This is a genomic window from Mesorhizobium sp. M0514 (assembly GCF_040321145.1).
In the GTDB taxonomy this organism is placed as follows: domain Bacteria; phylum Pseudomonadota; class Alphaproteobacteria; order Rhizobiales; family Rhizobiaceae; genus Mesorhizobium.
Genome location: NZ_JAMYQZ010000051.1, coordinates 1 through 45,983, shown reverse-complemented (window position 1 = coordinate 45,983; position 45,983 = coordinate 1). Strand labels below are relative to the sequence as shown.

32 protein-coding genes and 1 pseudogene are annotated in these 45,983 nt (G+C 60.8%); 28 read left to right on the top strand and 5 right to left on the bottom strand.

The features are described from left to right. Positions 1-287: 287 nt before the first annotated feature. Genes NKI61_RS20610 through NKI61_RS20590 form a run of 5 tightly spaced genes read left to right on the top strand, consistent with a single transcriptional unit; the run spans position 288 to position 6,096 of the window. Positions 288-1,721: a hypothetical protein gene (locus tag NKI61_RS20610; protein WP_352840566.1), complete on the top strand. Its 1,434-nt coding sequence runs from the start codon at positions 288-290 to the stop codon at positions 1,719-1,721. Beyond that, entirely contained in the window at positions 1,714-2,532 is an 819-nt protein-coding gene (locus NKI61_RS20605) for a hypothetical protein (RefSeq protein WP_023687338.1), read from the top strand. Before NKI61_RS20610 ends, NKI61_RS20605 begins: the two co-directional genes overlap by 8 nt. Continuing rightward, complete coding sequence (locus NKI61_RS20600) at positions 2,532-3,845, top strand: hypothetical protein (RefSeq protein ID WP_352840563.1); 1,314 nt, start codon at positions 2,532-2,534, stop codon at positions 3,843-3,845. Before NKI61_RS20605 ends, NKI61_RS20600 begins: the two co-directional genes overlap by 1 nt. After that, positions 3,842-4,882 (top strand): OmpA family protein, encoded by a 1,041-nt coding sequence (locus NKI61_RS20595; RefSeq protein ID WP_031198374.1) that lies wholly within the window; start codon positions 3,842-3,844, stop codon positions 4,880-4,882. The genes NKI61_RS20600 and NKI61_RS20595 overlap by 4 nt, the downstream gene beginning before the upstream one ends. Before the next feature lie 59 nt (positions 4,883-4,941). Further along, positions 4,942-6,096 carry a DUF4236 domain-containing protein gene (locus NKI61_RS20590; protein ID WP_352543326.1) on the top strand — a complete coding sequence of 385 codons (1,155 nt, stop codon included), beginning with the start codon at positions 4,942-4,944 and terminating at the stop codon, positions 6,094-6,096. Positions 6,097-6,129: 33 nt separating this feature from the next. Here the strand turns inward: NKI61_RS20590 and NKI61_RS20585 are convergent, their stop codons facing one another. After that, positions 6,130-7,017 carry a thermonuclease family protein gene (locus NKI61_RS20585; protein WP_352840562.1) on the bottom strand — a complete coding sequence of 296 codons (888 nt, stop codon included), beginning with the start codon at positions 7,015-7,017 and terminating at the stop codon, positions 6,130-6,132. Between the two features lie 476 nt (positions 7,018-7,493). Here NKI61_RS20585 and NKI61_RS20580 point away from each other — a divergent pair, with 476 nt between their 5' ends. From NKI61_RS20580 to NKI61_RS20565, 4 genes are all read left to right on the top strand, one after another. Next, entirely contained in the window at positions 7,494-13,082 is a 5,589-nt protein-coding gene (locus NKI61_RS20580; protein WP_352840561.1) for a DUF3320 domain-containing protein, read from the top strand. A gap of 71 nt (positions 13,083-13,153) precedes the next feature. Then, positions 13,154-14,413, top strand: coding sequence for a metallophosphoesterase family protein (locus NKI61_RS20575; protein WP_352840560.1), 1,260 nt, complete (start codon positions 13,154-13,156; stop codon positions 14,411-14,413). Next, entirely contained in the window at positions 14,410-17,880 is a 3,471-nt protein-coding gene (locus NKI61_RS20570; protein ID WP_352840559.1) for an ATP-binding protein, read from the top strand. Before NKI61_RS20575 ends, NKI61_RS20570 begins: the two co-directional genes overlap by 4 nt. A 704-nt stretch (positions 17,881-18,584) precedes the next feature. After that, the gene (locus tag NKI61_RS20565) at positions 18,585-19,013 is read left to right on the top strand and encodes a hypothetical protein (RefSeq protein WP_352840557.1); all 429 of its coding nucleotides are present in this window, start codon (positions 18,585-18,587) and stop codon (positions 19,011-19,013) included. Positions 19,014-19,220: 207 nt separating this feature from the next. Here NKI61_RS20565 and NKI61_RS20560 read toward each other — a convergent pair whose 3' ends face one another. The 4 genes from NKI61_RS20560 to NKI61_RS20545 form a co-directional block, all read right to left on the bottom strand. Beyond that, on the bottom strand, positions 19,221-20,438 hold the full coding sequence (locus NKI61_RS20560) for an MFS transporter (RefSeq protein ID WP_352840556.1): 1,218 nt from the start codon (positions 20,436-20,438) through the stop codon (positions 19,221-19,223). Between the two features lie 57 nt (positions 20,439-20,495). Then, positions 20,496-21,932 carry an RNA polymerase factor sigma-54 gene (gene rpoN, locus NKI61_RS20555; protein WP_352840553.1) on the bottom strand — a complete coding sequence of 479 codons (1,437 nt, stop codon included), beginning with the start codon at positions 21,930-21,932 and terminating at the stop codon, positions 20,496-20,498. A 68-nt stretch (positions 21,933-22,000) separates the two neighbouring features. Next, positions 22,001-22,534: a peroxiredoxin gene (locus tag NKI61_RS20550; RefSeq protein ID WP_352840551.1), complete on the bottom strand. Its 534-nt coding sequence runs from the start codon at positions 22,532-22,534 to the stop codon at positions 22,001-22,003. Positions 22,535-23,703: 1,169 nt separating this feature from the next. Continuing rightward, positions 23,704-23,964, bottom strand: a complete 261-nt coding sequence (locus NKI61_RS20545; RefSeq protein WP_352797902.1) for a hypothetical protein — start codon at positions 23,962-23,964, stop codon at positions 23,704-23,706. Positions 23,965-24,164: 200 nt separating this feature from the next. On the opposite strand from NKI61_RS20545, the gene NKI61_RS20540 reads away from it, so the two are divergent. The 19 genes and pseudogenes from NKI61_RS20540 (at position 24,165) to NKI61_RS20450 (ending at position 45,563) form a co-directional block, all read left to right on the top strand. After that, positions 24,165-25,367 carry a cytochrome P450 gene (locus NKI61_RS20540; RefSeq protein WP_352840548.1) on the top strand — a complete coding sequence of 401 codons (1,203 nt, stop codon included), beginning with the start codon at positions 24,165-24,167 and terminating at the stop codon, positions 25,365-25,367. A 90-nt stretch (positions 25,368-25,457) separates the two neighbouring features. After that, complete coding sequence (locus NKI61_RS20535) at positions 25,458-26,747, top strand: cytochrome P450 (RefSeq protein ID WP_352840545.1); 1,290 nt, start codon at positions 25,458-25,460, stop codon at positions 26,745-26,747. A gap of 1 nt (position 26,748) precedes the next feature. Continuing rightward, positions 26,749-26,874, top strand: a pseudogene (locus tag NKI61_RS20530) (ferredoxin); the annotation flags it as partial. Between the two features lie 168 nt (positions 26,875-27,042). Continuing rightward, positions 27,043-27,885, top strand: a complete 843-nt coding sequence (locus tag NKI61_RS20525) for a glucose 1-dehydrogenase (protein ID WP_031246208.1) — start codon at positions 27,043-27,045, stop codon at positions 27,883-27,885. After that, positions 27,885-29,228, top strand: coding sequence for a cytochrome P450 (locus tag NKI61_RS20520; RefSeq protein WP_352840542.1), 1,344 nt, complete (start codon positions 27,885-27,887; stop codon positions 29,226-29,228). Before NKI61_RS20525 ends, NKI61_RS20520 begins: the two co-directional genes overlap by 1 nt. A 121-nt stretch (positions 29,229-29,349) precedes the next feature. After that, positions 29,350-30,351 (top strand): polyprenyl synthetase family protein, encoded by a 1,002-nt coding sequence (locus NKI61_RS20515; RefSeq protein ID WP_196813883.1) that lies wholly within the window; start codon positions 29,350-29,352, stop codon positions 30,349-30,351. A 145-nt stretch (positions 30,352-30,496) separates the two neighbouring features. Then, positions 30,497-32,047 (top strand): hypothetical protein, encoded by a 1,551-nt coding sequence (locus tag NKI61_RS20510; protein WP_352840539.1) that lies wholly within the window; start codon positions 30,497-30,499, stop codon positions 32,045-32,047. Then, the gene (locus tag NKI61_RS20505; protein ID WP_352840536.1) at positions 32,044-32,946 is read left to right on the top strand and encodes a terpene synthase family protein; all 903 of its coding nucleotides are present in this window, start codon (positions 32,044-32,046) and stop codon (positions 32,944-32,946) included. Before NKI61_RS20510 ends, NKI61_RS20505 begins: the two co-directional genes overlap by 4 nt. Before the next feature lie 85 nt (positions 32,947-33,031). Further along, entirely contained in the window at positions 33,032-34,078 is a 1,047-nt protein-coding gene (fni, locus tag NKI61_RS20500; protein WP_352840564.1) for a type 2 isopentenyl-diphosphate Delta-isomerase, read from the top strand. Between the two features lie 580 nt (positions 34,079-34,658). Continuing rightward, a complete protein-coding gene (locus NKI61_RS20495; RefSeq protein WP_352748885.1) occupies positions 34,659-34,985 on the top strand; it encodes a helix-turn-helix domain-containing protein in 327 nt (108 codons plus the stop codon). Beyond that, positions 34,960-36,216 (top strand): type II toxin-antitoxin system HipA family toxin, encoded by a 1,257-nt coding sequence (locus NKI61_RS20490; protein ID WP_352840533.1) that lies wholly within the window; start codon positions 34,960-34,962, stop codon positions 36,214-36,216. The genes NKI61_RS20495 and NKI61_RS20490 overlap by 26 nt, the downstream gene beginning before the upstream one ends. 472 nt (positions 36,217-36,688) lie before the next feature. Next, complete coding sequence (nifH, locus tag NKI61_RS20485) at positions 36,689-37,582, top strand: nitrogenase iron protein (RefSeq protein ID WP_023712801.1); 894 nt, start codon at positions 36,689-36,691, stop codon at positions 37,580-37,582. 98 nt (positions 37,583-37,680) lie between these two features. Next, the gene (gene nifD, locus NKI61_RS20480; RefSeq protein ID WP_023750062.1) at positions 37,681-39,183 is read left to right on the top strand and encodes a nitrogenase molybdenum-iron protein alpha chain; all 1,503 of its coding nucleotides are present in this window, start codon (positions 37,681-37,683) and stop codon (positions 39,181-39,183) included. Between the two features lie 126 nt (positions 39,184-39,309). Then, positions 39,310-40,851: a nitrogenase molybdenum-iron protein subunit beta gene (gene nifK, locus NKI61_RS20475; RefSeq protein ID WP_352840530.1), complete on the top strand. Its 1,542-nt coding sequence runs from the start codon at positions 39,310-39,312 to the stop codon at positions 40,849-40,851. A gap of 56 nt (positions 40,852-40,907) precedes the next feature. Further along, a complete protein-coding gene (gene nifE, locus NKI61_RS20470; RefSeq protein ID WP_352840527.1) occupies positions 40,908-42,398 on the top strand; it encodes a nitrogenase iron-molybdenum cofactor biosynthesis protein NifE in 1,491 nt (496 codons plus the stop codon). A gap of 9 nt (positions 42,399-42,407) precedes the next feature. Continuing rightward, on the top strand, positions 42,408-43,790 hold the full coding sequence (gene nifN, locus NKI61_RS20465; RefSeq protein ID WP_352840524.1) for a nitrogenase iron-molybdenum cofactor biosynthesis protein NifN: 1,383 nt from the start codon (positions 42,408-42,410) through the stop codon (positions 43,788-43,790). Next, on the top strand, positions 43,756-44,253 hold the full coding sequence (gene nifX, locus NKI61_RS20460; protein ID WP_352840521.1) for a nitrogen fixation protein NifX: 498 nt from the start codon (positions 43,756-43,758) through the stop codon (positions 44,251-44,253). Before nifN ends, nifX begins: the two co-directional genes overlap by 35 nt. A gap of 17 nt (positions 44,254-44,270) precedes the next feature. Then, complete coding sequence (locus NKI61_RS20455) at positions 44,271-44,750, top strand: NifX-associated nitrogen fixation protein (protein WP_352840518.1); 480 nt, start codon at positions 44,271-44,273, stop codon at positions 44,748-44,750. A gap of 27 nt (positions 44,751-44,777) precedes the next feature. Beyond that, complete coding sequence (locus NKI61_RS20450) at positions 44,778-45,563, top strand: response regulator transcription factor (protein WP_352840515.1); 786 nt, start codon at positions 44,778-44,780, stop codon at positions 45,561-45,563. Positions 45,564-45,983 lie beyond the last annotated feature (420 nt).

Here is a 45,983-nt window from a genome sequence, read left to right as displayed (position 1 = left end):
CGCTTCTGCTACTGCGCGAACGCCTCTGGAGTCGATTTTTAGCAGCTCATTGGCGTGATCTTCAGTTCCTTCGCCACAAAGCCCGGCGGAGAAGAGTATGCTGCCTGGCCTATTCATTGGCCCAAGTCCGCTTGCCACGGCAGCTATCGTTGTCATTTTTACATCAGACGATCGTCTCGTGAGCAGTGGACCGCAAAGTTGCGAAGACGCAGTTGCCCTTTGCTTCTACTGTGCATAGAAGCCATTTGTGCGGGCAGAGGTACAAAAATGGGTGCGGTGCTGTGGGAATAAAATTCGAAAAGCTAAATAAACTGCGGGAGTCTCTACTAGAGGCAAATCACGATTTCCGCGCCAGCACCCAATTGTTCAATAGCTTGGATGTCGCGAAAATTGATCGCGAAATGGATCTTGCAGGTCGTGGAGCGCAGCGAGGCGAGGCTAACCAGCCCCCGAAAACGGCCAAGAATTTCGACGATATAGAGCACACAGTTATCGAGAGGGTCGAGGACGAAAAGAAGGCCGCACATCACACACTCGAAGACAGCCTACAGCTACTCTCCGGCCGATTGGCTGGCCTCGACTTTGAAGAGCAGTTTGGTCTGATCCGTCAGGCGAACGCCGCCAGTGTTTCCGATTTCAAGGCCTCGATCGCGGTGGGCCTGGACGAACTTCACGGATTGCGCAAATCGCTCAACGATGCGGAGAAAGAACACGACTGGTTCAAACAGAAGCACGGGCTTGTCCGGGCTGTGAGGGTTCAACACGGAGCGGCCCATGTTTTCCGAGTGTCCCTGCTAATCTTCCTGTTCCTCATTGAAACGGCGATGAACGGAAATTTCCTCGCAAAGGGAAATGAACAGGGATTCTTTGGCGGGCTCCTCGAAGCCGCCGCTTTCTCGTTTTTGAACATCGGCGCCGCTCTGCTGTTCGCAATATTCTGTGCACGCCTGGTGACTCACAGATCGCTTTTTGTGAAGTTGATCGGCGCGCTGTCGATAGTGGCCTATATCGGCTTGGCATTGACCATAAACCTAGCGCTTGCGCATTACCGCGAGGTTAGCGGGTCCTTTGTGGACGGAGCCGGCGTCGAGGTCGTGCGCAGCATGCTCGCCAATCCGGCTGGCCTTATGGACGTGAAATCCTGGCTTCTGTTCGGCATTGGTCTCATGTTTTCGATCTTTGCGTTTATCGACGGCTGGTTCGTTCTCGACCCATACCCGGGCTATGCGGGTGTCGAAAACAGATTGGTGGCTCGCCGGGAAGACTACATCGAGCGCAAGAGCGAGCTCATCGAGGCTCTGCAAGAGGTGCGCGATGAGCACAACGAGAAGGTGGAGGACATCGTCAAGCGGCTGGGGAGCAGACGCAGGGAGCATCGAGCGATCATCGACCATCGGTCGAGGCTGCTGACGCTCTTTGCGCAGCATCAAGACCAGCTGGAGCGAGCCTGCAACCAGCTTCTCTCAAAGTACAGGGAGGCCAATTTCCAGGCCCGCACAGAGCCAGCGCCAAAACATTTTGCCACACCCTACAAACTTGAGCGCATAAAACCCCTGATATCGTCCGACGATGAATGGAGCGAGAAGGACCTGGGCGCCTCAATTCGTGACGCGCAGGAAGAACTCAACGCTCAGGTGCGGCTCATCGGGCTGGAATGCGAGCGCGGGATCGAACAGTACCGAGATCTCGACAAGCTTCATCCGGATAGCGTGAATGGCTAGGCGGGGTCGCAGAAGAAAGAAAGGCAGTGGCGGCACAATTGTCGCAGCAGCCGGATTGGCCGTGCTGTCGGCTGTGATGCTGGCCGGTTTTGTTTGGATGTGGTCGAGATCCGGGAAGGACCAAATCGACATCAGCACGAATTGCCCACTGAACGGACCTGTGAGCCTGACAGCGGTCTTGATCGACGCCACCGACCCGATTTCGCCGATAACCATGGCGGATCTGAAGAATGAATTCCGCAAGACCATTGGGCGCGTCGAGCCTGGCGGCTATCTCAAGATATTGACGCTGGGCGCGAGGCCCGGCGACCTGACTGTGATGTTTGATGGATGCAATCCGGGCGACGGCTCGACGGTCGACAGCTGGACGAACAATCCGTCTCGGCGGCAGAAGAAATGGGAAGATGCGTTCGAGGACCCTTTGACGAACCTTCCCGACCAGATTCCCAATGGAGAATCCGCGAGCCAATCTCCGATCATGGCCGGAATTCAGAAAATCAAACTGTCGCTATTCGATAGCAGTTTGGCGAAAGAGAAGACCGCTAAGCGAATAATAGTCGCGTCAGATATGATCGAACATACGGCGCTGTACTCACAATATCGTTCGGGTCTCGATTATCAGAAGTACCTTGATAGCGCGGCTGACAGGACTTACGGGACATCGCTCGATGGCGTCGGGTTTACGATACTCTACGTCGATAGGGCGAAGAAGCCATTTGGCTCTTTCGAACATGCAGAGTTCTGGACCCGGTGGGTTCAAAGCCATCATGGTGATTTTGAGAAGCTGGTAGGGTTGGAGGGGTTAAACTAATGGCCAAGAAGCGAGGGGAGTCGTTCTTAGGACTTCCGAGCCTGCCCCTTTTCGTCTTTGCGACGCTAACCCTGGGTGGCTGCGTGTTCATCGCAATAGCCAAGCTGTCGGGCGTAGACCCTATAATGGCGGCGAGCGCACCGGTGTGCCTGATGCTCATCTATCTTGCCGCGTCCGTCTTCACCGGCAAGCTACGGCTCCACGATGAGCAAACAGGCGACAATCTCTACTACATGGGTTTCCTGTTTACGTTGACGAGTCTCGGCGTATCGCTGTTTCAGTTTGGTTCCGAAGGATCCACCGACACAATCGTGAGGAACTTTGGTATCGCGGTGACGTCGACGATCACGGGCATTGCTTTGCGGATCTTTTACAATCAGATGCGCCGCGATCCTGCCGACATCGAACGGACGGTCAGGCACGAACTCGCGGATATGACGCGGCGTGTAAGAGCCGAGATGGAAAGTGTAACCAGGGAATTCGCTGACTTTCGCCGCGTAAGCAATCAGATGTTGGAGGAGGGTTTTGCCGAAATCGCCGTTCAAGCGGAGCGGAACGGAGAGCACATAAGATCGGCCCTGGATAAAATCGCGATGGAATCGATCAGACCAGTTCAAGAGGCCTCGGGAAAGCTCAGCAATGCTTTGAGCCACAATTTTGGGCAGATCGAAAGTCAGTTCTCGTCGATCGCACAGCGCGTCGAGGCGGCAGCCGATCTGCTCGACAAAGCCAACAGCTCAATGTCCTCTTCAGTTGGCAGACTGGGTGAACAGGCCGAAAGCGTAGCCACCAAGTTGGAGAAGGTTGTCGTCCCTGATGAGGTCCTTAAGAACGATCTGGCGCCGATGGTGAAACTTCTTGGCAGCGCGGTCGCTCAGTATGCTGTCAAAACAGAGACGGCTTCGCAGGAACAGCAAGCCCGCATGGCGGGCATCGTTGATGCTGTGGCTAAAGTGGCCGCAGGTGTGGAAAAGGCTGTGGCAGCCGCAGAGCAAACAGCGGAGAGCGTCCAAGCGCAACAACGCTTGACCCAGGCGCTTGCCGCAGTGGTGCAAAAGCAAAGCAAGGACACCGGAGACCTTGTCGCAACCTTGGCAGGAAGAACCCTTCACGCGCCGAGGCCTGTTCCCCCTCTCAACGCTCCTATCGCGATTGAACAGCCACTGGCAGATCTGGCCGCAAATGACACCGTCGAGAGCGCACCAATTCGGGTCGAGCCTGAGCCCCAACCAGACGCTTTCCAAACTCTGGGAAGCGAGCCTCCCGCCGAACGAACGGAACCGCCTAAGCGAACCAGTTGGTGGGGCAGGTGAGTGACGCTGGCGGGACTTCGGTCGCCTTCGAGCGCAAGGGTTTTGGCCGCGGTTTGATACTGGGCCTGACCATGGCCGAGACGATGCTGCTTTTGGTGTTCTGCCTGTTGCTAGCAGCCGGTGCTATCATCACGAAAAAGCAGAAAGAGACCGATGAGGCACTGCGAGCCACTCAATCAAATAAGGAAAACGTGCAGAGGCTCGAAGCCGAGAACAAGCGGCTTCTGGCTCAGATAAAAGCGGTGTTTCAGCCCACGAGGGGAGGAACCGTTCCCGACGAACAATGGCGCGAGCTGGTCCTGGCCAAGGATGCTGTTAAGTCGGTCAAGGAAGCAGGTATTTCTCTGGAGGAGGTCGTGCGAAATGCCCCTGTCGCGAAAGTCCTTGCGGACAACGACATAAGCATTGATCAGACCAAGGCCATGATAGATGCGGCGAAGGTCTTGAGAGAATTTGGTTACGCCGGCACCGACAAAGGGCTGCAGGATCTGGCTGATGTGCTCAAGGAGGCTGCAGAGCCGACGCAAGCAGCAAAACCTCACGATTGGCCGCCGATCATCAGTCTCAGCGAACTGGATGGCTATAATTTCGATACCGGAAGCGCAGAGCTTTCGAATGCCTTTAAAACAAAGTTGCGCGATCTTGCGAAGACCATCGCCGGGACTGCGACCTCGTACGGTGTCGACGTGATTGAGGTAATTGGACACACGGACGAACAGGCAATGGCGGGCGAATCCTCCAACATGGACAAGGGGCTCCAACCGGTCCTGTCAGGGAAAGTGGAAATCGGCTCACTCCATCCCGCCGACAATGCCGGTCTTGGGCTGGCCCGCGCGATTTCAGTTACAAGTGTGCTCAGTGACATGCCCGCATTAAAGGGGTTTACGATTTTGCCGATGTCTGGTGGTCAGCTCATCCTGCCCGGCGATCATCTCACCGACGGAGCGCAGATTGGCGATGTACGGGCTCGAAGGCGCATCGAGATTAGGGTGAGGCAGCGATCAAAATTGGCGCCGGTTGGTGGCGCCAAGCCATGAATGGGGACGAGAGACTGGCGCCTTAGTCGGTACGGCAGTTGAGTTGGGGGGATTGGGCTATGGGGTTTTACGTTCGAAAATCGATCAGTGCGGGACCATTCCGCTTTAACTTTTCGTCCGGTGGGGTTGGCGCTTCCGTTGGAGTGAAGGGCCTCCGCATCGGCACTGGGCCAAGAGGTCACTACATCCACGCCGGCGTGGGTGGGCTCTACTATCGTGGCACTTTAGGCAAGGCCAGCGCGAAGAAGGTAGTTCAGCTCTCTCAGACCCCATCTGCGCCGCAACCCCGTCCACAATCCTCGCGCCCGGAATACGTCTCTGACGGCGTCGTGATGAGAGAAATCGAGTCCCGCGATGTAGTGGAAATGCGTGACGAGACATTCGCCAATGTGCTCGATGAAATCAATGCCAGGCAATCGCAGACGCGGCTGTCCGTAGCACTCGCGGTTTTGTTCGGGCTTGCAGGTTTCCTTGTGGGGACCAAGCTCGGAGGTGCCGCACCGGTGCTGGGCATCGGTGCCTTTGTGCCGGGTATGCTCATTGGCAAATGGTTTGACAGTTACCGCCGGGTGAGCGTGCTCTATTACGATCTGGAAAAAGACGCGGAGGCCGCCTACGGGCGACTTGTCGGCGCGTTCGAAACTCTCACCGGCTGCGCAGGGAGATGGCATGTCGCTGCCGGCGGCAAGATAGAGGATCTGACTGCTTGGAAGCGAAATGCCGGGGCCAGCATGCTGGTCGACAAAAAGCCCACGACACTTACAAGCTCCTTGCCGAAGGTTGTACGCAGCAACGTTACTCCTCCTTCAATCCATGTGGGTCGGCAGGTGCTCTTCTTCATGCCTGACCTAGTGCTGGTGAAGGACGGAAACCGATACGGCGCAGTCGGATATGCCGATCTGCAGACCCAATTCGCCCCGAGTAATTTTATCGAGACCGGCAAAGTTCCATCTGATGCGGAGATCGTGAGCTACACCTGGGCTCACCCAAACAAAAACGGCGGGCCTGACAAGCGCTTCAAAGACAATCGGCAGATCCCTGTATGCCGCTACGAAGCGTTGCGGTTTTCTAGCCCGTCCGGACTTAACGAGCTGGTGGAATTTTCCAAGACAAACGTCAGCCAGCCCTTTTGCCAGGCTCTATCGGCACTCGCGCAATTGCATCGAAGCTCCGACCGCCAATTCATAACGCTAAATGCGCACACTAGGGAGTGATGGTTGGGGATGGGCTCAAAGCGTGAGCCCAGGTCAGCAAACGCCTTCGCACGGAATCCCGTCGCTATCTCGATCCAACTTGCTCCCCCATGAGCAGTTGGCGAGATACCAACGTGCTTCTTCGCAAGATGAAATCTGCGTGCACAAGCGGCGAGGTTGGCATGAGTAGCTCTGTGCTACTTGGCGACGGCTGACAAGCCCAAGGGGGCTTTTGGTTGGGCTCGCAGATTCGGCATGTTGTTCGCGCCAATCCCAAGGGTTGTCAAACGTCCCATTCCAGATTCCAACCTTTGCGGTTTCAGCATTAGTTTGCTGTTGCGCATAGGCGCCGTGGCTATAGCGGGGCCAGTCCAAGGCTTGGCCATGTTCGACCATCCAGGACGCGGCGCTGACACCGTCCGCGCGCCGACAATCACCGACGAAGCGACGGTACCGATCCCATGAAACAAATGTGCATTGGACAGGCTGCGAAGCCGCAAGGAAATTCGCCAATGCTTCGGCCGCCCGGCGCCCGCAGGGGTATTGATGTGCGCTAGCGTCATTGCAGTATTGGCGGCTTTCGGGTGCATCGATGCCGTTGAAGCGGACGCGCTGCCCGTGGATCTCTATCGTGTCTCCATCAATCACCGATGCTATGCCTACTATCGGCGCCCGTCTCGACCCGGCCGAGTTTGCTATATCGAGACCACGTAACTGGTCACCCGAGCCTGTAAAATAGTGGGTCGCGTAAGCAGCCAAGGCCACCACGATCACCAGGATCAGAGGCAAGCGCACATCTGGAGAGAAACGTCTGCGGACGATTGGTTCAGCGCCGCGCCTTGGTCGCGCGCGGCGACGATGAGAATAGCGATTGTTATTCAATTTCCGATCCTTTGCGAAACGCAAGCTGCATGATTTGTAACGTGCCTCTGCACCATTCATAGGCGCCTTTTTCGCTGGCTCTGGTTTGCCTTGTAGTTCGGCGCTTTGAACACCATGGTGCCTTCGCAGATCAGCCCGAAGTCACGACTTTGTAGTTACCTTTTCCGTAAACACGACCATCTTTCCGCGCTGGAGCCTACAAGTTTTCTCGGAATGAAATTAGGAGGCCGATTCAAAAAGAAGTCGGCTTGTGCGCCAGTTGGTCGTGGCCGGCGAGGCGGATGCCAGAGCTGCCAACACCTCGTCCACACGTATGATGGCATTTTGTCTGAAAGGGAACCTCGAGATCAAGGTGGGGATGCGAAGTGTCCGGAACATTAAACAAACATCCGCAATTTTTCCACCAAGCCGCAGTGCTCACAATACTAAACGATTGAAGTGTTGGTGGCAGCCATTCGAGGTTGAAAAACCAGCATTTTATGTTGCGGACAGCCCTTGTCTAGGCTCTATGTGTCCAGCCTATCAGGGGGGTGTGAGTGTCGGAAGTTGAAAAATCGGTCTTCCAAAGCGATCTGCCTTTAAAGGAAAAGCTCGAGCGAGCCAGGATGGAATTGCTCGACCTTTCTGCTCGCAACCGACTTTTGAATGTGCCACGGTTTTCAAAGAGCGCGAAGACGATCGATATTGTCGACGAGAGGTCGTCTGAGATCTATCGATTGCTGGTGAGCGAAGGAAAGGCTTTTACCTTCCTGGCCGGCAAGCCGGATCGGCCGAAGGCAGGCCAGGTTGAAAGCAGCCCTCCAGACGAGGAAATCGACTATTCCCCCGTTGCTCTTGCTCAGCCTGAGGACGAAGGATTCGACGACAGAGGGGTATCTGCGCGACATTCTGACACCAAGCTTCAGACGAGGATGACCCCAACGGGGCTGCAGCGCCGGCTCCTTGATCTCTACCACGATGCCCGCACACTTGAGGAAGAGCAGGGCGTCAATATCCTCTTTCTGGCCCTTGGCATGCTGAAGTGGATTGACCCGAGCAACAAAGAAAACATCCGTCAGGCTCCTCTCATTTTGGTCCCGGTACGGCTGGAGCGAGGGGCCGCTGGAGAAAAGTTTCGGCTGCGAGCTCGTACGGAAGATCTTACCGCAAACCTCTCCTTGGAACTCTATCTCGACCGCATTCACAAGCTCGCCCTGCCGCGTTTTGAAGTAGGAGACGACTTCGACGTCTCGGCCTATCTCGAAGCCGTTGCCGAAGCAGTGTCGACCAAAGAGGGTTGGCAGGTTCTTGCCGATGATATGGTGCTCGGCTTCTTCTCGTTCGCTAAGTTCTTGATGTACCGTGACCTGGATCCGGATCTCTGGCCGGATGGCGCAAAGATTATCGAACAACCGAAGATCCGCTCGCTTCTTTCAGATGGTTTCGAAACACGCGAACCGCTGATGTCGGACGACATTGCGATTGATCCGCATATCGCGCCTGCCGAAATGTTGCATATCGTCGACAGTGACAGTTCTCAGACGCTGGCGATCCATGATGCAAGAAAGGGTCGCGACCTCGTTATCCAAGGTCCTCCCGGGACAGGAAAATCGCAGACGATCGCAAACATTATCGGGTCGGCCGTTGCCGATGGAAAGACCGTGTTGTTCGTTGCGGAAAAAATGGCCGCACTTGAGGTCGTAAAGCGACGGCTTGACACTGCGGGGGTGGGGGACGCCTGCCTTGAGCTCCATAGCAACAAGGCAAACAAGCGCATGATGCTGGAGGAGTTGCGGCGCACCTGGCAACTCGGATCGCCTCGCGGACAGCTTGCTTCTTCCCTTACTGAACGCCTGCTGGAGGCTAGGGATAAACTCAATGCACATGCTACAAGGATGCATGTTCCATTTGGAACGTCCGAACTCACTCCATACCAGGTTCTTGGCCAGCTAACCCGACTAAGGCAGAACGGGCAAAAGACAGTTGATATTGAACTTGAGGATGCCACCGCTTGGACGAATGACGGTGTCTCGCAACGTCGCAAACTTCTCGATGACGTGTCTCAGCGGATCAACGAGATCGGCTTGCCGATCCACCACCCATGGCGGGGAGTTGGCCTGGATGTCGTCCTACCATCGACCATTGAGAGGCTCGTCCCACGCATTGCGTCGTCGCTGGATCAAGCAAAGGCTCTGCACGCCAAACTGGCCGATATTGCTGAGCGGATCGAGGCGAAGCCTCCGCAAATCCTCAGCGACAGCGGCGAGGTAGAAGATCGCGCTGAGCTTCTCGCGTCCGCACCTGGACTTCCTGCCGAGGCGCTAGTCTCGCCGGTTTGGGATGAGCGTCCAAAGGACATTGCATCGCTTCTCTGGACAGGAACAGATTTCAACCGCAAATCCGAGGAACTGTCGGAGCAGTTGGTGGCGACGGCTATCGACACGCCAATTGAAGGTCTCGAGACAGAGCTTGCTAAGCTTCCTTCAGACTTTCCGAAAGATGGTTTCGTTCGTGCGCGCCAGCTAACCGTGTTGCTCCCACGCTTAAGAGAAGAAGCTGAGCGGCTCAATCAAGAACTGGGGTCTACGGTTTTACCGGACACGCTTGCAGGACTCCTCAGGTTAGTGATGACCGGCGAGAGAGTTGCGGCAGCCCCCGATGCGAGCCCTGAGGCATTCGCAGCCACAGTTTGGGACTCCGGGCTGGAACAGGCTGGTGACCTTGCCGACAGCGTAGCAAAGCTAGAGACTGCTAGAGCCGAGCTTCAGGGCAAAGTTGTTGATGCCGCGTGGAGTACCAACGTGGCCGCGGCGCGGCAAGCGCTCGCCGAGCACACGGGAATATTGAAAGCATTGAATGGCGACTACCGTCGTGCCACTGCACTTGTGCGGACTATTTTGGTGGCCCCTAGCGCGCCTGCGGCGGAGATAGTGGGTCTCCTCGACATTCTAATGAAGGGCCAGGCGGCCGCAGCAAAAGTGCGCGAAGGCGACGCCTTTGGCGGTTCCGCCTTCGGAGCCGATTGGCGCGGTGAGAGATCGTCTTCGGCACCACTCCAGGCCTTAGTGGAGTGGATGCGCACGCTGAGGGGACTTGGCTCGGAACCGCGAATTATAGCCGGGCGGATGGCGGAGCGCTCTGAAGCGGGCGCGCGTGCGGTCCGAGTTCGTAAGGTGATCGATATCGGTCAGCCGATTATCGAGGGGTTTTGGAACGATTTAGGCCACCTTGCGTCATCCCTGCAAGGTGACGTGGCTTCCGCCGAGCGGGCCTCGCTGCAAATGATGGAAGCGAAGGCAAGCACTGTAGCTCAAGCCGATGACGCGTCACGACAGGTTCTGACTGACGTTCCAGATCTGATCAGTGAGCGGGTGGAGATACTACGCCGACTAGGCAGACTACAAGCGCTTGATCAAGAAATCGAGGACGGGGAAAGCCTTGGCAAGTTCGCATTCGGCTCGTCGTGGCTCGGTCGAGGATCCGATTGGGCCGCTCTCGCGCAAGCCGAACTTTGGCTGAGAGAAAATGGCTCAATCCGGCATTTGGCTGCGCGGTTGCCTGAAAGAAAAGAGATCGCAAACTTGGCGCGTTCAGCGCGTGAAGCGGCCCAAGCGGCAGCGCGGGAATTGAAGGCGCTTGCAGGGGATTTGAAAGCCGATGCTCCCTCCTTGTTTGGAGTAGACGATTTTCCAGACGTCGCGATAGTCGAGGTTGTTTCTCGACTGGAGGGGTGGCTTGATCATCAGGAACAGCTCTCAAAATGGGTTGCCTATGGAGAGCGATCCGAAACAGCCCGAAAGGCTGGACTGGGACAGTTGATAGACGGCCTGGCCGACGGCCAGATTACAACAGGATCGGCGCGATCAGTCTTCGATATGGCCTACTACGAACGAATGTTTCTAGCGATGGCGACCGATGAGCCGGAGCTGGCAAGGTTCGACGGGGAATTGCATTCCAGGGCTGTACGTGACTTCGCGGATCTGGACCGACAGAGGATCAAGGCCGGTGCCATCGAAGTTGTGACGGCTCATCACCGAAAAATCCCTTCAAGAGACGGCGGAGCTGGACCAGTCGGACTGCTTCGTTCTGAGATGGCGCGCAGACGGGGCCACATGCCTATCCGGCAGTTGATGCAGAAGGCAGGGCCTGCCATCCAGGCACTCAAGCCAGTGTTCATGATGAGCCCGCTTTCGGTGGCCCAATTCCTGTCGCCCGGCAGGATGTCCTTCGATCTTCTTGTGATGGACGAGGCGTCTCAGATACAGCCTGTGGACGCGCTCGGCTCGATCGCTAGGGCCAATCAGGTGGTCGTTGTTGGCGACGAACGCCAACTGCCACCCACGACATTCTTCGCCAAGGTGACAGGCTCGCAGTCTGAAGATGACGAGGGTGAGGGCGCGCAGGTCGCCGACATCGAAAGCATCCTCGGCCTGTTCACGGCCCGCGGCTTGCCGCAGCGTATGCTCCGCTGGCACTACCGTAGCCGTCACCAATCTCTGATCGCCGTATCGAACAGCCAGTTCTACGAGAACCGGCTTTTCATCGTGCCAAGCCCCTATACCCAAGAGGCAGGCATGGGGTTGCGGTTTCATCATGTGCCAGAGGGGGTCTTCGATTCCGGTGGCACAGGAACCAATCCGGTAGAGGCGAGAGCAGTAGCCGAAGCGATCATACGTCATGCGAAGGTGAACCCGCGAGAGACTCTAGGCGTTGCAACATTTTCGGTTAGCCAACGCCGCGCGATCCAGGATGAACTCGAAGGGCTGCGGCGACTAAATCCCGATACGGAGGAGTTCTTTCACGCGCACCCCAGCGAGCCATTCTTCGTCAAGAGCCTTGAAAATGTTCAAGGCGATGAGCGCGACGTGATCATGATCTCAGTGGGGTATGCCAAGAATGCGCAGGGGTACATGGCCATGCGTTTCGGCCCTCTTGGTGCGGAAGGCGGCGAGCGTCGGCTCAACGTCCTCATAAGCCGCGCCAAGCGCAGCTGCGAAGTATTCGCGTCCATCACAGACGAGGACATCGACCTGGAGCGTGGCAAAGGGAAAGGCATCTTCGCCTTCAAGCTCTTCTTGCACTACGCGAGAACAGGGCGAATTTCGCTTGCCCAGGCCACGGTTCGCGAAATGGATTCAATCTTTGAAGAGCAGGTAGCCAACGCGCTGATCGGAAAGGGTTACCAGGTTCATGCTCAGGTTGGCATTGCAGGCTTCTTCATCGATCTCGCGGTTGCTGATCCGGAGAGGCCAGGCCGCTATATTCTTGGCATCGAATGTGATGGCGCAGAATATCATTCATCGCGCTCGGCCCGAGATCGAGACCGGCTACGGCAGTCTGTTCTGGAAGACCATGGTTGGATAATCCATCGCATCTGGAACGCTGACTGGTTTCAGAGGCCACGCGAGCAGCTGGAGCGAACCATATTAGCGATTGAGGCTGCGAGAAAAGAGCTCGATGAGCGGGCCGAATTGGGGGTCCAGAGAAATCGTGCTGTAGCCGTGCAGGTTGTTACGGTCGACAGAGGCAACGTGACGGAAATCGGTCTCGAAAGCACAAAGGGATCCGAGATACCCAATCGAGCCTACGAAGAGGCCGAACTAAACCGACCGGGATCGTTCGAACTCCACGAGACGCCCAGCGGAATCATGGCCGGACTGGTCGAGCAGGTGGTGGCTATAGAAACACCAATCCATGTCGACGAAATAGTTTCGCGTATTCGGGGCGCGTGGGGTCTGCAGCGGGCCGGTGGCAGGATTCAGGATGCAATCGAGCGAGGGGTAGGCCTAGCGCAGAGAGGTGGTGCAGTAGCCCGTCGAGGCAGCTTCTGCTTCAAGCCAGGTGCTCCTGTTCGTCTCAGGGATCGCAGCGGCGTCGTGTCCGCTGGATTGCGCAAGCCCGAAATGATTGCGCAGGACGAAGTCGCCCAAGGCGCCATGGAAGTCGTGAAATCCAACCTCGGTGCGACGGAGGAAGAAATCGCAATAACCGTTGCGAGAATGCTGGGCTTCAAAGCCACAAGTGCACAATTGCGGCAGTTGATTTCAGCTGGGGTCGCCGATTTGATTGTCAAGGGCTTGCTGCGGCCCCAAGACGGTTTGTTGGTGGCCGGCGAGTCCGCGAGCGAGGCATTAGCTGAAGTGTGACCGGGCATTGTAGAGCCCTCGTTGCAATCTCTGTTGAAGCTCGGAACACCTCTTTTGCTGGCGGAGGCCGAATGGCATTTCGATTCGTACACACGGCCGATATTCATCTCGACTCGCCGCTGCGTTCGCTCGCGATGCGTAATCCCGATCTTGCCGGGCTCGTGGGCGACGCCAGCCGCCAGGCATTCGTTTCGATAGTGGATCTCTGCCTAGAGGAACGCGTGGATGCGTTGGTAATAGCCGGCGACCTATACGATGGTGAGCAAACCTCGATGAAGACGGCGCGGTTCCTGGCAGCGCAGATGACACGCCTGCACCAGGCCGGCATCAGGGTTTTCAAGATCCGCGGCAATCACGACGCCCTGTCGCGGATTTCCAAACAGCTGGTGTTTCCTGACACCGTGACCATTTTTGGCGGTCGTGCTCAGTCGGTATTGCAGACAGCCGGCGGTGTGGACGTCGTTTTCCATGGTTTGAGCTTTGCGAACCCTAAGGCGCCGGACAGCCTGCTGCCCAAATATCCGGCTGCTCGCGAAGGAGCCGTCAATATTGGCATCATGCATACCAGTCTGGCCGGATCGCCCGGTCACGACGTTTACGCGCCCTGCAGCATCGCTGACCTGCACGCCCACGGTTTCGACTATTGGGGGCTTGGCCACATTCATCTTCGCCAAGTCCATTCCGGCGCAAGCACGGTGGTGATGCCGGGAATACCGCAGGGGAGGGATATCAACGAGGCCGGCGAGAAATCAGTCACCCTTGTGACGGTGCGAGACGACCGTTCGGTGGAGATCGAGGAAAGGCTGACCAGCGTTGCGCAGTTCGAAAGGGTCAGCGTCGACCTTACGGGAGCAGTGGAGTGGTCCGAGGCCGTCGCGCGTGTTCGAAACGCACTCGAAGAGATGCGGGCCGCCGTCCGGTCGCGTCATGCTGTGGCCCGCGTTGGCCTAACAGGAACATCACCATTGTTATGGGCGCTGATCCGCGACAGAGATCTCCTTCTTGCCGAAGCCGAACAGGCTGCGGAACAGCTAGGCCACACGTGGGTGGAGAAGCTCGAGCTTGACCTCGCGCCACCTCGGGCGGAGACGGCCGAGGATATTGCTGATCCGATTTTCGAACTCGAGCAATCCATGCGCGCCGATGCCACCTCGGATGCCTTCCGCGCCGAGGCGAGGGCGTTCGTCCAAAGGATGGTCGCCGACCTTCCGGCCGACGGACGGGATTTTGCTGGGAAGGACGAAGCCGGGCTGGAACGGTTCCTCGATCAGGTGCTTTCCAAGGGCGCAGACTTGGTGACTTCCCGCCTTAAGTCCGGTGGAGCGTCATGAGGCTGCAGCGCCTTGACCTCATTCGCTATGGAAAGTTCACCGATGGTACGATCGACTTCGGACCCAAACCGGAATCCGGACCTGATCTGCATATCGTGTTTGGCCTGAATGAGGCCGGCAAATCGACAGCGCTTTCCGCCTATCTAGATTTGCTGTTCGGCATCGAGGAACGGAGCCGCTACAACTTCCTGCATGAGTACAGCGCCATGCGCATCGGTGGGGTGCTGGAACTGGCCGGCTCCGAGCACACGTTCACGCGTACGAAACAGCGTACTAATTCGCTATTGAACGCGACGGGCCAATCGGTGAGCGAGGTGGCGATCACGGCGCATCTCGCCGGACTGTCGCGTGACGCTTACACGACTATGTTTTCACTCGATGACGAGACGCTGGAAGCCGGCGGAAAATCGATCCTGGAGTCGCGGGGCGACCTCGGCAAGCTCCTCTTCACGGCCAGCGCCGGTCTTGGGAACGCAAGCGATACGTTGAACGCCCTCGAGGCCGAAGCAGACGCGCTGTATCGGAAGCAGGCGCATGGCACCGAACTGGCGCTGCTGAAGAAGCGCCTTGTTGACGTGAAGTCGCGCAGGGATGCGATCGACACACTTGCATCGACCTATGAGGGGCTGGAGGCCGAACGTCTCGATGCATCGCAGCAGTACGGCCGAACCATCAGCGATCGGGCGGTGCTGGTGGCCAGGCTGGATACCATTGCTCGTTACGTACGTGCTGCGCCGATGCTGGCGGATATGCGCCGCAAGATTGCCCGGCTGGATCAGCTGCCGGACATCACCTCCCCAGCCCGGACATGGACGGGAAGTGTCACCGAACTCATCGATGACGATGCCAGCCTCAGAACGCGATTGTCCGCAAACATCGATGAGGTCGAGCGGCTGTCGGCAAAAGTCACTGCGGTCGACGAGGACGAACGGATCCTGTCGATTTCCGAACGCATTCGCAGCCTGGCGGAGGGCAAGGTGCGCCATACCGCGGCTGGCTTTGACTTGCCCACTCGCAGGATGGGGCTGCAAATCCTCAACAACACCGTGGCAAGCTGCCTTGCCGCGTTGGGCCGGTCTTCCGAGCCGGATCCTGCCGCACTGCTTCTGCCTGCCGTCACAGTTGGCGTCGTTCGCGCTATGGTCGAGCAGAGGTCCGGTATTGCTACGGGGGCGCGCGCCGCCCGCGACGAGGCGGCGGCAGCACTCGATGCGTTGCAGGTGGCAAGGCAGCGGGTCGGCGAGGAAAGGGCGGTGCCCGAACCCGCCAGGGCAAGGCTGGGCTCGGCTTTGTCGAAAGCGCGAGCAAGCGGACACAAGGCAGAGATCAAGACGGCTCGCGAGGCAGGAGATGCGGGAACAATCCGATGGAAGGCATCGCTGGCTCGCTTGCGTCCATGGAACGGAGATGCCCTCGCTCTCGCCAACGTTGCGGTTCCGAGCGCCGGGCAGATTGCCGCCTGGAAGACAGTAGCGTCAGTACTGGCAAGGAACACCGCGGTACTTGCCGAACGCCTCGCCGAATACGAGGGCAACCATGCAATGCTCGCCGCACGATTGGATGCCCTTCGAGCCTCGGTCGACGTTGTCGACGATGAAGCGGCTGCCGCCATCCGCCGTCTCCGCGATGATGCGTGGGCAACGCACCGCGCAGTGTTGACTGGTGACACCGCTGACGATTTCGCCGTGGCACTGACGCGCGATGACGTTGCCAGCGCAGGCCGGCTGGCCGGCGCGGCGGATCTGGCCGAGATCCGGGCAATGACGCGTGCCCTGGCCGAGGCCACGGCCAACCTGTCACGAAACGGCATCCAAAGCCAACAGCTCGTCAAGGATGCGGATACCCAATTGTTGGAAATCCGTGTGGCCGCCAGCGACCTCCTCGGAGAAGCCCTGGAACCTTCGTCTGAGCGCCTGATCGAAAGGATCGAGGATCAGATCGAGGCGCGCAGCGATGCGCTCGCTGCCTGGGAGCAGATCGAACTTGCTCGCTTGAAAGCCGAGCGAGCCGCTGACGCCGGCGAGCAGATACACTTGGAAATGAGAGCGGCGCTGGAAAGCGTCGGCATAGTATCAGAGCCCGGCGACACCCTCGAAGCAATCATGGCCATCGCGGAGCTGTTTCTGGACCGGCAGCGCAAGGTGGACGCCGAGTATGCCGAGGCGCTCAGAATGGTGAGTTCCAAAGAAGAGGATCTAGCTGCCCGACGGGTTGCGGTAGGGGTGGCGGAGCGTCGCGAGGAGGAATGGCTGGCCGGCATTACCGAAGCGCTAAAGGGAACGTGGCTCGAAAGCGGTCTGTCCGCGTCAGGCGTTGGCGCTGTGCTCGATCAATTGGCCGAACTGTCAAGAAGCCTGCAGGAACGGGAGGATCTGCAGCTGCGTATCGACAAGATGGAGGCCGACAGGGCCAATTTTCTGGTCGAGGTCATCGCCGTTGCGGTCGAAGCCGACGAGCCGACGAAGGATGGCGAGCCGGAGCAGTTGGCCACCCGCCTTGCCGAGCGCCTGGAGCGTGCCGAGCGGACACGTGAAACGAAGGCAAGCCTCGGCAACGAGCTGAAGCGTCTCAAGGAGGCGCGCGAAATCCTCGACACCGAGATTTCGGCACACGAACGGCGCAAGAATGAAGTGCTGGGCGTCTTTGGCGTCGCCACTCTGTCCGAGGTAGTCGAACGCGACGAGCTGCTGCGTGAGCGCGACGGCTTGCGCACTACCGTCGCCGAACTTGAGGAAAGGGTAGTGGCGGAACTCGCAGTCGATGGATTCGACCAGGCACGCTCGATCCTGGACGCGATCGATTTCGACAGCCTCGCGGTCGAGAAGGCTGAGGGCGAGCAGCGGCTTCGCCAGTTCGATGAAACCATCCAGCAACAGCTGATCCGGCAGACGCGCGCGGCCGACAAGCTGGACGCCATCGGCGGTGATAGTGCGGTTGCACGCCTGGATGCCGAACGGCGCACGACCCTGTTGGAAATCGAGGAGAAGGCCACCCGTTATATCGAACTGAAGCTTGGCATTATGTCGGCCGGAAATGCTTTGCGGCTCTACCGTGAGAGCCACCGCTCCGGGATGATGGCGCGCGCATCAGACGCGTTCAAGCTAATGACGCGTGGCCAGTATTCGGGGCTGACAACCCAGCCTGTAAAAGGTGGTGAGGTTCTCATCGCGGTGCAGGGTGACGGGCAATCCAAGGTCACCGATGCGCTTTCAAAGGGCGCGCGCTTTCAGGTGTACCTTGCCCTGAGACTCGCCGGTTATTACGAGTTTGCGCAATTCCGGCCTTCGGTTCCCTTCATCGCCGACGACATCATGGAAACCTTCGACCATATTCGCTCGGAGGAGGTTTTCAGATTGTTTGGGGAGATGGCGAACACAGGTCAGGTCATCTATCTCACGCACCACAAGCACCTATGTGAAATCGCCAAGGCTGTTGTGCCACAATCTACCATTCACCAGCTGGATTAGGCTCGATTAGAATTCGCGTCAAAACGGTTCAACTAACCAACTCGTCTGACATAGGAACCTTCGATCGAATCCGTCATGACGTCCATAGAGGCTGAGAAATGCCTATTTTGTTTAATGTTGCGTGGATGAACGACTACGCCGGGCGGAGCGCGGATGACCCGCCTCTCGGTGGCGGGCCGTTTCGAGTAAGCAGGGTTATTGCGCCGAAGAATGCAACTTTGTTGCAACCAATGACGGGTACGTTTACAGCGGTTCGAGACGATTAAGGGCGAATTGGATCGGCAGGTGCGCCCAGAATATGGGTTCAGTTCAAGGGGCGTAACCCGCCCAGCACTACAAGGATAAGATCAGGTCGTTCAGGGCTAGGACGCTCGCCGAAAATGCATTCGTGCTGCCCGGAGGGATAGGCACCGTGTCAAAGGGTGGAGTGGCCAGGCAAGCTGGTGGTGCGAACGATACGACAGATCGATCCGCCAGAGCATTCGTCAAGAGAGTAAAGGCATTATCGAAGGCGAGCCAGTCGCTCCCGTCGGGGCATCGCCCATTCATGATCGAAGTCGTGGCCGACCGGCTGGAGCGGCAGCGTCCGACGTCTACAAACGGTATGTGCGGAAGTACGAGATCAATGTCCATCCTCAGCATGACAGATCTTCCCGCTTGTTTTCGCGACGACCTTCGGTTGCGGTTGACGCAATCCGGAAGTGATGGTCGAGATCAAGCCTGCTGATGCGGCTACGATGCGCTTCGCGATTCGCGCCGTGATTGGCCAGTTGCTCGACTACCGCCAGCATCAGCGGTGGACTGGCCGACAGGTAATTCTCGTCGGTGCGAAGGTGACGAGCAAGAACGATCTAAGTCTGCCGTTTGTCAACGGCTTTGGCCTGGCCTGGCCATTGGAACCGGCGGAAACGAGATCCGCTGGCCCGACGGCGCTGGTTGATCGGCAAGCAAGCGCCGAACGTCCGGAGGCTAAAGCTCAGGGTCGATGGATCCGCATTGCTGCTTTCGGTGCCGACCCAATCTCTCATGTGGGATATCGCAGTCCTCCAAACGATGCTCAAGTCGGTAGTAGTGGTCCCTCATGCTTCGCAATCGTGCAATCAGTCCTTACTCGCCGGCGCGCAGAGCTGTGACGAAGTGGTTTTCTTCCGCGCGAGCCTCTAAGGTCGCTGTACGTTGCCGTTAACGGTGCGGCAGATGCCGGTGTCTGTCGCCATGCTCGGAGGTGAAGCCGGCGAAGCGCTTCCGCAGGTCCATGCAAGCGGAGGATAGCGCCGCGCCGTGCATGCGATTGGACCTCTAGTCCCGCTGCGCTGCTGAGATCTCTCCTGTCAGGCGGTCTAGGTTCCGCGCTTCGGGCCGAGCAGGAAAACTATGAGGGCAGCGACGAACGTGGCAACAGCACTGTAGGCAATGGCGCTGGCGATCCCCGCATTCTCCACCAATAGCCCGCCGAAAATCGCGCCGGCTGCGATTGCCACTTGGAATGCTACGACCATCAGCACACCAGCGCTTTCGGCCTGCTCGGGAACGGCCCGCCGCACCATCCACGTCTGTAATCCCACCGGCACCGCGCCGAAGGCAAAGCCCCACGCGCCAACCGCAATCCCCGAGGCGAAGGCCGATGCTCCCGCCGTCAGTAGCGAAACAGCCGCTATCCCTATGAGCAGCGGTGCAAGGGCCGCGACTGCCTTGAGACTGTACTCGGCCAGAAGCCCGCCGGCCAAATTGCCGAAGAATCCGCCGATGCCAAAAGCAAGCAACACAAGCGAGATCGTCTCAACGTCAAGCGCGGGAATCTTTTCGAGGAAGGCGCGGATATAGGTGATTCCGGCGAAGTGGCCGGAAGCGACCAGCAGGATGACAAAAAGCGCAACCTTGACCATCGGAATCTTTGCCACATCCAGCAGGCTGCGGACGCTAGTCACTCCAATCGGAGGCAGTCTCGGAATGGTCATGAGCTGCACGAGCAGTGTAGCGACGCCGCCGGCTGCGGCGAGCATGAAGGCGCTTCGCCATCCCCAGATATCGCCGACATAAGCGCCGATTGGAGCTGCGCAGACGGTAGCTACGGAAACGCCGGTGAGGATGATCGACATAGCGCGAGGCAGGAGGTGGCTTGGAACGAGCCGAATCGCCAGTGCTGCCGACATCGACCAGAAGCCTCCGAGCGCTATGCCGAGCACGACCCGTGCAGTCAGGAGAACCGCCAGCGACCACGCGCCGGCCGCCAGAACGTCCGACAGGATCAGCAGCAGCGTCATGGTCCACATGACGGTCCTGCGGTCCAGGCGCTTTGTGATGATGGCCACCGTCGGCGCCGAGATCGCCCCGACGATAGCTGTCGCCGTCATCGCCTGTCCAGCCGCTCCCTCGCTGATACCGAGATCATGCGCGAGGGGCGTGAGCAGGCTGACAGGCAGAAACTCTGCCGTGACCAGCCCGAAGGTGCCCAAGGAAAGCGAAATGATGGCACCCCATGCGGGACCAGACGGTGGGACGGGCTTTTCTGGGTCGTGCAGAACAGCGTTCATGACGCCTGTTGCGGATCGGGTCATGAACGAAGTCTCCACTTTGATGCAATGCAACGTGATGTTGGCTGCTTTGACCCAAATCTAAAAACACAAGCGCATTTCCCGGCGGCGTTGCACGGAGGAGGGGATGTTCATTGCTTCGCGATACTTTGTGACGGTGCGGCGCGCAACATCAATGCCGGTTTCCTTCAGCCGGACAGCGATGTCCTCGTCGGAAAGCACGTCGCCGGGAGATTCTGCGGCAATGATCGCTTTGATCCGATGCCGGACAGCTTCGGCGGAGTGCGCATCGCCGCCTTGGCAGGACGCGATCGCGACGGTGAAAAAATATTTCAGTTCAAAGACGCCGCGCGGGGTAAGCATGTACTTGTTCGAGGTCACCCGGCTTACCGTCGACTCGTGCACGCCGATCGCGTCAGCGACGGTTCTGAGATTGAGAGGCCGCAGGTGGGCGACGCCATGTTCCAAAAAGGCATCCTGCTGACGCACGATTTCAGCCGCAACCTTAACAATCGTCTTGGCGCGCTGATCGAGGCTGCGGATTAGCCAGTTCGCGTTTTGCAAGCATTCGTCGAGAAATGCTTTATCTTTCGAATTTTGGGCAGTTTGACGCGTGACTTCGGCATAGTAGGTTTGGTTGATCAGCAGCTTCGGCAGCGTGGCGGGATCAAGTTCGATCTGCCACCCGCCTTGCGGCGATGGCGTGACCCAGACGTCGGGTATAATTGATTCAGACGCACCGGATTGGAATCTGTTCCCAGGCTTGGGATCGAGCGCCCGAATCTCATGCATCATGTCGAGAAGGTCTTCTTCATCGACGCCGCAATGCTGCTTTAGTGCCTCAAAATCGCGTCGCGCAAGCATTTCAAGATGGGCAACCAAAGCTGCCATTGCCGGGTCGAGCCGGTTTCGCTGGCGCAACTGGATCTCGAGGCATTCTCTGAGACTTCGCGCAAAAACTCCCGGTGGATCAAATTGCTGCAAGGTTCCGAGAACCCGTTCCACAACTGCCTCATGGACATTAAGGCTCTCGGCCAGCTCCAAAAGGTTTGCCCGAAGATAGCCAGTGTCTTCCAGATCGGCGGCAAGCTGGCCAGCGATCAGCCGCTCCTGTGGTGTGAACGCAGTGAGGGCGATCTGACGAGCGACATGGTCGTGCAATGTTTCGGCGAGGGTGGCAAACTCGTCGAGGGAAGGGCCATTGCCCGGCGGGTTGTTGGTCGTATTGCGAAGTGATTTCCATTGCCCGAGCCGCTCAGGCGACCCTGCCCCGGTCAGTCCTTCAACGGCGTTTGCACCAGGGCCGAGAGGCTGATCCGCTCCCGAAATCGAAGCATCGTCAAAAGGCCCGCCATCGTTTGACGCAGATTCCAAGAGCGGGTTCTTCTCGATTTCCCGCTCCACGAACTGATGCAGTTCGGTATGCGCCAGTTGCAGCAAGCGAATCGACTCAATGATTTGAGGCGATGCGACGATGGATTGCTTCTGGCGCTGAAACAGGCTTGCTGAAGATTGCATGGTGAGTGCGATAATCCTGTCGAGGAGCCTCTTGGGGCCTGCAATGGCTCAGTGAGACGTTTTCTAGGTCATGCGGCGGCTTTCAGCGTTTCGAGAACGTTTTGCGGGGATGAGACGCCATACGGGTCGGCCTCGCAGTTGTCGGAGATACCTTCCTCCTCGAACCAGTGCTCCACCACGCCATTGTTGATCAGGGCGGCGTAGCGCCATGAGCGCATCCCGAATCCGAGATTGTCCTTGGCAACCAGCATGCCCATCTTGCGTGTGAACTCGCCTGAGCCATCGGGGATGAGCTCGACCTGCTTCAGGCCCAAGGACTTCCCCCACGCATTCATGACGAAGGCGTCGTTGACTGAGAGGCAGTAAATCGCGTCAATTCCCTCCTTCTCAAACTCATCATAGAGCTCTTCGAACTTGGGCAATTGGTAGGTCGAGCAGGTCGGCGTGAAGGCGCCAGGCAGCGAGAACAGGATGACCCGCTTGTCGGCAAAGTAGTCGTCAGATGTCTTTTCTTGCCAGCGATATGGATTTGGCCCTTGGACTGACTTATCGTGAACACGCGTGAGAAAGGTGACGAAGGGAACTTTCTTTTGAACTGTCATCAAGTTGCTCCTAAAGAAGACTGCGCTGAGTTCTGGCAGAGGCTGGCGCAATACCGGACAAAGGCTCGTATGCCCGGCACGGAATGAGGGCCTCGCGGCTCGCAACCTCCTTTTTCCCTCCCGACCCATGGGAACGTCTTAGCGGTGTCTTGGCCACCCGAACGCAGTCGATCTGAGCGATCTGGACACCGTCGAGCCGGTTGCTTTCCACGGCTGTGGCGCCGGAAGCGGGATCGGTCACTAGCGATCGTGCGTTTCGAAAAGGACAGCGGCCGGAAGGAGCCAATATCGCAAGCATGTGGGGGCCTGAAATGTCTTCATGCAACACACCCGCGTCACAGGACTCCGAGTCACTGGACTGGTTCAGCGTGTTGTCGGTATGTGGCAGTGACCCGCCGGCCTTGGCTTGGGTGACCCTTTGACAAGGCTTTTCGGCACTCACATGCTGAACAGAACCGGCAAACCGCATTTGCGCGCGCGGCCCGTGTTGGCGTGCCGGCATCGGACCAGCCATGCGCAAAGCGGCCACCCAGAACGGACTTCCGGAGGAGACGATGCCCCGATGTTCAGCTGGAAGGGGCACCGTCTCCTTAGGCCACGGTCTGGAGCTTCGCGTGTCGGGCATGGTGCAAGTCGCTTTCATCGTGATTTGATGGTGCTCTAACCAGGAGCAGCAAGCGGCGTGCCATTTGGATTAGAGGGGCTGTTGGACCGCCCCTCCTTCTCGGAGGCCGTGTCTTAGAAGATGCCGGGCGCGCGCTATAACCGCCTCGTCATACAGGCAACAACGATGCTGTATCGTGCGGATAGCCCCGAACCGGAAGCCGAGCCGATGCATTACCTGAGGCTGGAGGGCACTCCAGTCATTGCGTAACGTGTGGCGCTAGCGTTCATGGGTGCGCCCGGCACGGCTATCGCGAACATGCGCCTGTCGCAGCAACCATGAGCGCGCGTTCTTCGGCAAGCGCCGTGATTCCGTGAGGATCGAATTCCACAATCGTGTCTGTTTGCCGCCCTCTTATGTTCGAAACTGGACCAGAATGTCGCAAGCCCGACCTAAAGGTCGCCGAGGCGTTCTGTCCGACACTGTTCCGTCGCCTTTGTTGGCCGGCGACACCGGCCTATTTCGCCTAGCTCTTCTCTGGCCTCAGGCTAAGCCCCTAAAAGCATCACAGATTTTTTTCTTCGGTCGGCCAAATTGGCACGAGGTTTGAAGCCTCTTCGTTGCGGGCCGGGAGCCGCCGACCGACTTTCATTTCGTGGATGGCACGAATGGAACGAAGAAAGAAAAGCAAAATGTCAAATCCGCGTCGGATAGCGTCTATGGGCATGGGGTCCTCGGCGAAACCGCCCTTACCCAACAGCTCGCCGCTCTTGTCGACCCTTGCGCAGGAAATCTTGGCTGGCGGCGGCTCAAAGGCCCACCACACCGACCTTATCCTGAAATCGATGGTGCAGGATAAAGTTCTGCAACTCGCCGCGCGGTGTGCCTAGACAGTTACACGTTGGCCGATGTTGATAATCGGTCTGCCTTCGGACGACGTCCTCTACATGCCGTCTTAGGTCTTCGCTGCCGCAGCGCCCGCCGGTCACCTTCCGCCCTTCCATCGCTATAGAGTGAAGTGCCACCATGTCCGAACAACCTTTGCCGACGCTGCCGATGTGGCGGGTCGATCACATTGAGCCCTCGCCCGAGATGTTGGCGCTACGGGCCAACGGTCCGATCCACCGCGTGCGCTTCCCGTCCGGGCACGAAGGCTGGTGGATCACAGGCTATGACGAGGCCAAGGCGGTGTTGACCGACGCGGCGTTCCGGCCCGCCGGAATGCCGCCGGCGGCATTCACCCCGGATTCGGTGATTCTCGGTTCGCCAGGATGGCTGGTCTCGCACGAGGGGGGCGAGCATACGCGGCTACGCACGATCGTGGCGCCGGCCTTCAGCAACGGCAGGGTGAAGCAGCTCGCGCAACAAGTGGAGGCGATCGCCGCGCAGTTGTTCGAGACGCTGGCGGCCCAGCCCCAGCCCGCCGATCTGCGGCGCCACCTCTCCTTTCCGCTTCCTGCGATGGTCATTGGCGCGCTGATGGGCGTGCTCTACGAGGATCACGCCTTTTTTGCAGGGCTGTCCGACGAGGTGATGACGCACCAGCATGAAAGCGGCCCGCGAAGCGCGTCGCACTTGGCCTGGGAAGAACTCCGCGCCTACATTCGCGGCAAGATGCGGGACAAGCGCCAGGATCCGGGCGACAACGTGCTGACGGATCTGCTCGCGGCGGTCGACCAGGGCAAGGCGACCGAGGAAGAGGCGATCGGCCTGGCGGCAGGCATGCTGGTGGCGGGGCACGAGAGCACCGTGGCACAGATCGAATTTGGCCTGCTGGCCATGTTCCGCCATCCGCAACAGCGCGAACGCCTGGTGGGCGATCCATCCCTGGTGGACAAGGCCGTGGAGGAAATCCTGCGCATGTACCCGCCGGGCGCCGGCTGGGACGGCATCATGCGCTATCCGAGGACCGACGTGACCATCGCGGGCGTGCATGTTCCCGCAGAGAGCAAGGTGCTGGTCGGCCTGCCGGCGACGTCGTTCGATCCGCGCCATTTCGACGACCCGGAAATCTTCGACATCGGACGTGACGAAAACCCGCACCTGGCGTTCTCCTACGGACCCCACAACTGCGTCGGCTTGGCGCTGGCCAGGCTGGAACTCAAGGCGGTGTTCGGTTCGATCTTCCAGCGCTTTCCCGCGCTGCGCCTGGCCGTGGCGCCCGAAGAACTGAGGTTGCGCAAGGAGATCATCACTGGCGGGTTCGAGGAGTTCCCGGTGCTCTGGTGATGCGCGGACGCCACGAGGAATCGCGATGTCCTCGAATTGCCCGCGCGACTGCCGCGCGCCATCAGATCAGCCAACCAACAGGTGACCAAGATGGACGTGCAAGAAACCACGGCAGCATGCCGGGACGCCTTCGCCGAACTGGCGTCGCCAGCGTGCATTCAGGACCCGTATCCATTCATGCGGTGGTTGCGCGAGCACGATCCGGTACATCGCGCGGCGTCGGGCCTCTTTCTGTTGAGCCGCCACGCCGACATCTACTGGGCGCTCAAGGCCACGGGCGATGCTTTTCGGGGGCCGGCGCCAGGCGAACTGGCGCGCTATTTCCCGCGTGCGGCGACCAGCCTGTCGCTAAGTCTGCTGGCGTCCACTTTGGCGATGAAGGAACCTCCAACGCATACGCGTCTGCGCCGGCTGATCTCGCGCGATTTCACCATCGGCCAGATCGACAAGCTGAGGCCGGCCATCGCTCGCATTGTCGCAGCGCGCCTGGAGGGCATGGCGCCCGCACTGGAGCGCGGGGAGGCAGTGGACCTGCATCAGGAATTCGCGCTGGCCTTGCCCTTGCTGGTTTTCGGCGAACTGTTCGGCATGCCCCCGGACGACATTCTCGGGCTCGTCACCGGCATCAGCGCCATTCTGGAAGGCCTGAGCCCGCACGCCAGCGATCCCCAGCTCGCCGCGGCGGACTCGGCCAGCGCCAGGGTTCAGGCCTACTTCGGCGACCTCATACAGCGCAAGCGCTCCGATTCCAGCCACGACATCGTGTCAATGCTGGTCGGCGCACACGACGGCGATGCCGAGATGCTGTCGGATACGGAATTGATCAGCATGCTCTGGGGCATGTTGCTGGGCGGCTTCGCCACCACTGCCGCGGCCATCGGCCATGCTGTCCTGGCGATGCTGGCGTATCCCGAACAGCGGCACTGGCTGAAAGGAGATGCCATGGGGGTAAAGGCATTCGTCGAAGAAGCCCTGCGCTACGACGCGCCCGCCATGTTCAGCTCCATTCCGCGTATCGCCCAGCGCGACATCGAACTGGGCGGCGTGGTGATCCCGAAGAACGCGGACGTGCGCGTTCTGATCGCGGCCGGCAATCGCGACCCGGACGCCTTCGCCGATCCGGACCGCTTCGATCCCGTGCGGTTCTACGGCACCAGTCCTGGCATTTCGATCGACGGGAAGATCATGCTGGCCTTCGGCCACGGCATCCACTTTTGCCTTGGTGCGCAACTGGCCCGGGTGCAGTTGGCCGAGAGCCTGCCGCGGATCCAGGCGCGCTTCCCCACGCTGGCATTGGCCGAGCAGCCGACCCGGGAGCCCTCCGCGTTCCTTAGGACGTTCCGCGCGCTGCCGGTGCGGCTGCATCGGCAGGAGGGCTGAGATGCGCGTCGTGGTCGATCAGGATCTGTGCGGAACTACCGGGCAGTGCGTGCTGACGCTGCCGGGCGCCTTTCGCCAGCGCGAACCGGACGGGGTGGCCGAAGTGTGCGTGGCGACGGTCCCGCAGGCGCTGCACGCCGCCGTGCGGCTTGCGGCCAACCAGTGCCCGGTCGCCGCCATTCGGGTCATCGAAAGCGATGCTGGCCATGACGAGCGCGCCAGCGCGGACCCTGCGCCTTCTCCGGCGCAGGCCGAGCGGCATGCTGCGAAAGACCAATGCAATTCAGGAGACACGATGGCAAGGTTTGAAGGCAAGGTGGCCGTGGTGACCGGCGCCGGCGCCGGCATCGGCAAGGCATGCGCTCTCGCCATCGCGCGCGGGGGCGGCAGAGTGGTGGTGGCCGACATTGATGGCTCGGCGGCCATCGCCTGCACCGCGCAGATCGCGGCCGAAGCAGGCCACGCGCTGCCCATAGCCATGGATATCGCCGATGAGCAGGCGGTGGCAGCGCTGTTCGAGACGGCGGAGCGGCACTTCGGGGGGGTCGACCTGCTGGTGAACAATGCGAGCGCCATGCATCTGACCCCGCGCGACTGCGCGATCCTCGACCTGGACCTGGCAGTCTGGGACCAGACCATGGCGACCAATCTGCGCGGCACGCTGCTCTGCTGCCGGCAGGCCATCCCACGGATGATCGACCGCGGCGGTGGCGCGATCGTCAACATGTCGTCGTGCCAAGGGCTCAGCGGTGACACGGCGCAGACGTCCTACGGCGCGTCGAAGGCGGCGATGAACATGCTCTCGGCTTCGCTCGCCACCCAGTACGGTCATGCGCAGATTCGCTGCAACGCGGTTGCGCCGGGTCTTATCATGACCGAGCGTCTCCTCGCCAAGCTGGACGAGTGCATGCAACGGCATCTGCGCCGACACCAGCTCCTGCAGCGCGTCGGCCGCCCCGAGGACGTGGCCGCGCTCGTGGCGTTCCTGCTCTCCGCCGATGCTGCGTTCATCACCGGCCAGGTCGTGTGCATCGATGGCGGCATGCTGGCGCATGTGCCGACATACGCCGACGGTGGCAACAGCTGCGCCGCGCGCCCTGCCGGCGACACCGAATCGGCGACGGCGGCGCGCTGCTGATGGACATACTGCTCAACCCACTCAACCGTCGGCACCGGCTGCGATCCGACATCCCGGTCATGCCCGGCGCTTTCCCCCTGGTCGGGCATCTTCCCGCCATTGTCTGCGACCTGCCGCGCCTGCTGCAACGCGCAGAACGGACGCTGGGCAGCCACTTCTGGCTGGATTTCGGCCCTGCCGGACATCTGATGACCTGTGTGGATCCGGACGCATTCTCTCTGCTCAAGCACAAGGACGTGTCCTCGGCGCTGATCGAAGAGATCGCGCCCGAATTGCTTGGCGGAACGTTGGTTGCCCTGGACGGCGGCGCGCACCGGCAGGCGCGCGATGCCATCAAGGCAGCGTTCTTGCCCAAGGGGCTGACCCAGGCCGGGATCGGCGACCTGTTCGCGCCGGTCATCCAGGCGCGGGTGCAGGCGTGGCGCGCCCGCGGCGAGGTAACTATCCTGCGCGAGACCGGCGACCTGATGCTGAAGCTCATCTTCAGCCTCATGGGAATCCCCGCGCAGGATCTGCCGGGATGGCATCGCAAGTACCGGCAATTGCTGCAGTTGATCGTCGCGCCACCAGTCGACCTGCCCGGACTGCCCTTGCGGCGCGGCCGTGCCGCTCGCGACTGGATCGACGCGCAGTTGCGCCAGTTCGTCCGCGATGCGCGCGCGCATGCCCCGCGCACCGGGCTGATCAACGACATGGTTAGCGCCTTCGACCGCAGCGACGGTCCGCTCTCCGATGACGTCCTGATCGCCAATATTCGCTTGCTGCTGCTTGCCGGTCACGACACCACTGCCTCGACGATGGCCTGGATTGTGATCGAGCTGGCGCGGCAGCCTGTGCTGTGGGACGCCCTGGTAGAGGAGGCGCAACGCGTGGGCGCGGTGCCGACCCGGCACGCGGACCTGGCGCAGTGTCCGGTCGCCGAGGCGCTGTTCCGCGAGACACTGCGCCTGCATCCGGCGACCACGCTCCTGCCGCGTCGCGCGCTGCAGGAATTGCAACTCGGCCAACGGCGCATTCCCGCGGGCACCCACCTATGCATCCCGCTGCTGCATTTCTCGACCTCGGCGCTGCTGCACGAGGCGCCTGATCAGTTCCGCCTGGCGCGGTGGCTGCTACGCACAGAACCGATCCGGCCCGTGGACATGCTGCAGTTCGGTACCGGCCCACACGTCTGCATCGGCTACCACCTGGTATGGCTGGAAATGGTGCAGTTCTGCATCGCCTTGGCGCTGACCATGCACAAGGACCGGGTGCGGCCGCAGTTGCTGAGCGACGTCGAAAAAGGCCGGCGCTATTACCCGACCGCACATCCGTCCATGGCAATCCGCATAGGCTTCTCATGAGCTGGCGTCGCACGCCCTGTGTGGCAAGGCAGCGGCGCCGGCGGGGCGCGGCATTGCTGCACTCAGCGCACGCACTCGTGTGACGACTTGCGCTCGCCGTGGCCGTCTCAGCTACAAGGACATGAACAACATGCAAACCGGTTCCACAATACACGACGACCGAACTGGCGTTTCCGCATTCGGCGGGTTGGGCGCGCAGGCGCGCGGCGCATCTGGCGGGCTGCTCCCGGAGATCTGGATGCAGGACGGCGCAAAGCGGGTCGAACAGGCGCTGGCGCGTCTGCTCTGCGCCGAAGACGACGGTAAGACAGAGCTGATGGCAGCCATGCGCTACGCCACCTTGCATGGCGGGAAGCGCACCAGAGCCTTGCTCTGTCTGGCTGCCGGCGCACTGGCGGGCACGCCGGCGCACATGCTCGACGACGTCGGTGCCGCCATCGAGATGATGCACGCCTGTACCCTGGTCCACGACGACCTGCCCGCGATGGACGACGACGTGCTTCGCCGCGGCCTTCCGACCGTGCACGTAAAGTTCGGCGAAGCCACTGCGATCCTGGTCGGCGATGCGCTGCAGGCCCACGCCTTCCTGACCCTGGCGAGCCTGGATGCGCCGGGCGACAATCGTATCGCGCTCGTGCGTGAACTGGCGCAGGCGGTGTCCGCCGAGGGTGCCGCAGGCGGGCAGGCCATGGATTTGTCGCTGGTCGGAAAGCACGCCGGGCTGGACAGGATCCTGGCGATGCACCGGATGAAAACCGGAGCGCTAGTGCGCGCGTCGGTTCGCATGGGCGCGCTATACTCCATCGCGGAGGATGCCGCGCACACTACGCTGTACAGTGCACTCGATCGCTACACCGCCTGTTATGGCCTGGCGTTGCAGGTGGCCGACGACATTCTCGACGCGACGGCGAATACCGCGACTCTTGGCAAGACCCCCGGCAAGGACGCGGCCGCGCAGAAGCCGACCTGCGCGTCGATCATGGGGTTGCAGGCAGCGCGCCAGTTCGCGCTGTTTTTGTTGCACGACGCGGGGGAGGCCATCGCCCCTCTGGGGGCGCGTGCGGAAGGGTTGGCGCAGATGCTGCAGCGGGCCAACGTCTATCTGTCCGCGCCATACGCATGAGCGCGCCCATCCATAAGGACTTGCCGCTGTGCTGCTGCGATCGGCCGGCGGGCGCTGCATGCTGCACTGTGTCCGTGTCGGCGGCGACGTGCGCGGCGTCTGCCCGTTTCTGTTCTCATAGCCCTCTGCAGAAGGAAAATCCCGCGTGAACGCGCTGTCCGAACAGATCCTTTCCGAATTGCGCCACCTGCTGAGCGAGATGAGCGACGGCGGCAGCGTCGGTCCGTCCGTATACGACACGGCGCGAGCTCTGCAGTTCGACGGCAAAGTCACCGGTCGGCACGAGGCATATGCGTGGCTCATCGCGCAGCAACAGGCCGATGGCGGATGGGGAGGTGCGGACTTCCCGCTGTTTCGCCATGCGCCCACCTGGGCGGCGCTGCTGGCATTGCAGCGTGCCGATCCTCTTCCCGGCGCCGCCGACGCAGTCCAGGCTGCAATCCGGTTCCTCGAGCGCCAGCCCGATCCCTACGCGCATGCGGTGCCGGAAGACGCGCCCATCGGCGCGGAGCTGATCCTGCCGCAGTTGTGCGACGAGGCCGCATCCTTGCTGGGCGCCTTGGCGTTTCCGCGCCACCCGGCGCTGTTGCCGTTGCGGCAAGCACGCCTGGTCAAGCTGGGGGCTGTGGCGACCTTGCCGAGCGGCCATCCGTTGCTGCACTCCTCGGAAGCCTGGGGGGCGTCGCCGGCCACCGCATGCCCGGACGACGACGGCAGCATCGGCATCAGTCCGGCGGCCACCGCCGCGTGGCGTGCGCACGCCGTGACACAGGGAAGAACGCCGCAGGTCGGGCGCACCGACGGGTATCTGCAGGCGGCATCGCGGGCAACGCGCACCGGCATCGAAGGTGTCGTTCCCAACGTCTGGCCGATCAATGTGTTCGAGCCATGCTGGTCGCTGTACACCCTGCATCTGGCCGGTCTGTTCGCGCATCCCGCGCTCGCCGAGGCGGTGCAAGTGATCATCGCGCAGCTCGACGCCCGCCTCGGAGTCCGCGGTCTGGGCCCTGCCTTGCACTTCGCGGCCGATGCGGACGACACCGCCGTTGCGTTGTGCGTCCTTCGCCTTGCAGGCCGCGACCCGGCGGTCGATGCATTGCGCCATTTCGCAACCGGCGAGCTCTTCGTCACCTTCCCCGGCGAGCGCAATGCCTCGGTGTCGACCAACATCCATGCCCTGCATGCGTTGCGAATTTTGGGAAAGCCCGCCGCCGGCACCAGCGCCTACGTCGAGGCCAATCGCAACCCGCACGGTCTATGGGACAACGAAAAATGGCACGTTTCGTGGCTGTATCCCACCGCGCATGCGATTGCTGCGCTCGCGCAAGGCAAGCCCCAGTGGCGCGAGGAGCGCGCGCTGACAGCGCTGCTGCTGGCGCAGCGCGATGACGGCGGCTGGGGCGCCGGTCGCGCGTCCACATTCGAGGAAACCGCCTATGCGCTGTTCGCGTTGCACGTGATGGACGGGAGCGAAGAGCCGGCAGGACGCCGGCGCATCGCGCAGGCGGTGGCGGGTGCGCTGAAGTGGATGCTCGCCCGCCACGCAGCGCACTCACTGCCCCAGACACCGCTGTGGATCGGCAAGGAACTGTATTGCCCCACCCGGGTGGTGCGCGTGACCGAACTCGCCGGGTTGTGGCTGGCGCTTCGTTGGGGGCGGCGCGTCTCGGCCGAGGGAGCAGGAGCGGGGCCATGATCCCGACCCATCGCGCGCTGCAACAGGTGCTGGAGTGGGGGCGTTCCCTGACCGGGTTCGCCGACGAGCATGGCGTGGAAGCAGTCCGGGGCGGCCAGTACATCCTGCAGCGCATCCAGCCGAGCCTGCGCGACACCAGCGCCCGCACCGGCCGCGATCCGCTGGACGAGACGCTGATCGTGGCGTTCTATCGCGAACTGGCGCTGCTGTTCTGGCTGGACGATTGCAACGACCTTGACCTGATCGCGCCGGAGCAGCTCGCCGCGGTGGAGCAGGCGCTGGGGCAGGGCGTGCCGTGCGCGCTCCCCGGATTCGAGGGCTGTGCCGTGCTGCGCGCTTCGCTCGCCGCGCTCGCCTACGATCGTCGCGACTATGCCCAGCTTCTCGAGGATACCCGGTGCTACTGCGCGGCGCTGCGTGCCGGACACGCGCAGGCGGCAGGGGCGGAGCGATGTTCCTACGCCGAGTACTTGCAGAACGGCGTGGACTCGATCGCCTACACGAACGTGTTCTGTTGCCTGTCGTTGCTGTGGGGGCTGGACATGGCGACCTTGCGCGCGCATCCGGCGTTTCGCCAGGTCCTGCGGCTCATCTCCGCGATAGGGCGCTTGCAGAACGATCTGCATGGACGCGAAAAGGATAGGTCGGCCGGCGAGGGAGCTAACGCGGCGATCCTGCTGCTGCAGCGCTATCCGGCTATGCCTGTGGTGGAGTTCCTCAACGACGAGCTGGCCGGCCATACGCGCATGCTGCACCGGGTGATGGCGCAAGAACGCTTTCCCGCGCCGTGGGGACCGTTGATCGACGCCATGGCGGCCATCCGCGCGCAGTACTACGAGACCTCAACCAGCCGCTACCGCAGCGACGCTGCGGAGGGAGGCCAGCGTGCGCCGGCCTGAACGCGCGGGAAGCGGCGGCTTGCGCGCGCTCCCGTCGGTCCGATCCGACGCAACGCCGTCGCCCGATGCGGCGGATGGAGCGAGCATCAGCGACACCAACCTGAGCCGGCGCAAGGACGACCACCTGGACATCGTGCTGAATCGGCGAACGGCACGGGCCAAGGCCGCCGGCTGGGAGTACATCCGTTTCGAACACTGCGCATTGCCCGAGTTGGACCTGACGCAGATCGACCTCAGCGCCTCGCTGCTGGGCAAGACCATGCGCGCGCCTCTGCTGATCAGCTCCATGACCGGCGGCACGCCACGCGCCGAGGCCATCAACCGGCATCTAAGCGAGGCAGCGCAAGCCTTGGGGATCGCCATGTGCGTCGGTTCGCAGCGCGTGAGCCTGCAATCCCGCAACTCCCAAGGGCTGACGCGCGCGCTGCGCCGCCAGGCCCCAGACGTTCCCTTGCTGGCCAATATCGGCGCCGCGCAACTGCGTGAGGCCGACGGCCTGGACTTGGCGCGCCGGGCGGTGGATGCACTGGAGGCCGATGGACTCATCGTCCATCTCAATCCGCTGCAGGAAGCGGTACAGCCGGAGGGCGACCGCGACTGGCGCGGCGTCCTGGCGCAGATCGCTCGCGCCGCGCGCAGCATGGGGGTGCCGATCGTGGCCAAGGAAGTGGGGTCGGGCCTCTCTGCCTCGGTGGCTTGTGCGCTCGTTCAGGCGGGCGTGGCGGTGATCGATGTCGCCGGCGCCGGCGGCACCAGTTGGGCCGCGGTGGAGGGCGAGCGGGCCCCCGATGCCGCCGACCGTACAGTTGCGATGGCGTTCGCCGATTGGGGGATCCCGACCCCGGCCAGCGTGCAGGCGGTACGTCGGGCGCTGCCAGCGGTGAAGCTGATCGCGTCGGGCGGGGTCAGCGACGGCGTCGACGTGGCCAAGGCTATCCGCCTGGGCGCGGACATCGCCGGGCAGGCAGCCGGCGTGCTGCGCGCGGCTACGGTATCCACCGAGGCCGTTGTCGCGCATTTCGAGATCGTCATCCGCCAGTTGGCCGTCGCCTGCTTCTGCACCGGCTCGGCTGATCTGGCGGCGTTGCGTCAGGCGCGCTTGTTGCCCTCGACGCATCTGCCCGCCGGTTGATGCCGGCGTAGCCCGCACGTGGCGGCGGGCGCCTAGCCTTGCCGAGTGAGAAGATCGCGGACCGCCGGGCCATTCGCGCTCGTCGCGGGGTTTTTCGGGTGCTGCTTCGTGATCAAGGAGGCGTTCCGCCATATGGACAGCCGCGAGTAAAGCGTATTCGACGGCTATCTCGATGCTCGATCAGGGTGACCGGTCACGCCGAAGATGAGTCCCTAAAAGCGTCGGAACACCAGCTGCGGCGGAGACCGGCAGGAGCAGATGGTGCAAATCCATTACAATGAAGGAGTGGCGATCCGCATTGACCCCCAGTCAGCGCGGCCGGCCGTATGAACGAGAAGAGACGAGCGATTTCAGCTGCCGGACCGCCTTGATTTAACGTCCGATGATTTCGGAGCGCTGATCGGGCGTCCGTTTCGGACGGCGCCATCGTCGGGCGGCGCTAAATGCAGGATAATTGATCTCTTTTCGTATCATAAAGCTGATGCATGATACGCGAGCAGATCATGACGTGTTGACTCGATCGCTGGATAAGGTACTCTGCCATATCATCTAGCATTGGAATGGATCGTTTACGTATCATATGGACTCTCAATCGGAAATTCTGCGCGAAATCGGTGGGTTTTTCAGGCAGGCGAGGCTGGCCGCTGCCATGACGCAGGAGCAGGTCGCTGATTTGGCGGGTATATCCCGTCCCCGATATCGCGACATCGAAAAGGGAGCCGCAGCCGCGCGTGCGACGACGCTCATGAATATCGCTCGCGCGCTCGGTCTGGAAATGATGCTGGTTCCGCAAGCCATGGTTCCGGCTGTCCAGGCTCTATTGCGTCCGCATGATGATGACGATCGACCCGCCTTTGTTTCTCAACCTGACGATGACGATCATGGTCCCAGTCTTTCGCGCACCTAAGACGATCCCGTCCCTGGACGTGCTCTTGAACGCAGTGAAGATCGGCACAATCGTCAGGACGCCGGGTGATTTCAATGCATTCAACTTCGATGAGGCCTACCGCGCGACGGGCGGCTTTCCGGTTCTCAGCCTGTCGTTCCGGGCAGCGACGGGAGGATTGCGGAAAGATCCGAAGCCTATGGCGGGCGCCTTGCCCGCTTTCTTCGCGAACCTCCTGCCGGAGGAGAAATTGCGCGAGGCGATGGAAAGGCACCACGAAGGCAATGTGCGGCCAGGCAATGATTTCGACCTTTTAGCGGCGCTGGGCGCCGATCTGCCGGGAGCCGTACGGGCGTTGCCCAGTGACGGCGCGATAGCGGTGTCACAGGATGCTTCAAAGGATAAGCCCAAGGCACGGTTCTCGCTTGCCGGCGTGCAGATGAAACTGTCGGTCATGAAGAACACTGGAAACGGCGGCGGCCTTACCTTGCCGATGGACGACGAGCAGGGCCGGTACATCGCCAAGTTCCCGTCGACGGCCTTTCCGGACGTTTCCGAGAACGAATTCGCCAACCTGGCGCTGGCAGCAGCAATCGGCATGCAGGTTCCTGAATGCGAACTGGTCGAGAAGTCCGATTTTGAGGGCGTTCCCGAAGAATTCAATACGCTGTCGGAGGGCAAGGTCCTTCTCGTCAAACGCTTCGATCGCGGCGCCGGTGGCGGGAGGATACACATCGAGGATTTCGCTCAGATCTTCGGTGTCTACCCGTCGCGCAAATATGAGGGGGCTGCTTATCACGACATAGCCTTGGCTCTTGGTGTCGCCGTCTCGCCTACGGCGGCTCTCGAGTTCGTCCGCCGCCTGGCACTGACCGTCATCACCGGCAATGGCGACATGCACCTGAAGAATTGGTCTTTGATCTATCCGGGTAACGGCGACAAGCCGGCGCTTGCACCAATCTACGACGTCCTGTCCACCGTGCCATACATTCCCGCCGACGCCTTGGCGCTGTCGCTTGGAGGAGAGCGCTCGTTTAAGGCGCTAGCAGCACCGCGATGGAAAGCATTTGCGAACCGTGCACGGCTTCCGGAGCCGGCAGTCCTGAAGGCAGTGGTCGAGACGGTCAAACTCGTCAACGAACACTGGTGGCATCTGCCTGAGCGCGACCTTGTCGCTGCGAAAGTGCTCGAGCGGATCGACGAACATGTGAAGGCGATGACGCCGGTACTGAATTCCTGTGCCGACAAGTGAGCCGAGACCCCTCGGGTTGCTGATATAGCGGGACTATCCGCCTGTGGGACCGGATGAGTGGCCGCGGACCGATGGTATGCCGTCGCGCGCAAGATTCTACGCAGTGTCGACGAGGACACGAGAGACGAAGCACGTCAGCTCGCCGGAACAGAAGAGTTCGCAGCATCCCGCAGAGGGTCGAGATGCTGTTCCTCCACCTCAATACAACGATGCGGTTCAACCGAATGCGGTGACTGAGGATCGCGATCCGACGCTTTGTGTCGCCAATGTCGCGTCCGCTACACGGGCTGTTCCGACGATCTTTCTTGGAACTCAAGCTAAACCCCTGAAAAGCAACCTGAAATTATTCTTCGGTTGGATCAGGCAAATTGGCATGAGTCTTGAGATCCTTAGGTGCGAGGCGGCTAGAGCTGCCCGACCGGCATTCATGTCGCGGCAGCCGCGATGAATGGAACGAAGGAAGGAAAGCTACATGTCAGGTTTGCGTCAGATCGCCTTTTACGGCAAGGGCGGCATCGGCAAGTCCACCACCTCCCAGAATACGCTCGCCGCCCTTGTCGATCTCGGGCAGAGAATCCTCATCGTCGGCTGCGATCCCAAAGCCGACTCCACCCGCCTGATCCTGAACGCGAAGGCGCAGGATACGGTCCTGCACCTCGCGGCAGAGGAAGGTTCGGTGGAAGACCTGGAACTCGCGGACGTGCTCAAGGTCGGCTACAAAGGAATCAAATGCGTGGAGTCGGGCGGCCCTGAGCCGGGTGTCGGCTGCGCCGGCCGCGGCGTGATCACCTCGATCAACTTCCTCGAGGAGAACGGCGCCTACGACGACGTCGACTATGTCTCCTACGACGTGCTCGGGGATGTGGTGTGTGGCGGTTTCGCGATGCCGATCCGAGAGAACAAGGCCCAGGAAATCTATATCGTCATGTCCGGCGAGATGATGGCGCTCTATGCCGCCAACAACATCGCCAAGGGTATCCTGAAATACGCCCATTCGGGCGGCGTGCGGCTCGGCGGCCTGATCTGCAACGAGCGCCAAACCGACCGCGAGCTCGACCTCGCCGAGGCGCTTGCTTCCAGGCTCAATTCCAAACTTATCCACTTCGTGCCGCGCGACAACATCGTCCAGCACGCCGAGCTCAGGAAGATGTCTGTGATCCAGTATGCGCCGGACTCCAAGCAGGCCGGGGAATACAGGGCGCTGGCCGAGAAGATCCATGGGAATTCGGGCCAGGGCACCATCCCGACCCCGATCACCATGGAGGAGCTCGAGGACATGCTGCTCGACTTCGGCATCATGAAGACGGACGAGCAGATGCTTGCCGAGCTTCAGGTCAAGGAAACGGCTAAGGCGGCCGCACAGTAGCGACCGCTGCCGACATGAGGCGCCGCCTGATCTGGTGCGTCTTTCAAAGAACGGCGCCTCGTCGGTGAGGCGTCACCCTGAACCTTGAAAGGGGTCCCATGAGCCTGGAATACGAGAATGACGGTGGCCTCCATGCGAGGCTTATCGAGGAAGTGCTGTCGCAATATCCTGACAAGGCGGCGAAGCGCCGCAAAAAGCACCTCAGCGTCGCAAAAAGCGGCGACGAGGCTGGCGAGGAAAGCGAGGTCCTTTCCGAATGCGAGGTCAAATCGAACATCAAGTCCATCCCCGGCGTGATGACAATTCGCGGCTGCGCCTATGCCGGCTCGAAAGGCGTGGTGTGGGGTCCAGTCAAGGATATGGTCCATATCTCGCACGGCCCGGTCGGATGCGGGCAATATTCCTGGTCTCAGCGCCGCAACTACTACGTCGGCACGACCGGCATCGACACGTTCGTCACTATGCAGTTCACCTCCGATTTCCAGGAGAAGGATATTGTTTTCGGCGGCGACAAGAAGCTCGAACGGATCATCGACGAGATCGAGGAACTCTTTCCGCTGAACAAGGGCATGACTGTGCAATCCGAATGCCCGATCGGCCTGATTGGCGACGACACCGAAGCTGTGTCCCGCAACAAGGCCAAGCAGCACGAAAAGACAATCGTGCCGGTGCGCTGCGAGGGCTTCCGCGGCGTCTCGCAATCCCTCGGTCACCACATCGCCAACGACGCGATCCGCGACTGGGTGTTCGAGAAGAAGGACCTCGAGTTCGAGGCCGGCCCGTACGATGTCAATGTGGTCGGCGACTACAATATCGGCGGCGACGCCTGGGCTTCGCGCATCCTGCTCGAAGAGATGGGTCTGCGCGTGGTCGGCAACTGGTCGGGCGACGCTACCCTGGTCGAAATAGAGCGAGCGCCAAAGGCGAAACTCAATCTCATCCATTGCTATAGGTCGATGAACTACATCTGCCGGCACATGGAGGAAAAGTATGGCATCGCCTGGATGGAGTACAATTTCTTCGGGCCCTCCCAGACCGAAGCCTCTCTGCGCAAGATAGCCAAGCACTTCGGGCCGGAAATCGAGGCAAAGGCCGAGGCGGTCATCGCCAAATACCGGCCGCTGGTCGAGGCGGTCATAGCCAAGTACCGGCCGCGCCTCGAAGGCAGGACGGTGATGCTCTATGTCGGCGGGCTGCGCCCCCGTCACGTCGTCACCGCATATGAGGACCTGGGCATGGTGATCGTCGGCACTGGCTATGAATTTGGCCATAACGACGACTATCAGCGCACCGGCCACTACGTGAAAAAGGGCACGCTGATCTATGACGACGTAACTGGTTACGAGCTGGAGAAGTTCATCGAGGGGATCCGTCCCGATCTCGTGGGCTCCGGCATCAAAGAAAAGTACCCGGTCCAGAAGATGGGCATACCGTTCCGTCAAATGCATTCCTGGGATTATTCCGGCCCGTATCATGGCTACGACGGCTTCGCCATCTTCGCGCGCGATATGGACCTGGCCATCAACAACCCTGTCTGGAATCTCTACGACGCCCCCTGGAAGAAAAAAGCCGAGCCGTCGGCGGCGATCGCAGCCGAATGAAACCCTGGCTTCCCGGAAGCCGGGAGGCCGCGAACGCCTGTGGCCGCTTGTCCGCGGGAGACCTGAAAACGTTTCGACGTCCCTGTGCCGCCGTATGGCGGGCCAGATGGAAAGAGGTAACCACCCATGCCGCAGTCGGCTGAAAAAGTTCTCGACCACGCGCCCCTGTTCCGCGAGCCGGAATACAGGCAGATGCTCGCCGAGAAGAGGCTGAATTTCGAATGTCCTCACCCGGACCAGATCGTTACCGACCAAGGCGAATTCACCAAGACGTGGGAATACCGCGAAAAGAACCTTGCTCGCCAAGCCCTGGTCGTGAACCCCGCCAAGGCCTGCCAGCCGCTCGGCGCGGTGTTCGCGGCCGCAGGCTTCGAGCGAACGATGTCCTTCGTCCACGGCAGCCAGGGCTGCGTGGCCTATTACCGCTCGCACCTTTCGCGCCATTTCAAGGAGCCTGCTTCGGCGGTTTCCTCCTCGATGACCGAGGACGCGGCAGTGTTCGGCGGCCTGAAGAACATGGTCGACGGGCTCGCCAACACGTACCAACTTTACAACCCGAAGATGATCGCCGTCTCGACCACTTGTATGGCGGAGGTCATTGGCGACGACCTGCACAGCTTCATCGAGAACGCCAAGGACGAAGGCTCGGTCCCGCGCGACTTCGACGTGCCCTTCGCCCACACGCCGGCCTTTGTCGGCAGCCATGTCGACGGCTATGACGTTGCGGTCAGGGGCATTTTGGAGCATTTCTGGAAAGGCGAGGAGCGAACGGAAGCCGAGGGGACCATCAACGTCATTCCGGGTTTCGACGGCTTCTGTGTTGGCAACAACCGGGAACTCAAGCGCCTGCTCGATCTGATAGGCGTGTCCTATACTTTCATCCAAGACGCCTCTGACCAGTTCGACACGCCGTCCGACGGCGAATACCGCATGTACGACGGCGGCACGAAGATCGAAGACGTGAGGAAGGCGCTCAACGCCGAGGCGACGCTGTCGCTGCAGCATTACAACAGCCGAAAAACGCTAGAGTATTGCGAGGGGGTGGGGCAGGCGACGGCCTCGTTCCATTACCCGCTCGGTGTCAAGGCGACTGACGACTTCCTGATGGAGGTTTCCGCGATTTCCGGCAAGCAAATCCCCGAGGCAATCCGCCTCGAGCGCGGCCGACTTGTCGACGCCATGGCGGACAGCCAATCCTGGCTGCACGGTAAGAAATACGCCATTTACGGCGATCCGGACTTTGTCTACGCCATGGCCCGCTTCATCATGGAGACGGGCGGCGAGCCGACCCATTGCCTCGCCACCAACGGCACGTCGGCATGGGAAGCGGAGTTGAAGGAACTGCTTGCATCATCGCCCTTCGGCAAGGATGCTCAAGTCTGGGCGGGCAAGGACCTCTGGGCGATGCGCTCGCTGCTCTTCACCGAGCCGGTGGACCTGCTGATCGGCAACTCCTATGGCAAGTATCTGGAGCGCGACACGGGCACGCCGCTGATCCGGATGACGTTTCCGATCTTCGATCGCCACCATCACCATCGGTTTGCGCTCGTGGGCTACCAAGGCGGATTGCGCGTCCTGACGACGATCCTCGACAAGATCTTCGACAAGCTCGATCGCGAGACAAGCGAGACGGGCGTGACGGACTACTCGTATGACCTCACCCGCTAAGCTTGACGGTCGGCTTTGGCCGGTCGTCTTCCCGAGGGACTTTGGAGACCGACGCAATGTCCTTGCTCAGAGCCAAAATCAAGGATGTCTTCAACGAGCCTGGCTGCGAAAAGAACCGGGGCAAGGATGCCAAGGCGCGCAAGGAGGGCTGTTCGAAGCCACTGACCCCCGGGGCGGCGGCCGGCGGCTGTGCCTTCGATGGCGCCAAGATCGTGCTGCAGCCGATCACCGACGTTGCGCATTTGATCCATGCGCCGCTCGCCTGCGAGGGCAATTCCTGGGACAACCGCGGTGCGGCTTCGTCCGGGCCAGCCCTGTGGCGCACAAGCTTCACGACCGACCTCACCGAACTCGATGTTGTGATGGGGCAGGGCGAGCGGAAGCTCTTCAAAGCGATTCGCGAGATCAAGGAAGCGTATGGGCCGCCGGCGATCTTCGTCTATCCGACCTGCGTGACGGCGCTGATCGGCGACGACATAGAGGCCGTCTGCCAGCGCGCGGCGGAGAAGTTCGGCTTGGCCGTTGTACCGGTCAATGCGCCGGGCTTCGTCGGCTCCAAGAATCTTGGCAACAAGCTTGCCGGCGAGGCGTTGCTCGAGCATGTCATCGGCACGGCCGAGCCCGACGATGCCGGCCCTTACGACATCAACATCCTCGGCGAATTCAACCTCTCAGGCGAATTCTGGCTGGTGAAGCCGCTGCTGGATCGGCTCGGGATCCGGGTGCGCGCCTGCATTCCCGGTGACGCGCGTTACGTAGACATTGCCTGCGCGCACCGCGCCCGGGCGGCTATGGTGGTGTGCTCGACCGCGCTCATCAATCTCGCCCGCAAGATGGACGAGCGCTGGGACATTCCGTTTTTCGAGGGCTCCTTCTACGGCATCACCGATACCTCGGATGCACTCCGGAACATAGCTGAGCTGCTCGTGAAGCAGGGTGCTGATCCGGAGATCCTCGGCCGCACCGAGGTATTGATTGCAGAGGAAGAGGCGATCGCCTGGAAGAAGCTAGCGGCCTACCGGCCGAGGCTCGCAGGCAAGCGCGTGCTGCTAAACACCGGCGGCGTCAAGTCCTGGTCGGTCGTCCATGCGCTGATGGAGATCGGGATCGAGATCGTCGGCACCTCTGTCAAGAAGTCGACCGTCGAAGACAAGGAGCGGATCAAGCAGATCCTCAAGGACCACAACCATATATTCGAGCAGATGGCAGCGCGCGAGCTTTACGCCATGCTCTCCGAACACAAGGCCGATATCCTGCTATCAGGCGGGCGCACGCAATTCGTCGCTCTGAAGGCCAAGACACCCTGGCTCGACATCAACCAGGAGCGCCAACACCCTTACGCCGGCTATGACGGCATGTTGGAACTCGTACGCCAGATCGACCTGGCCATTCAAAACCCCATCTGGTGCCAGGTACGGGAGCCGGCACCATGGGATTGCCAGCCTGCGGTGAGGAAGGAACGGCCGTGCACGAAAAGCGAGACCGCGAGCTTGCATGTTGTCCAGGAATTCGCCGGCACGACAGCCGACGATTTCGGCGAGTGTTGAGGAAAGCCGATGGTCCGCATCCTTCCCCAGACCAAAGCGGCGGCGGTCAATCCGCTGAAGTCATCGCAGCCATTGGGTGCCGCCTTGGCCATTCTTGGCGTCGACGGCGCGATGCCCTTGTTCCACGGCAGCCAAGGCTGCACCAGCTTCGCGCTCGTGCTCTTCGTGCGACATTTCAAGGAAGCCATTCCCTTGCAGACAACGGCGATGGATGAGGTGGCGACGATCCTTGGCGGGGCGGACCATCTGGAACAGGCGATCCTCAACCTCAAGGCCCGCACAAGGCCAACACTGATCGGAGTCTGCACGACGGCGCTGGTGGAAACCCGGGGCGAAGACTGCGCAGGCGATATCGCCAATATCAGGCTGAAGCGCAGGGAAGAACTCGCGGGTACGGAGGTGGTGCTAGCCAACACACCGGATTTCGACGGCGCGATCGAAGAGGGCTGGGCCAAGGCTGTCACCGCGATGATCGAAAGGATTACGCGGCCCGGCGAGCAGGTGCGGCAGTCGAAGAAGATCGTGATCCTGCCTGGCTGGAACCTCACTGTGGCTGACGTCGAGCATTTGCGTGAGATGGTTGCAAGCTTTGGACTGAAGCCGGTGATTCTGCCGGACATCTCCGGCTCGCTCGACGGTACGGTGCCCGACCGTTGGGTCACGACCACCTATGGCGGCACCAGTGTCGAGGATATCCGTGAGCTTGGCACGGCCGAGCAATGCATCGTCATCGGTGAGCATATGCGCCGCCCGGCCGAGCTGCTGCAGAGGTTGACCGGCGTGCCTTACGTGCTGTTCCGGTCGCTGACTGGATTGAAGGACGCCGACCGGTTCGTCTCGCTTCTCTGTGCGGTTTCGGGCGCGGGGGCGCCGGCTCGGGTGCGCCGTCGCCGGGCGCAGTTGCAGGACGCGTTGCTCGACGGACATTTCCACTTTGGAGGCAAGAAAATTGCGATCGCTGCTGAACCAGACCAACTCTACCAACTCGCGAGCTTCTTCATCGGCATGGGCTCCGAAATCGCGGCGGCGGTCACAACGGCCGCTGTGTCGAAAATTCTGGAGGAAGTACCGGCGCAGTCGGTTCAGATCGGCGATCTCGGCGATTTGGAAGCTCTTGGCGCCGGCGCTGATCTTTTCGTTACTCATTCCCACGGGCGCCAGGCGGCGCAGCGCCTCGGCATTCCGCTCATGCGGGTCGGCTTCCCGATCTTCGACCGGCTCGGGGCCCAGCACAAGCTCACAATCCTCTACCAGGGGACCCGCGACCTGATCTTCGAGGTTGCCAATATTTTTGAAGCCAACCGGCGCGCGCCGACGCCTGAGGCGTTTGATCCACTCCGTACGCGAGAAATGCCAGATGAGCTCCGTTCGTCGCCTCTCGCTCGTCACTGACGAGGTTCACGCACCGACGCCGGAACGCCAAGCCGGCGCATTGCGCGTGGCCATCGCCACGCAGGACATGAAGAACCTCAACGCCCATTTCGGGTCGGCCAGGCGCTTTGCTGTCTACGACGTGATGCGCGAGGAGTGGCATCTTGTGGAAGCCGTGGCCTTCGATGACGGTTCCGACGAGAGCGGGAAGCATCGGACTGAGGGCGACGACCGCATCACCCCGAAGGTGGAGGCGCTGAAGGGCTGTCATCTCCTGTTTTGTTTGGCGATCGGCGGACCTTCGGCAGCCAAACTTGTTTCGGCAAAAATTCATCCGATCAAAGTGCCGCAGCCCGAGACCATCCAAGAGGTGCTGTTGCGCACGCAGATGATGCTCAGGACCTGTCCTCCCCCTTGGCTGCGCAAGGTGCTGGCGCAGGCAGGTGTCGCCGAACAGAAACCGTCCTTCGAGGACGAGAACTGAAATGCGGAGTGGGCGAAATGTCTGATGCCGAGGTTAGCGCTGCCGCCACCGAGGACGAGGCGGCCCTTGCCACCCCGTTCGTCAAATGCCTCGTGCGGCTGATCCGTGCCAATGATTCCCACGGGTCATGGGAAGGCAAATCGGACGCCGAGCTGCTGGGCGACTTCATCATCACCAGGGAACAGCGCCGTGCAATTCCAATCATCGGCGATCCCGATCCGGACGTGCTGTGGAGGCTCGATAAGTTCTACACCGCCGTCGGACTAGCGATTGAGGAGCGCACCGGCCTGATGGCATCGCCGATGATGGAGATAAGCCACGAGGGCTTCGGCCGCGTGCTCTTCACGGCCGGGCGACTGGTCGTTCTGTCCAAGACCCTGCGCGACGTCCACCGGTTCGGCTTCGAGACGTTCTGGAAACTCGCCGCGGCCGGTACCCAACTGGCCGGCGATGCCACCGCAGCCATTGAGGCTTATCCCGAGGTGGCGCGGGCGTGATGGAACCGATTTTCGATCGAGGGGATCATGTCAGGCCTTGAGGACATGCGATGGCCAGCCCTCTCAATCGAGGCGGTCGAGGCCGATGTGGTTCTTGGGGTAGCGCTGATGAAGCCAGTGGTACTGATCTGTTCGCAAGATGCGGAGTTGTATCTGTTCCTCAGCCACATTCTGGGGGTGGACGGCTTCACGAGTGAGCCAGCAGGGGGCGTGAAAGAAGCACTTGCATTGGCCGATCGACAGGAGCTCCAGGCGGTAGTCCTGGACTGCGGGCCAGCAAGCGCGGCAGGCTCCACAATCTGCGCCCGGTTCAAGGGGGATCCTCGGACCGGCCGCCTGCCCGTCATTGCGTTGATCGCGCCCGGCGCCGAGAACCAGCACCTCGATCTCTTGAAGGCAGGAATTGACGAGAGCTTTGTGCGGCCCTTCGCGCCGGCCAAGCTGCTTGACTGTCTACGCACGAAGCTGGCGCTGCCACAGCCGGGTTCAAACGGGATAAAAAACGGCAGCTGGCTCAGTTGCGGCAGCCTTGAGATGAAGCTCGATGCTCACCGGGTTCGAGGTAATGGCCACGACATCCATCTCGGACCTCTCGAATTCAACCTGCTGCGGCAATTCCTTGAGGCCCCCGGCAAGGTCTTCAGCCGAGACGAGCTGATCGACGCGGCCTGGCCGGACAATATCCATATCGGTGAACGCACTGTCGACGTCCATATCAGCCGGATCAGAAAGGCGCTGAAGGCGGCCTCGCCAGGTAGCGTCATTCGTACTGTCAGGTCTGCCGGCTACTCGCTCGAGAAGCCGGACGACTGAATAGCGAACGGATGGTGTGCCACTCTCCATCTTCGTTCGAAGGCAAGTCTTGCGGCTTCGAAACGCGCTACGGGCGCGACATACTCAGGGGGAGCAGTCAGATGGCCTTCAAAAGCCTACTCAGTGTAGCGGGAGCTGACCACTCCGATCTGGACGTCAGAACAGCTGCGAGCTTGTGCGCCGAGGTCGGCGCACATTTGTCCGTCCTGATTATGTCGCCTCCGCCTCTCGTTATGTCGCCTCCGCCGCTGGGTGATGGCCTCCCCGAATGGCCCAGACAACGCGCACACGCCATTGCCGCACTGGAAAAACGGTACAGGCAAATCGAGAGATTTTCACAGGACGCGGCCAGTCTGGAAAAAACATCTAGGGAAATTCACAAACTGCTGAGAGCCACGTGGCGGTGCTATGATGTCGATG

Excerpts from the sequence above, each read along its gene's own strand:
- NKI61_RS20605 (WP_023687338.1), top strand. The coding sequence starts at position 1,714 with ATGGCTAGGCGGGGTCGCAGAAGAAAGAAAGGCAGTGGCGGCACAATT.
- NKI61_RS20600 (WP_352840563.1), top strand. The coding sequence starts at position 2,532 with ATGGCCAAGAAGCGAGGGGAGTCGTTCTTAGGACTTCCGAGCCTGCCC.
- NKI61_RS20590 (WP_352543326.1), top strand. The coding sequence starts at position 4,942 with ATGGGGTTTTACGTTCGAAAATCGATCAGTGCGGGACCATTCCGCTTT.
- NKI61_RS20585 (WP_352840562.1), bottom strand. The coding sequence starts at position 7,017 with ATGAATGGTGCAGAGGCACGTTACAAATCATGCAGCTTGCGTTTCGCA.
- NKI61_RS20575 (WP_352840560.1), top strand. The coding sequence starts at position 13,154 with ATGGCATTTCGATTCGTACACACGGCCGATATTCATCTCGACTCGCCG.
- NKI61_RS20570 (WP_352840559.1), top strand. The coding sequence starts at position 14,410 with ATGAGGCTGCAGCGCCTTGACCTCATTCGCTATGGAAAGTTCACCGAT.
- NKI61_RS20565 (WP_352840557.1), top strand. The coding sequence starts at position 18,585 with ATGGTCGAGATCAAGCCTGCTGATGCGGCTACGATGCGCTTCGCGATT.
- NKI61_RS20560 (WP_352840556.1), bottom strand. The coding sequence starts at position 20,438 with ATGACCCGATCCGCAACAGGCGTCATGAACGCTGTTCTGCACGACCCA.
- rpoN (WP_352840553.1), bottom strand. The coding sequence starts at position 21,932 with ATGCAATCTTCAGCAAGCCTGTTTCAGCGCCAGAAGCAATCCATCGTC.
- NKI61_RS20550 (WP_352840551.1), bottom strand. The coding sequence starts at position 22,534 with ATGACAGTTCAAAAGAAAGTTCCCTTCGTCACCTTTCTCACGCGTGTT.
- NKI61_RS20540 (WP_352840548.1), top strand. The coding sequence starts at position 24,165 with ATGTCCGAACAACCTTTGCCGACGCTGCCGATGTGGCGGGTCGATCAC.
- NKI61_RS20535 (WP_352840545.1), top strand. The coding sequence starts at position 25,458 with ATGGACGTGCAAGAAACCACGGCAGCATGCCGGGACGCCTTCGCCGAA.
- NKI61_RS20525 (WP_031246208.1), top strand. The coding sequence starts at position 27,043 with ATGGCAAGGTTTGAAGGCAAGGTGGCCGTGGTGACCGGCGCCGGCGCC.
- NKI61_RS20520 (WP_352840542.1), top strand. The coding sequence starts at position 27,885 with ATGGACATACTGCTCAACCCACTCAACCGTCGGCACCGGCTGCGATCC.
- NKI61_RS20515 (WP_196813883.1), top strand. The coding sequence starts at position 29,350 with ATGAACAACATGCAAACCGGTTCCACAATACACGACGACCGAACTGGC.
- NKI61_RS20505 (WP_352840536.1), top strand. The coding sequence starts at position 32,044 with ATGATCCCGACCCATCGCGCGCTGCAACAGGTGCTGGAGTGGGGGCGT.
- NKI61_RS20495 (WP_352748885.1), top strand. The coding sequence starts at position 34,659 with ATGGACTCTCAATCGGAAATTCTGCGCGAAATCGGTGGGTTTTTCAGG.
- NKI61_RS20490 (WP_352840533.1), top strand. The coding sequence starts at position 34,960 with ATGGTCCCAGTCTTTCGCGCACCTAAGACGATCCCGTCCCTGGACGTG.
- nifH (WP_023712801.1), top strand. The coding sequence starts at position 36,689 with ATGTCAGGTTTGCGTCAGATCGCCTTTTACGGCAAGGGCGGCATCGGC.
- nifD (WP_023750062.1), top strand. The coding sequence starts at position 37,681 with ATGAGCCTGGAATACGAGAATGACGGTGGCCTCCATGCGAGGCTTATC.
- nifK (WP_352840530.1), top strand. The coding sequence starts at position 39,310 with ATGCCGCAGTCGGCTGAAAAAGTTCTCGACCACGCGCCCCTGTTCCGC.
- nifE (WP_352840527.1), top strand. The coding sequence starts at position 40,908 with ATGTCCTTGCTCAGAGCCAAAATCAAGGATGTCTTCAACGAGCCTGGC.
- nifN (WP_352840524.1), top strand. The coding sequence starts at position 42,408 with ATGGTCCGCATCCTTCCCCAGACCAAAGCGGCGGCGGTCAATCCGCTG.
- nifX (WP_352840521.1), top strand. The coding sequence starts at position 43,756 with ATGAGCTCCGTTCGTCGCCTCTCGCTCGTCACTGACGAGGTTCACGCA.
- NKI61_RS20455 (WP_352840518.1), top strand. The coding sequence starts at position 44,271 with ATGTCTGATGCCGAGGTTAGCGCTGCCGCCACCGAGGACGAGGCGGCC.
- NKI61_RS20450 (WP_352840515.1), top strand. The coding sequence starts at position 44,778 with ATGTCAGGCCTTGAGGACATGCGATGGCCAGCCCTCTCAATCGAGGCG.